Raw genomic sequence first — 55,859 nt, forward strand, 5'->3', positions numbered from 1 at the left:
CAGCATGGCGTCGAAGCGGGCGTCGATGCGGGCATAGAGCTCGTCACGCTCGGGCGCGAGGAACACTGCCCGAAAGCCGCCTTTGGGCAGCAGCGGCGGCTGGCCCTCATGGTGCCAGTCCAGCAGCGAACGCCCGGTCGCCTCGATCACCTCGAGTGCACGCGCAATCCTGGTGCGGTCGCGCAGGTTCAATCGCTCGGCCGCGCGCGGATCGTGGCGCGCCAGTTCCGCATGCAGCGCCTCGACGCCGTTCCGCTCCAGCCGCGCGCGCACGCCCTCGCGCACCTCCGCGGGGATCGGCGGTACCACCGAAAGGCCCGCAGTCAGCGCCTTGAAGTACAGGCCCGTGCCGCCGATGACGATCGGCAAGCGCCCTTCGGCCCGCACCTCGTCGAGCACCTTCGTGGCGTCGCTCACCCAGGCGCCGGCTGAAAAATTCACGGCCGCATCGACATGGCCGTAGAGCCGATGCGGCACCTGTGCCTCTTCGTCGCGCGTGGGACGTGCCGTGATGACGCGGAGGTCACGATAGACCTGCATGGAATCGGCATTAATCACGACCCCTCCTGCACTGAAGGCAAGCTCGAGCGCCAGCGCCGACTTGCCGCTGGCGGTCGGGCCTGCGATAAGCACGGCCTTGCCAATAGGCCTTCTGCCGACTTGCCTCTCGCTCACGAAAACCTCAAATGTCCCTCGTCGCCACGCTGATCTGCAACCCCAATAATCCCGCGCTCGACTCTACCATCGTCGATGGCGCCCGCGCCGTGCTGCCCAGCGCAGCGCCCGCACACTGGCTGTTCGACGGGGTTGCGGTCGACATCCCCTTTGGCGCCGACAGTAACCTCGAAGGCGACCGTCACGCCATCGAAGAGCGGCTCCGCGAGCTGCGCGGCGATCTGCCCATCGACATCGTGGTGCAGCCTGTCGGTGTCAGGCGCAAGAAGCTTTTTCTCGCCGACATGGATTCCACCATGATTGGCCAGGAATGCATCGACGAGCTCGCCGATCTGGTCGGGATGAAGGCTCACGTCGCTGCCATCACCGAACGTGCGATGCGCGGCGAGATCGAGTTCGAGCCAGCACTGCGGGAGCGCGTCGCGCTGCTGAAGGACCTCCCCGCCAGCGTCGTCGACGAGGTGCTCGCCAAGCGCATCACGCTGACCCCGGGCGGCCGCGAGTTGGTCGCGACCATGCGCGCTCACGGCGCCTATACCTGCCTCGTCTCCGGCGGCTTCACGCTGTTCACAAGCGCGGTCGCCGCCAGGATCGGCTTCCAGGAGAACCGCGCCAACGAGCTCGTCGTGCGCGACGGCAAGTTCACCGGTGAGGTGAAGGAGCCGATTTTAGGTCGTGCGGCGAAGCTTGCGACGCTGGTGGATCTGATGGAGTCGTTCGATCTCGACGACATCGACTCGGTCGTCGTCGGCGACGGCGCCAATGATCTTGCGATGATCCAGGCGGCGGGCCTGGGCGTGGCATACCACGCCAAGCCGGCGGTGGCGGCTGCCGCCGCGGCACGGATCGACCATGGCGATCTCACCGCGCTGCTTTATGCGCAAGGATATCGGCGGGAGGAATTTGTGGAGGGATAGCCTCCTCTCCGCTGTCATCACCGCGAAGGCAGGTGATCCAGTATTCGAGAGGCCGCAGTGCTAAAAACCGAGAAGCCGCGGCGTACTGGATGCCCCGCCTTCGCGGGGGCACGACAGTTGAGAGTAGAGCGAACCGCGCTCCTACTGCACGCTCAGTGCCACGAAGCGCAATTCGCCGTCGCCATTGGACACCAGCAGCAGCACGGACTTCTTGCCGTCCTTCTTGAGCTGGTCGATCCGCTTCTGGATGTCCTCGCCGCTCGAGACCGCTTCCTGTGCGACTTCGACGATGACATCTCCCGCGGAGAGCCGCTTCTCGGCGGCATCCGAAGTGGCGTCGACATTGGTGACGACCACACCCTTGACGCTGTCCTTGATCTTGTAGCGCGCGCGCAGATCCTTGTTCAGCACGGCGAGGTCGAGGCCGAGCGCCTTCTGCGTCACCAGCTTCTCCGGCGGCGGCTCGTCGGTCTTTACTGCGGCCTGCACCTTGTCGGGATCCTGCAGGCGGCCGAGCGTAACCTTCCTGGTCTGCTCCTCGCCCTTGCGGATGACGACGACGTCGACTTCCTTGCCGACCGCGGTGTCGGCGACGACGCGGGAGAGATCCTTCGGATCCTTGACGTCCTTGCCGTCGAACTTGACGACGACGTCGCCGGGCTCGATGCCGGCGGGCTTGGCGGGGCCCTTGTCATCGACGCCGGCAACCAATGCACCGCGCGCCGGCTTGATGTTGAGGCTCTCGGCGATCTCGTCAGTGACGCTCTGGATGCGCACGCCCAGCCAGCCGCGGCGTAGTTCGCCGAACTGGCGGAGCTGATCGACCACGCCCGCAACAGTCTTCGACGGCACGGCGAAGCCGATGCCGATCGAGCCCCCGGAGGGCGAGATGATCAGCGTGTTGACGCCGATGACGTCGCCTTCGAGGTTGAACAGCGGACCACCGGAGTTGCCGCGATTGATGGCAGCGTCGGTTTGGATGTAGCTGTCATAGGGTCCCGAGGAGATGTCGCGGTTCTTGGCCGAGACGATGCCCGCCGTCACCGTACCGCCGAGGCTGAAGGGGTTGCCGATAGCGACCACCCAGTCACCCAGACGCAGCTTGTCGGAGTCGCCGAACTTCACCGAGATCAGCGGCTTCGGCGGCTTGAACTTCAGGACAGCGAGGTCGGTCTTCTTGTCGACGCCAACCAGCTCGGCCTTGATCTTGGTGCCGTCGTTGAGAATGACGTTGATCTCGTCGGCATCGGCGATGACGTGGTTGTTGGTGACCACGATGCCGGACGTATCGATGATGAAGCCGGACCCGAGCGAGTTGGTCTTGCGCGGTGGGCTATTGTCGCCGCCCTTGCTGCCGCCGCCGGGACCTTTGCGGTTCTTGAAGAAGTCGTCGAAGAATTCCTCGAACGGCGAGCCGGGCGGCAGTTGCGGCATGGTGTTGCTGCCGCCGCCTTTGGCCTCGACCGTCTGCGAGGTTGAGATGTTGACGACCGCGTCGATCACCTTCTCGGCGACGTCGGCGATGCCCTCCGGTCCGCGTGCCTCAGCCGGCGAGCCGAACACGCTGAAAGCACCGAGCGCGAGCGCGGCCAGCCCAAATCGAGCGTGTCGGCGCAAGCGGGTCGGGACAATGGTGGCAGCGGTCATTGTGGTCTCCAGAGACAAGGATTCGGCGTCAAGACTGCGCTCGAACGGGGGCACGGCGCAAGCACGGAGCTTAACGGGCCTCAAGCTCCGAATAATACGGCGAAAACCCGCCGCTCGCCTTCACTTTGGCGTTGGCGCTGCGGCTAGATCGGACGGCGCATCGCCCAGATCAGGATCAGGCCGGCCACGGCCGAGCCGATCCCGACCGCCCGCAAAATGTTATCGGGCGTGGCGATGGCGCTCTTCATGGCCTTGCGCATCCAGTTCGGACTTGCCGCGAACATCAAGCCTTCCAGCACAAACAGGATGCCCAAGCCGATGAGGAAGTCGGCGAACGCAATGGACCTCATCGGATTGGAACCTCCCGTGGTGCTGTTTTTGTCTGGACGAAGGGCGGCCAAACCTGCCGCCCTTGTCTAACTTACGGTTTCGCCGGCGTCTCGGTCGACGTCTTGCCGGACGGGTTACCAAAATACCGGAAGAAATCCGAGTCCGGCCGTAGCAGGAAACGGGTATCGTTCGGCTTCAACCCACTTTCGTAGGCCGTCATCGACCGGTAGAACGCAAAGAAGTCAGCATCCTTGCCATAGGCTTCGGCAAAGAGACGGTTGCGCTCGGCGTCACCAACGCCGCGCGTCTGCTCGGCCTGGGAGTTCGCGTCGGCAATGATCACCGTCACATCGCGGTCGGCCTTGGAGCGAATTTCCTGCGCCTTCTGGGCGCCCTGCGCTCGGAACTCAGCCGCCTCGCGCTGGCGTTCGGACTTCATCCGGTCGTAGACAGCCTGGCTATTCTGTTCCGGCAGATCGGCACGGCGAATGCGGACGTCGACAACCTCGATGCCGTAACCACCAGCCTCGCGGTCGAGTTGCTCGCGGATGCGCCCCATCAGCTTTTCGCGTTCATCACGCACCACGGTGATGAACGTGACTTCGCCGAGCACGCGGCGCAGCGCCGCGTTCAACAGCGAGGTGAGCTGGAGGTTCGCCGCCTGGATCGAGCCGACGCTCTGATAGAAGCGCAGCGCATCCTTGATGCGGTAGCGCGCGAAGGCATCGACCACGAGCCGCTTCTGGTCGGAGGCAATGACCTCCTGTGAGGGATTCTCGAGGTCGAGGATCCGCTTGTCGATGTTGATCACGGAGTTCCAGGGCGCCTTGAAGTGCAGCCCGGGGTCGGTGACGACGTCCACCGGCTTGCCGAATTGCAGCACGATGGTCTGCTCGGTCTGCTGCACCGTGAACAGCGACATGTAGGCGACGATCGCGACCAGAAGCGCCGCAAGCAGCACGACAATGCCAGTAACCGGAGACCTCATCTTGTGCCTCCGCTCGGCTGCTGGCCCGGCGTCGTGGGCTTCTTGGCCGACAATTCGCTGAGAGGCAAATAGGGCACAACGCCCTGGCCCGACGGACCACCGTCATAAATCAGCTTGTCCGAGCCGCCGAGCACGCGCTCCATCGTCTCAAGATAGATCCGTTCACGGGTCACTTCAGGCGCCTTCTTGTATTCGTCGTACACTTTCAGAAAGCGCGCGCTCTGGCCCTTCGCCTCGGCGACCGCCTGCTCCTTGTAGCCCTCGGCGGCCTGCAGGATCTTGGCCGCGTTGCCGCGCGCTTCCGGCACGACCTTGTTGGCATAGGTCTGCGCTTCGTTTGACAGCTGCTCGAGATTTGCGCGGGCCGCCTGCACATCGCGGAACGCATCGATCACCTGCGCCGGCGGATCAACCTTCTGCATCTGCACCTGGGTGATCTGGATGCCGGCCCCATAACCGTCGAGCGTCTTCTGCATCAAATCCTGCACGGTGGCCTCGGTCTGCGTCCGCGCGCCAGTCAAAATCGGCTGGATGTCGGAACGGCCGATCACCTCGCGCATCGCGCTTTCGGCCACCGCCTTCACGGTGCCCTCGGGGTTCTGGATGTTGAACAGGAAATTGCCGACGCCGTTGGGCTTGATGCGCCACAGCACGGTGAAGTCGACGTCGACGATGTTCTCGTCGCCGGTCAACATCAGGCTCTCTTCAGGCACATCGCGGATCGAGCGGCCGCGCCGGGCCGGATCGTCGATCAGCGTCATGCCGATGGAAATGGTGGAGACGCGCAGCGCCTTCGGCAGCAGCACTGTCTCGATCGGATAGGGCAGATGATAATTCAGGCCCGGATCCACGGTGCGCACATGCTTGCCGAAACGGAGCACGACGCCCTGCTCTTCGGACTGCACCCGGAAGAAGCCCGACAACAGCCAAAGCGCGACGACGATGAGCAGGATCAGGGTGATGCCGATGCCGGAGAAATAGCCGCCCGGCATGATCTGCTGCAGCCGGTCCTGGCCACGCCGCAGAAGGTCTTCCAGATCCGGCGGCCTCGGCCCGACCGGTTGCGGGCCTGTGCCCCATGGTCCTTTCGGACCCGAGCCCCACGGGCCACCGCCCTGATTCTTCCACGGCATTCGACGTTCTCCTCGGCAGACCGGGACTAGAACTAAAGCCGGCCCGCATTGTCCGGTCCGGCTTTATAGGGGACCGAGAGGACCCTTACAACGCAAGCCTGACCGTCTCACGAGCTATGCTCGGGGGCGAAAAAGTCAATGTAAACATTGGCGAATGCGGTTAATGGGGCGGCCGCCGACGATATGTCACATAGGAGTAGTCGGCGCTGTCGTCCGGGCCGGCGGGATGGCGGACGCGCGCCGTCTCCTCCCACGTTGCCTTGTCGATGTCGAAATGCGTGTCGCCGCCGGGCAGCGCATGCACTTCCGTGATCTCGAGGCGGTCAGCACGATCGAGCCATTGCCGGAAGATTTCGGCGCCACCGATCACGGCAATTTCAGCGGCCGAACGCCGCAGGGCATCGCCAAGCGCAACCGCGAACGCGTCCGCCCCCGATGTCGTGACGATGGCGCCGGCGGCGCGATAGGCCGCATCGCGCGTGATCACGATGTTGGTGCGGTTGGGCAGCGGCCGGCGCGGCAAAGACTCGAAGGTCTTGCGGCCCATGATCACGGGCTTGCCGATAGTAAGCGCCTTGAAGCGCGCCATGTCGGATTTCAAACGCCACGGCATCGCATTGCCAGCGCCGATGACGCCGTTCTCCGCGATCGCGACGACGAACACGATCTCCATCAGGACGAGCCCCCTGCAAGTCGCGTCAACGCAGGCCCCGTAACACGACACAGCGTCCAGTCGTCCATCATCGCGGCGCCGAGCGACTTGTAGAACGCAATCGAGGGCGCGTTCCAGTCGAGCACCGCCCATTGCAGGCGCGACCAGCCGTTATCGACGCATTCCCTCGCCAGATAGATCAGCAGCGCCTTGCCGAGACCCTTGCCCCGATGCGACGGCCGCACATACAAATCTTCGAGATAGACGCCATGACGGCCGCTGAAGGTCGAGAAATTCAGGAACCACACTGCAAACCCGACAGCTTCGCCGTTCCATTCGGCGATCGCACAAAACAGCCTGGGATCGTGACCGAACAAGGCGTCCGCAATGTCAGCTTCGGTCGCCTCGACCTCATGCGAGAGCTTCTCGTACGCGGCAAGCTCGCGGACGAAATCCAGAACGAGCCCGGCTTCGTCCGAGCGCGCGCGGCGGATGTTGAGCGACATCGCCTTACAGTGCCCGCATGATCGCGGCGCAAACGCATTTTGCGCTTGTCGCGAGGGAAAACCGCTTCACGCTGTTCCGGATCATGCTCTAGACCGCGACTTCCGCCTTGATATGCGGATGCGGATCGTAACCGACGAGCTCGAAATCCTCGTAGCGGAAGGAGAAGATGTCCTTCACGTCAGGGTTGATCTTCATCGCCGGCAGCGCGCGCGGCGCGCGGGAGAGCTGGAGGCGCGCCTGCTCCAGATGGTTCGAATAGAGATGGGTGTCGCCGAACGAATGCACGAAGTCGCCGGGCTTGAGGCCCGTGACCTGCGCCACCATCATGGTGAGCAGCGCGTAGGAAGCGATGTTGAAGGGCACGCCGAGGAACACGTCGGCCGAACGCTGATAGAGCTGGCACGACAGTTTTCCATTGGCGACGTAGAACTGGAACAGGCAGTGGCACGGCGGCAGCGCCATCTTGTCGACCTCGGCCGGATTCCAGGCCGAGACGATCAGGCGGCGCGAGTCCGGATTGCGCTTGATCATGTCGACGACGTTGGCGATCTGGTCGATGCTGCGCCCATCAGGCGCGGGCCAGGAGCGCCACTGATGCCCGTAGACCGGGCCAAGATCGCCATTGGCGTCAGCCCATTCGTCCCAGATGGTGACGCCGTTGTCGCGGAGATATTTGATGTTGGTGTCGCCCTTCAGGAACCACAACAGCTCATGCACGATCGCCTTCAGCGGCAGCCGCTTGGTCGTCAGCATCGGGAAGCCGGCGGACAAATTGAAGCGCATCTGATGGCCGAACAGCGACAGCGTGCCGGTGCCGGTCCGATCCGTCTTCTCGGCGCCGTCTGAAAGAATCCGCTCAAGCAGGTCCTGATACTGGTGCATGTGCCAAATGAGCCTTTGGGGAGGCGGCGAACATAACGGCGCCCCCTGCGCTGCAACAGCGGCGATTCGCTGCGCCCACAGATTATACCCTGAAAAGGTGACCCTTCCCGCCGCAAACGACAAGGGGCGGAACTCGCGTCCCGCCCCTCTCCTATCAGCTTGATTATTCTGATTAAACTTGCCGGCCGAGCACCGGAGTCCACTTCTCAATTCTCGGATTCGGTGAACACCTCGTCGCGCTTGGCGCGTAGCATGGGTAGCAGCGTGAGCACCAGCAGGAAGGCCGCGATCGCGAGCAGCGCAGCCGAGAGTGGACGCGTCAGGAATACGCTCCAGTCACCACGCGAGATCAGCAGCGCACGGCGAAGGTTTTCTTCCATTAGCGGTCCGAGCACCATGCCGAGCAGCAGCGGCGCCGGCTCGAAATCATGCTTGATCAGCCAATAGCCGACCAGGCCGAACACGCCGGCGAGGATGACATCGACCGGCGCGTTGTTCACCGAGTAGATGCCGATCGCGCAGAAGATCACGATCGAGGGGAACATCAGCCGGTATGGCACGCGCAGGAGGCGCACCCAGATGCCGACCAGCGGCAGGTTGATGATGATCAGCATGAGATTGCCGATCCACATCGAGGCGATCATGCCCCAGACGAGGTCCGGCTGCTTCTGCATCACTTGCGGACCCGGCACGATGCCGTGAATGGTCATCGCCCCCACCATCAGCGCCATCACCGCGTTCGGCGGAATGCCGAGGGTGAGCAGCGGGATGAAGGAGGTCTGCGCAGCCGCGTTGTTGGCGCTTTCCGGCGCCGCCACGCCCTCGATCGCGCCGCGGCCGAACCGCCGCGGATCCTTGGCGAGCTTCTTCTCCAGCGTATAGGCCGCAAACGACGCAATCACCGCACCGCCGCCAGGCAGGATACCGAGGATCGAGCCGAGCGCGGTGCCGCGCAGGATCGCGGGCGCCGAGTCGATCAGGTCCTTCCTGGTCGGCATCAGGCCGGTGATCTTCTGCTGCACGAGATCGCGGTTCATCTCGGCGCCGGCGTCGAGATTGCGGATGATCTCGGCAAAACCGAACACGCCCATTGCAACCGTTGCAAAGCCGAGACCGTCGGCAAGCTCCGGAATGTTGAAGGCCATGCGCGAGGCACCGGTCTCGATATCAGAGCCGACCATCGACAGCAGCAGGCCAAACACGATCATCGCGATCGCCTTCAGCACCGAGCCCTTGGCGAGCACGACCGCGAAGATCAGGCCGAGCACCATCAGCGAGAAATACTCCGCCGGCCCGAACGCCAGCGCGAGCTTCGTGAGCGGCGCCCCAAGCACGGCGATGAGCACGGTCGCAACGCAGCCGGCGAAGAACGAGCCGATCGCGGCAATCGCCAGCGCCGGACCGGCGCGGCCCTGCTTGGCCATGGCGTGACCGTCGATGGCGGTGACGACCGATGTCGCCTCGCCTGGAATGTTGACCAGGATCGAGGTGGTCGAGCCGCCATACTGGGCACCGTAATAAATGCCGGCGAGCATGATCAGCGCGCCGACCGGCGGCAATCCGAAGGTGATCGGCAGCAGCATCGCGACGGTGGCGATGGTGCCGATGCCCGGCAGCACGCCGACCAGCGTGCCGACGAGCGCGCCGATCAGGCACATCAGAAGGTTGATCGGAGAGAAAGCGACGACGAAACCGTGAGCGAGGTTGGCAAAAAGCTCCATGACAGCCTCACTGAACCAGGAAACGCGGGAACATCGGCATCGGCAGGCCGAGCACGTAGGGGAAGAGCAGCGCACAGCCGAGCGTCAAACAGGCGCCGACGATGGCGGCCTCCACCCAGCGTGTTTCATGCGATCCGAGTGCAGCGATCATGAAGCTCACGAATGCCGAGACCACGAGGCCCAGAGGCCGGATCGCCAGGGCGAAGAACAGGATCGCGCACATCACGAACAGCGGCCCTCGCCAGGAATAATGTGCGAGTGCCGGTCCCTCATGCAAAAGGCCGGTCAGGGCGATGGCCGCGGACAAAGCCACCAGCAGTCCGCCGAACATCCGCGGCGCGGTGCCCGCACCGAAGGAGAAGCCGCGCATGCCCTGCAAATCGCTCGAGGCCCACAGCGCGAACAGCGCGAGGGCCATCAGGATGACGCCGCCGATGTAGTCCTGCCCCGACTTGATCGTCATGAACAGCGTGACGATCGCCACTGCAAACAACGGATAGGAATAGATCAGCGCCAACAAAACATCCGATGATGCCTTCTTGGTCTCACCGCCGATTGCGCCGAGCAGCGCAGCCGGCGCGCCGGCGACGAGCGCAGTCGTGTGGCTGATCAGGACCGTGGCCGGACCGCGTCCGGCGCCCCAGCCGAAGATCGTCCCGATCGACCAGATCAATTCGAAAATCTGAGGGGCGAGCGCCAGCAGGCAGAAGCCGAGGGCCACCGAGGTGTTTTTGGTGGCTGTTGCCGAGTGGCCCATTGTGTCGGCCATGCATGTCTCCTCCGCGACCCGTAAGTCACGAGCACTGTTGTTCTATTCGGCTGGAAATCGATCCGCCCCTGATCATTGCCTAGCGATTTTCATCACACAATACCAGCAAAACCCAACAGTCCGCCTGCGAGTAGAAGCCACAACGGATTGACCCGCGTAACGGAAGCGATCACTGCAACCGTCGCGGTCAGAAGCAGCGCAGCAATGGTGCGATCGGTCGACCGTGCGAGGATCAAGGCACTCGCCGCCATCAATCCGATCGACAGCGGAACCAATGCAGCCTGGATCAGGGCAGGCCAGCGCGATTGGTTCGGCCGATTCAGCAGCCGGCTGACATAGTAGGCAAGCAGCGCGGTCGGCAGGCACATCGCGAGCGTCGCGGCCAGCGCGCCTGGAATGCCGGCAACGGCATAGCCGATCAAGGTGACGATCAGCACGTTTGGACCCGGCGAGAGCTGCGCGATCGCATAGGCATCCGCGAACTGCTTGTCGGTCATCCAGTGATGCACATCGACGGCGACGCGGTGCATCTCGGGCACTGCGGCGGCAGCGCCACCGACCGCGAACAAAGACATAAGTCCAAAGGTGGAGATCAGCGCCCAGATCGGGTTCTGGCTGTTCATGCTGCTACCTTCCGTCGCATCACATAGGTGACCGCGATGCTGAGCGGGATTGCAATGAGCAACACCGCCTGCAACGGCCAGCGAAACACGCCAATGGCTGTGAACACGCCAAGCATCAGGATGAGCACGACGACGTCCATCTGCTTGAGCAGCGGCGTCATCATCCTAAAGACCACGGCGATCAGCAGGCCGACCGCGGCGCAGGAGATACCTGCGAGAATGCGGCGCAACACCTCCACATCGCCGAACCGGGCGTAGATGATCGCGAGCACCGTCATGATCAACGTCGGCGGCAGCAAAAGCCCAGTGAAGGCCGCGACACCGCCGGCGATGCCGCGCAGCCGCGATCCGAACACCATCGACAGATTGACGATGTTAGGCCCGGGCAGGAAATGGCAGAGCGCGAAGGTCTCGTTGAACTCATCCGCCGTCATCCAGCGGTGCTGGTCGACTATGGCGTGTCTGGCAAATACCAGGACGCCGCCGAAGCCGGCCAGCGACATCCGGGCGAAGGCCAGGAACAGTGCTGGCAGGCCGGGCGGAGGGGCGTGGATTGCGGGATGATCCGGCTCTTGGGCGGCCGGTGCTGAATCCGTGGACATGTCAGGAGCTTAGAACGCGAGCCGCAGGGCGGCCAAGATCAGGCTGCGGGCGATCTCGGACCTATCCAAAGGGAACCGTGCCCTCACCGCTCGAAACCTCTGTTTTTTGAAACCTTTGCCCCCTATATTGGGGGTGCCGGTTCGCCGGCTATGGAAATAAACGGTCGTCGCAATAAACCATTCGGACCCGGGGGCGGTACCCGGCGCCTCCACCAAAGCCCACCAACGGGCTGACCCGAAAGCGGGCTTTGGCGGGGGCGAAATAGGATCGACGAGGGCGTAAAGGGCGTGCTTTTTCCCGGTATTGTTCCGCCGTTATCGGGCTACTGCAATAGTTGCCAACGACAACTTTGCTCCGGTTGCTCAGGCTGCGTAACGCAGTTTGAAAGACCAACTTAAAGTCCTAACGGGTTAAGCTCCGTTAGGCGGGGTTCGGAGGCACCTGGCAACAGAAGCCTCCACTTACCTCTGATTTCCTTCCCGGCGGGGACTCCTGCCGACCCGTCAGGCGCGGTACTATTGCGGCTTGGCGAGTCGGACCGGCGGGGCCCGTCTCCTGGAATGCAACAGGACCACCATGGCGACCGATCACATCCGATACGACGTGCTGGCGAGCGAGGCTATGCGCGGCGTGGTCAAGAAAGTGCTGACTGACGCTGCGGTCCATGGCCTGCCGGGCGAGCATCATTTCTTCATCACCTTCCTATCGAAGGGCGAGGGCGTGAAGCTATCCAGCCGATTGCTGGCGCAATATCCGGAAGAGATGACGATCATTCTGCAGCACCAATTCTGGGACCTGACTGTGCTTGAGGACCGTTTCGAGGTCGGCCTCTCCTTCGGCGGCATCCCGGAGCGGCTGGTGGTGCCGTTCAGCGCCATCAAGAGCTTCCTCGACCCGTCCGTGAAGTTCGGCCTCCAGTTCGAAACCGCCGATGTCGACGAGGTGGCGGGCGAGAATTTGCCGGCTGCCCCTGCCCCGTCGGCTGTCGCGATGCCCACGCCGGCCGTTGAGCCGACGGAGACCGCGGAAGAGCCGAGCCCGCCGAACCAGGGCGGCGCCGAAGTCGTTCGGCTCGATCGTTTCCGCAAGAAATGATCTGGCTTGGCCGCGAGACCGTCGCGTCCGGCCAAACTCCCTATATAGAAGAGCACATGAATACGCCGTGCGGCACCGCGCGCGGCAGAATGGATGTGCTCATGGCCAAAGCTGCGAAGACCGCCCGCCCCGCGACCCGCACCGAGACCGACAGTTTCGGTCCCATCGAGGTGCCCGCAGATCGTTATTGGGGGGCGCAGACCGAACGCTCGCGGCAGAATTTCCGCATCGGCATCGATCGCATGCCGATCTCGCTGGTCCATGCGCTCGGCATCGTCAAGCTTGCGGCGGCACAGTCCAACCTCGAGCTCGGCCTGCTCGACAAGCGCAGAGCCGGCGCCATCATCCGTGCCGCGCACGAGGTGATCGAGGGCAAGCTCGACGATCATTTCCCGCTGGTGGTGTGGCAGACCGGCTCGGGCACCCAGAGCAACATGAACCTCAACGAGGTCATCGCTAACCGCGCCAACGAGCTCCTCGGTGGCGAACTCGGCGCCAAGAAGCCCGTGCATCCCAACGACCACGTCAACATGAGCCAGTCGTCGAACGACTCCTTTCCGACCGCGATGCACATCGCTGCCGCAAGCCGCATCAATGCCGATCTTGTCCCAGCCCTCGGCGAACTGCACCGCGCGCTCCGCAAGAAGGAGAAGGAGTTCGCCAAGATCGTGAAGATCGGCCGCACGCACACCCAGGACGCGACACCGCTGACGCTTGGCCAGGAATTTTCCGGCTATGCCGCGCAGGTCGAAAGCGGCATCGCGCGACTGAAGGTCGCAGTGAAGGATCTCTATCCGCTGGCGCAGGGCGGCACGGCTGTCGGCACCGGCCTCAACTCCAAGCCGCGCTTTGCAAGGCTATTTGCAAAGCACGTTGCCGGGATCACGAAGCTTCCCTTCACGAGCGCCGCCAACAAATTCGAGGCACTCGCGTCCAACGACGCCTATGTGCTGGCGCACGGCGCCATCAATTCCGTCGCCACAGGCCTGTTCAAGATCGCCAACGACATCCGCCTGCTCGGATCGGGCCCGCGCTCGGGGCTGGGCGAACTGATCCTGCCGGAGAACGAGCCGGGCTCATCGATCATGCCGGGCAAGGTCAATCCGACGCAATGCGAGGCGATGACCATGGTGTGCTGCCAGGTGTTCGGCAATCATACAGCGATCACGGTCGCCGGCAGCCAGGGTCATTTCGAGCTCAACGTCTACAAGCCCGTGCTCGCCTACAACATGCTGCACTCGATCCGCCTGATGGCGGACGCGGCGCGCTCCTTCACCGAGCATTGCGTCAGCGGCATTCGCGCCGACGAAAAGCACATCAAGGAGCTGATGGAGCGTTCGCTGATGCTGGTGACTGCGCTCGCGCCGAAGATCGGCTACGACAACGCCGCCAAGGTGGCCAAGACCGCGCATGCCAACGGCACCACGCTGAAGGAGGAGGCGCTGCGGCTCGGCTTCGTCTCGGCCGACGAATTCGACCGCCTGGTGCAGCCGGAGAAGATGACGCGGCCCGGGTGAATTCCGAATTCCGATAGTCATCCGTAGTGATACGGAGCCCTGAAGCTCATAATTATGAGGTTTAGGGCGCAGGATTTGATTACCGTCAATGTTCCTGCGGAGGTGCGTGCTACGCAATGCCTTCGTGCCCGTGACGGGGCGAAATTCATCGTTTGATGGCCCTCGAGGCCAATTGACGAGGACAAGCGAATGACCACGATCAAGCCTTGTGGGGCGCGAGGCCGCGCCCTGTTTCTGAATGTAACATCCTGCCGGCAGAGGATCAGGTGATGGAGACGCGGCATGGGGAACGTCATCAACCTGAATCGTTTCAGGAAGCGCGCCGAGCGGGAAGCCTCGGCGAAGCAGGCGGACGCCAACCGAACGAAGTTCGGCCGCACGAAGGCCGATCGATCGGCGGAGGAGAAGCAGGCGGACCAGGCGAAGGCGCATCTGGACCAGCACCGGATCGATCGCGAGGAGCAGCCATGAAGTCGCCCGTCGTGAAGCGTTCGATCGTGGTCGCCGGCCACAAGACCAGCGTCAGCCTGGAAGAGGCGTTCTGGAACGGCATGAAGGAGATCTCGGGCCTGCGCAACATGACGCTGTCCGAGCTCGTCGGCGAGATCGACGGCGCCCGCCAGCAGGGCAATTTGTCCTCGGCGATCCGCCTGTTCGTGCTCGACTACTTCAAGAGCCGCGCCCTGGCCGCCATGCAGCCGGACAAGGTTCCGGCGCAATAGCGCCGGCGCCTGGGCACGGCTTCGTGATCTGCACTTTAAAATCCCTCTAAGGTGCAGTTTCCATGGGCGCGCGCGCTTGACCTACATGCCTTGCGTTGAAAATACAGGGCATGACCGACACTCATGATATGCGCCGCGAGATGCCGCTGGGCCTGGCCCAGCGCGGCTACACCGGCGTCATCCAGCACCTCGCCGCCAAGGAGGCGGGCTCGGCTCTCTCGGATATCGAGCTCGAGAGCCGGCTGATCGAGCTCGGCTTCGTCGAGGGCGCCCGGGTCGAGGTCCTGCACGAGGGGCTGGTCGGGCGCGACCCGATCGCCGTGCGTGTCGACAACATCACCATCGCGGTGCGCCGCCGTGAGGCCATGGCCATCATCGTCGCTTAAGCGCGCGACCGGATATCTGTTTCCATGGAATTACCCCTTCTGCATCTCGCCCTGGTGGGCACGCCAAACAGCGGCAAGACCTCGCTGTTCAATGCGCTGACCGGCAGTCGGCAGAAGGTCGCGAACTATCCGGGTGTCACCGTCGAGCGCAAGGAAGGTTTTTTCGTCACGCCGCTCGGGCGCCAGGTCTCGATCGTCGACCTGCCCGGCACCTATTCGTTGCGCGGCCGCAGCCCCGACGAGGAGATCACCCGCGACTTCGTGCTCGGCAAGGCCTCCGGCGAGATCGTACCTGACCTCGTGCTGTGCGTTGCGGACTCCACCAATCTGCGTCTCACCATCCGCCTGCTGCTCGAGCTGAAGCGCACCGGCCGGCCGCTGGTGCTGGTGCTCAACATGTTCGACATCGCGAACCGCCGCGGCATCTCGGTCGATGTCGACAGGCTCGCCAAGGAGCTCGGCGTGCCCGTGGTCACCTCGATCGCGGTGCGCAAGGGCGGCACGGCCGACCTCTTGAAGCTGACCGACGAGATCTCCGCAAAACTCGCCGCCGAGCCGCAGCCAAACAACTGGCGCGCACTCAGCGTCTCCGAGCTGCGCGCGACCCAGCGCGAGGCCGACCGCATTATCTCGGACTGCGTCAGCCTGCCTGCCAGGCCCGACACCTTGACCGCGCGGATCGATGCGATCGTGCTGCATCCGGTCGGCGGCCTGATCGTGCTGGCGCTGATCCTGTTCGTGATGTTCCAGGCGGTGTTCGCCTGGGCGCAGCCGCTGATGGAGCTGCTGCAATCCGGCTTCGATGCGCTCGGCGAGTTCGTGCACGCCACCCTGCCCGCGGGCCTGTTGCAGAGCTTCCTTCAGAACGGCGTGATCTCGGGCGTCGGCAGCGTCATCGTGTTCCTGCCGCAGATCATCATCATCTTCCTGTTCATCCTGCTGCTGGAAGATTTCGGCTACATGGCGCGCGCCGCGTTCCTGATGGACCGCATCATGGGCGGCGCCGGCCTGCATGGCCGCGCCTTCATTCCGCTGCTGTCGAGCTTTGCCTGCGCCATTCCCGGCATCATGGCGACGCGCGTCATCGACAACAAGCGCGACCGGCTGACCACGATCCTGATCGCGCCGCTGATGACCTGCTCGGCGCGCATCCCCGTCTACACGCTGATCATCTCGGCGTTCATTCCGGCAAGGGACGTCTTGGGCTTCATCAATTTGCAGGGCCTCGTGATGTTCGGCCTCTATGCCGCCGGAATCACCAGCGCGCTGGCCGTCTCGTTCCTCATCAAATTCTTCATGCTGCGCGACTATGCGCCTGCCCCCTTCATGCTGGAGCTGCCGGACTACAAGGTGCCACGGCTGAAATCGATCGCCATCGGCATCTTCACCCGCGCAAAGATGTTCCTGCAGCGCGCCGGCACCACGATATTCTCGATGATGGTGCTGATCTGGTTCCTGGCCTCGTTCCCGCAGCCGCCGGCAGGCTCGACGGAGCCCGCGATCGACTTCAGCCTCGCTGCCATCATCGGCAAGGCGATCGAGCCGCTGCTCGCGCCTGTGGGCTTCAACTGGCAGATCGCGGTCGCGCTGATCCCGGGCATGGCGGCGCGCGAGGTCGCGGTCGCAGCGCTCGGCACGGTCTATGCGATCGAGGGCGGCAAGGAAGCGGCGGAGCAGATCGGCCAGGTGCTGGCGACGAAATGGTCGCTCGCCACCGCGCTGTCGATGCTCGCCTGGTACATCTTCGCCCCGCAATGCGCCTCGACCCTCGCCGTCATCAGGCGCGAGACCGGAAGCTGGGGCTGGATGGCGGCGACCTTCACTTACATGTTGGTGCTGGCCTATGCGGCGAGCCTGTTGACCTACAACGTCGCGGTTGCGCTGGGCGCCGGCTAGCGCCCGGCAAAACCAAAACGCGAAAACAACCCCATGCACAGTAGACGGGGGGGTCCCTCGCGCGATGCCCGGCCGGCCCCGCTGCGCTCCAACCGGCTACGCGCTTCGGAAAATCCGTTGACGCGTCGGGCAAAACACTGGCACAATGGCACCATCGAAGGATTACGACGGGCTTGGGGGACAGACGCTCCCGATCGGTTCACTGATGCGAGCTGTCTGAATCCAGTGCCGTCCGAACCGCCGAGGCAAGCTCGGCGGGCCGGAACGGCTTGCGCAGAAACGGCGCGTTCCCCATTGCAGCTTCCAGCGCTGCGGAATCGGCGTAGCCGCTCACGAACAAGACCGGGAGCGAGGGTTGCACGGCTCGCGCCGCCTTGACGACCTCGGCGCCGTTGGTGCCGGGCATTGAGAAATCGATGATCATCAATTGCGGGTTCACGGTTTTCTGCATCGCGAGCGCCGCATTGCCGTGGTCGGCCTCGTGCACGACGTATCCGATTTCGGCCAGAAAGCTGGTCATCAGGCCGCGGACGTCATGATCATCGTCCACGACCAGAATGCGCTCGGCACGTCCGCTTTCGGCGGCAGCCTGCGCTTCGGCGGCCGTCTCGGTGCCGGCGATTGACCGGCGTAGCGACAGTTGCACCAAGGTGCCTTTGCCGACCTCGCTCTTGATGTCGACGTCTCCGCCCATCTGCCGCACCAGGCCATAGACCTGCGAGAGGCCAAGACCCGTCCCCTTGCCGGGAGGCTTGGTGGTGAAGAACGGATCGAAGGCGCGGGCTATGACATCGGGCGGCATGCCTTTCCCGGTGTCCGCCACTGACAGCATGACCCGGCGATTGTCCGGATCGTCGCAGGCGGTCGTGATCGTCAATGTTCCGCCATCTGGCATCGCGTCTCGGGCATTAATCGCCAGATTGAGCAGGCTGACCTCGAGCTGGTTGTAATCGGCGACCACGAAAGGCGCACGCGCATCAAGCTCGGTCTTGATCGAAATGCTGGCGCCGAGCGAGGTGTTGAGTAGCTCGGATGCGTTCATGATCAGGCGATTGAGGTCGACGGATTCGGTCGCAAGCTTCTGCGTCCGTGAAAACGCCAGCAATTGCGCCGTGAGCTTCGAACCGCGCTCGGCCGCCTTGAAGGCGTTCTCCGCAAGCCGCGTAATGCGCGGCTCGGTCGCGCGAGCACGGATCAGGTCGAGATTGCCGACCACCGCGGTCAGGAGATTGTTGAAATCGTGTGCGAGACCGCCGGTCAACTGTCCGACGGCTTCCATCTTCTGGGCCTGCAACAACTCGGATTCTGCCTTGCGGCGCTGCACGATTTCCCGATGTAATTGCGCGTTGGCCTTTTCAAGCTCTTCGGTGCGCTCTCGAACCTGTTTGTCCAGCGTGGCGTTCAGCGTTCGCAAGGCATCCTCGGAGCGGCGCACGCGCAGCAGCGCATTGATCGCAGCGGCAAGCTCGACCGGTTCGGCAGGCTGCACGAGGTAGGAATCGGCGCCCGCGTTCAGTCCGCTCACTCGATCCTCTGTCGCAGTGAAGGTCGCCGATGTCTGCAACACCATCACCTGGGGCCATTTCTGCTTGATGAAGGCGCAGACCTCGAAGCCGCTGATGTCGGGCAATTGAACGTCAAGCAGCACGACAGGCGGCTTGTGCTGCTCGATCAGGCGGAGCGCTTCCGCGCCGGTCTGGGCCTCGATCACGGCAAATCCGGCAGCGTTCAGGTCGCGTGTCTTCACATAGCGCTGAGATTCGAGATCGTCGACGTTCAGCACGACGACCTTTTCGCTGGCGCTCATGTGGCCCCCTGAACCGCGTCACGCAGGAAGGAGGACACGCTCTCCCGGGAGATCGCATTCTTGGAGATCAGGCGCACATGTTCGGGGAGACGCGATCGGAGCGATCCATCGATCGTCATCGAGGTCGAGATGACGACAGGGATGTCGTTGGTGCGGTCGTCCGCGGCGAGCTGTTGGAGCACGGTGAAGCCGTCGATCGCGGGCATTTGCAGGTCGAGCACGATGACATCGGGCTTTCTTTCCCGCGCGAGCCGCAGTCCTTCCTCGCCGCCGTCGGCCTCCATGAACTCGTAACGCGTCTCGTTGCCGACGATCTGCCGCATGACGTAACGGAACGTCTCGTCGTCGTCGATCAGCAGCACACTCCTGCTGCCGTCGCCGGCAGGAATCGGCATCTCGCGGTCCGGATCGCCGAGCGAGGCCGGAATCTTCAGCGAGAACACCGAACCCTGCCCCGGTTCGCTCTCGACCGTGAGGTCGCCGCCCAGCAGGCGCGCCAGAGATCGCGACAACGGAAGGCCAAGCCCCGTGCCCTTCACCTTTCTTTGCAGCTTCGTGTCGACCTGCGAGAACTCCTCGAAGATGCGTTCATGGTGCTCCGACGCAATCCCGATGCCGGTGTCGCGAACGGAGAACACCACGCTGGCGCCGTTGTCACTGGTGCGCGAGGTCACCCGCACCTCGCCTTCTTCGGTAAATTTCAGCGCGTTCGAGATCAAATTACGCAGGATCTGCGCGACCTTTGCCTCGTCGGTGTAGAGCGGCGGCAGGTCTTTCGGCGATTCGAACAGAAGTTCGACCGCCGTGCTGGTCAACAGCGGCTTCAGCGCTCCGCGCAAGGCGCCGAACAGGCTGGTGACCGCGAACCGCACGGGCTTGATCTCCGCCTTGCCGGCCTCGACCTTGGCCAGGTCCAGCATGTCGTTGACAAGTTCGAGCAGGCTTTCGGCGGATCGCCTGATGTAGCCGACCTGTCGCTCCTGCTCCGGCGTCAAATCGCCGTCGATGCGGTCAAGCAGCAGGCGCGACAGCGCCAGCACGGAATTCAATGGCGTCCTGAACTCGTGGCTCATGTTCGAGAGGAAGCGCGTCTTGAGCTCGCTCGCCTGGCGCAACTGCTCGGCGCGCCCGTCGAGCTCGGCATAGAGCGCCACCACGCCGCGATTGGTGTCGCCGAGCTCCTGGTTGAGCTGCTGGCTTTCCTCTTCGCGGCGCCGCAGCTCCTCCAGATTCTGCATCAGCTCGCGGTTCTGCTCCCGCAGCGCCGCAAGCGGATCTGACGACGTCTCCTTCTTCAGGCTGGACACGATGTCGGTGAGCTTGGCGCGCGGCCATGGCGCGACGCGGAGCGGCAGCTTCTGCCCAACTTCGACAGTTGTCCCTTTGCCGGGCACGGAATCGATGCTGAACGTGTCCATCAGACGGCGCGCGCCGATCAGGCCGAGCCCCATCCCGCTCGGCGAACGATATTGCCCGTCGAGGATGAGCTGGAGATTGTCGATGCCCGGTCCGCTGTCGCAGATGCGAACGACGAAGCGTTGAGGGATCGTCGCCGCATCGAGCACGAATTCGGCGCGGCCGCCGCCGGCATAGCCATAGGCATTGCGTGCGAGCTCGGAGACCGCAGTCGCGATCCGGGTCTGGTCCTGTCTTTCGAACCCCAAGAGATCGGCGACGCGATGGGCACGCTGCCGAACTGTGACGACATCGCTCTCGTTCTCGATCGGGACTGTGACGATGGGCCAGTGTTTCGAGGTTGCTGCCATAACCTTCACCATTTGGCCACGAGCACGGTCGCGTCGTCGCGATGGCGACTGAAATCGCGATAGAGGATCGCGGCGATCAGCGAGGGATGAAGCGCGGCCAGATTGGGGTAACGGTCGACCGTCCAGCTTGAGGCCAGACCGTCCGAATGCAGAATGATCAGGCCTTGCGTGAACGGGTAATCGAAGGCGCGGATTTTTCGCGTGTTGAAACCCGCCGTCCCCGCCATCGACACCATCCGTTTGGTCTCGCCCGCGGCGATGATGACGCCAGCGACATTGCCGATCCCGGCAAAGTTGACGTTCCCGGTTGCGGGGTCGAAGCGGGCGATGGACACGGCCGCGCCGCGTGTCGCGCGCAGGCCGCCATGGACGTAGTCAAGCAGGTTGGCGACGGTATGACCATTATAGCGATGGAAAATTCGCACCGCCTCGACGGCAGCTTCGGCCGCCTCCGGCCCGTGCCCGAGGCCGTCTGCCACGAAGAGCGTGCGGACATCTCCCGTGTTGGAGAGGCTCCAGGCATCGCCGCAGACATCTTCGCCCGCCTTGGCAATCGAGACGGCGCCCCAGGTTGGGACAGTCGGCGGCTTGAGGGAAGGCGCAGCGCCATGCGCAACACGCGCCAACACGGCAGTCCCTACCCCCGGCCACGAGCCGATATCGACGAAGTGCGATTGCCGTACCACGGCGCCCAGGCCGCGCCCGGCGGTGCCTGCGCTGGAGTAGCCGTCTTCGAGGCATGCGGCGACGTTGCTCATGCCGGCACCCTTGTCTAGGGCAAGAACTTCAATGCCCTGGCTTTCATTGTCCTCATAGGCTCCGACGAGAATTTCCCCGCCCGAGCCGTGCTTGACGAGGTTGGTTGAAAGTTCGGTCGCGATCAGGGCGAGCTTGCCCTTATCAGTCTCGTTGAAGCCGACGCGTTGGGCGAGATCAGTTGCTGCCCGCCTTGCCTCCGCGACGCCGCTTGGATCGTTGACGCCGACGGATTTCATCATCACTTCCAACGTGCGATTGTGACTTTAGTGCCTAAGCCCGGCTCCGAGACGATCGAAAATTCGTTGCAAAGTCGCTTGGCGCCCCCTAAGCCGAGGCCCATGCCCTTGCCGGAGGTGAAACCGTCCTTGAGGGCCTGCTCGATGTCGGCAATGCCGGGGCCTTTGTCCTCGAAGGTCAACCGGACGCCGCGGCGGCCGCCTTGCTCCACGATCTCCGCGGTCACGTCGCCACCCCCGCCATAGTCGAGCGTATTGCGCGCAAGCTCACTGGCCGCCGTGACGACCTTGGTCTGGTCGACCAGACCGAGGCCGACCTCGAGCGCGAACGTCCGGGTCAGCTGCCGCACCCGAACCACGTCGTCCGAGATCCTGATCCCGAGACGTTCAGTCTTCGTCGTCGGCATCGTCAGCCTCCGAACCGGCGAGGCGATCATGGATCATGGCCATGCCGCGCTCGACGTTCAGCGCGGTTTTCACTCCGGTCAGCGACAGGCCAAGCTCGACCAGCGTGATCGCGACGGCCGGCCGCATGCCGACGACGACCGTGTCAGCGTCGAGAATACGCGAGACCGCTGCGATGTTGTCGAGCATCCGGCCGATGAAACTGTCGACGACCTCGAGCGCCGAAATGTCGATCAAGACGCCGCGCGCATTGTTCGAGACGATTCTGCTGGTCAGATCTTCTTCCAACGCGGTCGCCAGTCGGTCGTGCATGTCGACCTGGATGGTGACAAGCAGCGCATTGCCGAACTTGAGGATGGGAATGCGATCCATCGTCAGGCGCCCTGCCTGCCGCTCTTCTCCGGAAGCGCGAAGCCCTCGATCCTCCTGGCCTTGACAACGGCTCGCCCGGTTTGCCGCAATGCAACTGCGAAGGCGTCAGCCAGAGACGCTTTCGAGATCACGTTCAGCTCGACGCCGAGATGCACCATGGTCTGGGCGATCTGCGGCCTGATGCCGCTGATCAGGCAATCGGCGCCCATCAGGCGCGCCGCCGCGACGGTCTTCAGGAGATGCTGGGCCGTGAGCGTGTCGACCGTCGGCACGCCGGTAATATCGATGATGGCGATCTCGGCCTCGGAGTCCACGATCGTCTGCAGAAGGTTTTCCATCACCACTTGGGTGCGCTGGCTGTCGAGCGTGCCGATCAGCGGCAGGGCCAGAATGCCCTCCCACAGCTTGACGACGGGAGTCGACAGCTCGGCGATCTCACGCTGCTGGCGGACAATGATCTCTTCGCGACTCTTCTGGAAGATTTCCAGCGTGAACAGACCGAGCTCGTCGAGCAGAACGGTCAACGACCACACCGTCGACGCGATCTGCTCCCCGGACAAGGTCTTGTCGCGGTTCAGCGCATTGAACAGCGGCTGCTTGAGCGAAAAGACGAATGTGGCCGTCTCGCTCGGAGAAAAGCCCTGCAATGCGCGGCTTCGCGACAGTTCGGTCAGCATGGCTTTCGCGGGCTCGTAAGGCGCCGCTGACGTGTCTGTTCCGGATTGCGTCAGCGCGTCGCGCAGCAGATGGAGGAAGTTTCTGGACTGGGACTGCAGTTCGCCTTCCGAAATGCGTCCGGTGTGCAGCGTGCCGGCGTTCTTTTGCAATTCGACCCATTCGGGGAGAATGTTTTGCTCGTTTCGGGTTACGAGCGATGCGACGTCACTGCCCACTTGCCCAGCCATTCCTGTTCTCCTTGATCACGCACAACCGCAGCCACTCGTTGAGCGTAGGCGGCACTTCGGTGGCAAATGCCCGCCTGCGTACTGCTGAATTTGTCGGTAAGTCGTTGCCCCCGGCAACACGATCGCCCAGCGTGACGCGCTGAGACCCCCAATATGCCGGGGCCCAACGCAGCAGGGAACAACTGGTTCCATCAGCGGTGGAACGATAGTTGTGGGAAGCCCCCGACTGTGTACGATTTCGAACACTGCGATCCGGAGGGGTGCCCCACAGAGGAACTTGTTCCTCGATCCGGGATTGAGGTTCCGGCCTTTTCGCCAAGGAGTGTCGTCATGGAGCGCCGTCGGAGCAAACAGGTCGCGAACCTGGAGACACGCCTGGCCACCGAGGCCAAGCGGCTTCGCGAGGAAGCCAAGGCGCTCGAGCCCGGAGCGATCCGTGACGAAATGCTCCGGAAAGCCCGCCAGTGCGAGACCGGCTCGCACATGAGCGACTGGCTGAGATCGCCCGGATTGCGAGCGCCGGAATAACGCCGCGTTCGTCCCATCTTGGCTGCGACACGCCGATGACAAGGCCTAGTGACGGCGATCGTTTTCCGCCCGGTTCGCAGCGGAGAGCTTGTCCCGGACGTATCCCGTCAGGTCGCCAACTTCGTTCGCCATGTCCCGTTCGGAAATACCCTGGCCCCGGGCTCCCTCAATGAGGCGACTGACCAGGTCGTTCACGCTCTGGGAGGCACCGGGGGTACCGTACTGCTCTGCCGCGTGAACGCTGGTCTCGATCCAGAAATCGATGTACTCGCGGACTTTGCTCGTCATCATCCCTTACCTGCTGCGCGGACCAATAGACTGCGGGGCACTTTGCCGCAATCGGCATTCTGGAGACGCCAGCGATATCGACCACTGACGCAGGGCGACGAACACGGCCATCTGCCCCCATGGATCAAATCATGGATCATTTCAGCACCGCGAGATTGACGGCCCAGCGCCTGCGCGAGGACCACCTCGCCGACCTCGTCGCACTCCATCTCGATCCGGACGTTTCCCGCTATCTCGGTGGCGTGCGTTCCGCCGAGGTCACGAAGACCTATCTCGCGACCAATATGGCGCATTGGGACCAGCACGGCTTTGGGCTCTGGGTGCTGCGTACGAAAGACGGCGCATTCGCCGGGCGGGCCGGCATCAGGCATATCCTCGTGGACGGCGTGGACGAGGTCGAGATTGCCTACACGTTCAAACGCGACCTCTGGGGCCAGGGGCTCGCCAGCGAGATTGCGACCGCGCTGACCGAGATCGGGCTATCACAGCTAAAGCTGCCGTCCCTCATTGGTCTCGTCGCTGTTGAGCACTGCGCCTCGCGGCGCGTGCTGGAGAAGGCGAACTATGCGCTAGAGAAACACACCTCGCATCACGGCGAAGACGTCGTGATCTATCGCATCAGGCGATGATGCATGACATGCCGGCAGCTCACAGCCTCATCAGCGCCGCAACCAGCCGTTCGGGATGAAACGGCTTTTCCAGCAGCACGCTGTCGGGCACGCCCTGCGACGTCCACAATGCAGCACCGGCGCTGCCCGTGATGTACACGACCGGAAGGGCCGGATCCTTTTCCCGCATCCTCCGGGCGAGATCCCAGCCATTGAGCTTGCCGCCCAGATTGACATCGGTCACCAGCGCCCTGTGACGCTTGCCGCGCGCGACGAACACCGTCATCGCCTCTTCACCGGACGAAAGGATGTCGGAGGCAAAGCCGGCATCCGCCAGAACGCTCTCGAGCACGCCCTGAAGCGGATATTCATCCTCCACAATCAGGATCGAAGGCGGTTCCGACATGCTTGCCTTTGGCTCGACACGAATGTTCCAGACCGTGCGGAGTTCACCACGTGTTTTTGGCTTTCTCACGATGAACCGCATGAAACCTGAACAGCGGTTCAAGAAAGTTTCTTGTCAGTTCCTGCAACAGGTGACGGCGGCATCCGTTGACGAACCGACGAGGCAGAAGGAGGAGGAACAGATGAGGAAGCTGACTTACGCCCTTGCGGCAGTTGCGACACTTGCAATCGGTGCCCCCACCATCGCCAACGCGGCTGGCTTCGGCGTCTATGTCGGCGGCGACCGCGATGATTACGGCCCGCGTGCACGCATCTACGAGCATGACCGCGGCTGGCATCATGGCTGGTACCACCACGACCGCAACTACGACCGCGGCGTCGTGATCCGCCGTCATCACTGGGACGACGATTAGGTCGTGCCAGCATCGTGAAACAAGAAGGCCTCGCTTCGGCGAGGCCTTTTTGCTTGGACGGGGCTCGCAGCTCGTCGAACCTCTACCCCGCCTAAGGACGATCCGGCCACGCCGCCATCGCCGCCCTCGCCGCACCTTTGAGCTCGTCGGTCGTCGCGCCGTCCTTGGCCTGGATGGCCATTCCTTCATAGACGCTGAGATAGAACCGGCTCAGAGCATCGGCGTCCGTTGCGGCAGGCAGTTCACCGCCGGTCATCGCAGCCTCTATCCGCGCACGCAGATTGCCGAGCATCTCCAGGCGAATCTTCCTGATCGCGCGGGCAATCGGCGCTGGCCACTCATCGCTGACGGCGCCCAGCACGGCCATGCAGCCCGCCGGCGCGGAGCGCGATTTCGGCAGGATCGCGGCCGCCGCGAACAGGAAGTTCTCGATGCCTTCACGCGCGGGGGCGCCTTCCGCGAGCCTGCCCCAGACCGGCGGCGCCTGGGTCTCGACGTAATGTTCGATCGCCGCGAGGTAGAGCGCCTCCTTGCTCTCGAACGCGGCATAGAGGCTCGGCGAGCGCACGCCCATGGCCTCGCACAGATCGTTCATCGAGGTTGCCCCATAGCCCTTGCGCCAGAACAGCAGCATGGCCGCCTCCAGCGCCGCCTCGCGATCAAATTCCCGTGGCCGTCCCGCCATGACGTCTCTTTCTGTAATGATCAACACATAATTGACTTGACCGGGCTGATCAAGATCCCAGATATTCTGTGTCGATCGTTACAGAATAGGAGAACACGATGACGCTAACGGGAAAACGGGCCTTGGTGACGGGCGCAAGCAGGGGTATCGGCGCGGCCATCGCGAAGGCGCTTGCCGCCGAAGGAGCGGACGTCGCCATCACTTACGAAAAATCCGCCGACAGCGCCGCTGGGGTCGTCGATGCGATCAAGGCGAGCGGGCGGAAGGCCGTAGCGATCCAGGCCGACAGCGCCGATGTCGCCGCCGTCCAGGCTTCCGTCGACAAGACCGTCGCCGCCTTGGGTGGGCTCGATATCCTCGTCAACAATGCCGGCATTTTGCGCCTGGGCGGCCTCAACGACATGTCGCTCGCCGACATCGACGCGCTCTTGAACGTCAACGTCCGTTCGCCGATCGTGGCAAGCAAGGCCGCGCTGCGCCATCTCGGCAAGGGCGGGCGCATCATCACCATCGGCAGCTATTTTGCGGATCGCGTGCCGGCGCCGGTGCTCGGTCTATACTCGGCCTCGAAGTCGGCGCTATCAGCGTTCACGAAGGGACTGGCGCGCGAGCTCGGTCCCAAGGACATCACGGTCAATCTGGTGCAGCCGGGCTCGATCGACACCGACATGAACCCGGCCCACGGCCCGACCGCGGAAACGCTGAAGCAGTTCATGGCGGTCGGCCGCTACGGCGCGCCTGACGACATCGCCAATGCGGTCGCGTTCCTGGCGAGCGCGAAGGCAAAATACATCACCGGCTCGACGCTCACCGTCGATGGTGGCGCCAACGCCTAAGCGACAAGGACATGACGGCCGGGCCAGCGATTCGGCCCGGCCGAATTTTTTATGCGCGCGAGGGCCGCGAAAAAACCACTGGGATTTGAATGGCTTTCCGGCAATCGACTGTCTATGGTCTGACCATGTCGCGCATCTCATGTCTGTTTATTGCTGCCATCCTGTCGCTGCTGCCGGCCGTTGCGCCGACCGAGGCCGTCGCAAAGAAGCCCAAGCAAAGCTGGCATGGCTATGGCTTCCTGCCGGGCTATCGCCAGCCGCTCAGCAACAGCCAGCCGATCTTCATGCAGAAGAACGGCTTTCGTCGTTATGCGCGCGAAAACCAGCGCCCCTGGTACATCGATCCGGTGCCGGCCTATTACCGCTACTTCGACGGCGAATGGCATTATTTCGGCCGGCCCGGCTTTGGCGGCTCTCGCTACAATGGCGGCAGCTTCGGACCGTGCTGGACGCGGACGCCGATCGGCGCGATCTGGAATTGCGGCTAAGCAGGCTCTCGTCGAGCGCCCGCAAGCAAGACTGAGCTTTGCTTGCTTACCTGAAATATCCGACCACGAGATCGGTGTCCGCACTGGCGGCGACCGTGCCGTTCAGCTCGGCGTCGATCACGCGGCGGCAGGCTTCGATCGCGGCGTGGTCGCCGAGGTCGTTGGCGGCTTCCAGCACGAGCCATGCGGCGTCGACTGTGGCCTTCTCCGGAGCCGCCCCGCCCGTCTCGGCGGAAAGCGGCTTGGCGAGGCTCTTGTTCTTGCGAACTGCGGTGCCGAATTGAGGCAACATTGCAAATACTCCCTCGATATCCCGCTCAGTGAACCTGGAGCTCAGGCTGACGACCCGTGGCGGGATCGGCGCCGGCGCTGTTCTTGCGCGACTGGTAGAATTTCAGAATGCTGCGCGAGGTCTCGATCTTCAGCCGGCTGAAATCGCGCTCGTTGTCGTGAAGCTCGCGCGCCGTGATCAGATGATCCTTGGCGCCGAGGAACAACAGCGACATCGTCGTGTCCCAGGAGAAGTCGAGCGCCTTGCACAGCACAAGGATCATCTCGCGGTTACGATCCATCAGCGCGCGCTCGATCACGTCGACCGGGAGCGAGGACAACAATGACAGGCCGATCTGGACCTCGTCGAAGCGATGCTGGCGCGCATAGTTCGAGATCGAGACCTGGTTGAGGTTGCCCTGCCGGTACTGCGTCGTCACCACGCGTTTGGCGACGAAGTAGCTGCGCGAGGACGGGCCGAACTTTGACTGCAGATCGCCGGTGACCTCGGTCACCGAGCTCTGGATCTGCGACATCATCTCCGGGCGCTCGGTCCCGAGCCGGCGGCGGACGTCCTCCGATGCCTTGGAGATGAGCTGCTGGAAGATGTGGCGCGGCACGTCCTTGCGCAGGCCAAGTTGTTCAGCAAGAATCGAATCGCCCTCGGCGCGGCGGACCATGTGCAGCAGGCCCGAGCCGGAGAAGCGCGCACCCTCGTTCCTGGCGACCGAGGTGACAACCTCCTGGTTACCACGCTTGACGAGAACGTCGGTCACGGCCTCGCCGATCGCCTCGCGCTGGGAGATCGCGAGCAGATGCGCCTGGCCCTTGGTCATGGCGCTTTCGACCAGCACCTTCTCGCCGATCCGGTTGGAGTCGCGCAGCACGGGGCCGGCGACTGCGATCTCGTCGTCGAGCGCGAGCTTCTCGATGACGTTGAGCGGCGCGTGATCGCAGCCTGCCATCAATTCGGAGAGCTGCGTTCGCGCGGCGACCTCGATTTCGTCCGCAAGCCGGCCGATGACCTCGCCGAACATGCTGATCTCGTCGTCGACGTAGCGACCTGTGATCAGAAGATCAGTCGCATGCCACAACGCCTTTGCCCGGCTCTCGTCTGTGCCGCGCGCGATTGCGTCGTCCAGATCCTGTAGAAGCGTCTTCGCCCCATCCATGTCGATAACCCCAATTCTTGGTCCAGTTCCTGGCGAGCCATCCTGCCGATGCGGGCAGGACGCCGGATTCCTCTGGGAGCCACACTAGGGAACAAACGCGAGAATCCAGTAAAACCGTCACATCAGTTTTGCAGACAAAAATTCGTTCAAATGCGAGCGAATGTGGTTACCGGGGCGTAAGGCTGCTCACCTCCCCCGTAGGGAGAGGTGAGGACCGAGAGAGAGCCCCAGCGGATTGCTGCTCCACGTTACGGATTCTGTGGCGTCAGGATCAGCGGCGGCTTCGGCCGGGGCTTTGCGGGCGGCGGGCCCGGGGCGGGCCGCACGTCGATCGGCGGCGGCAAGGGGGCGACCTGCTGGCTCGCCAACGGCGGGCTTGGCGCGGCGGGCGCGGCAAGCGGAGGCTTCGGCGTCGGTGCGACCTTGGGCTCGACCTTCGCCTTCGGCGGCGCGCGGCGCGGATCGCGGCCGGGCATCGGCACGTCGGTCAGCGACGGCTCGGGTACGGGCTCGGGCGAGACCAGCGTCGGCAGCGCGGCGGTCGCCGGCGGCGGCTCACCGCGCTCGATGGCGTCGAGCCGGCGCGTCTCGCGGTCGATCGTGCGCACCGCAAGCCACGACGACAGCGGCGTGAGATCGACGGTGCGGCTGAGCTTGTCGGGGGGACCTGCCGCAAACAGCTGGATCTCCGGCGGCGCGCCTGAGAGGCCGGTCATGATCGGCGTCAGGCTGGCGCGGATATCGGCCTGGTCGGCGGGGATGTCGTAACCGCCGGAGACAATGGCATGGGCGTTCTTCGCTTCCAGCGGCGTTGCGCCGACGCGCAGGCGACCGTCGCGGATCGTGAACGGGATCTGCGCCGAGGCGACCGCGATAGGGGCCGCAGACAATGCGGGCTCGACCAGCTGACGCAGCCTGGCGTCGTCGGAGACCTGGCCGCCGTCGCTGGCGCGGATGGCAATCTCGAAGGCGCGCGGATTGAGGCCGCTGATCTCGGCCGCATCGAGCGTCACCGTGCCGTTGCCGGCGAGCGCGCCTGTCAGCGCCGAGACGCTGCGGCCCTGGCTCGTCAGCGTCATCTGGGCCGAGGCGCGGCCCTTGGGCAGCGCAAGATCGCGGTAACGCAGCGAGGCCGCATCGACATTGGTGAGATCGAGATGCGCGTTCAGCGCCAGACCGTTGGGGCCGTTGCGCGCGTCGAGGCTTGCGGTCATCTCGCCGCCGCCAAGGCCGCCCTTGAGCGTATCGAAGGCGAGCGACTGACCGTCGCTCCTGAGCGTGCCGCTGAACGGACGGATCTCGATTCCACCGGGCAGGTTGCCGCGCAACGCCTGGAATGCGATGCGGCCGCGCCAGCCGCTGACAAGGCCCGCACTCAACGGCTCGCCGCTGCCGCGCCCGGCAGCGCCCACGGCAAGCGCGAGCGCCGGCATCAGGTCGAGCGTATCGAGCCCGACTTCGCCGTCGACGCTTTTCTCCTGGTCGAACGTCACGGCGAGATGGCCGCGCAGGCGCGAACCGGATGCGGTGCCGTCGAGATCGTCGAAGGTCAGGCGATTGCCTGACAGCGTGAGGCGGGAGGACAGGCTTACGGTCTGAGCCGATTTGTCGGCCGGAGCGGTCCCAAACAGCGGCGCCAGATTGGCGTTGCGTACACGCAGATTCACGTTTGCTTTCGGTTCTGCCGCCGACAAGTCGACGCTGCCTTGCGCATCCGCGTCCAGGCCGCCGCCACCGAGCTTTGCGTTCAGCTGCATCGGCTTGCGCCAGGCGCCGCTGAGCCTGCCCTCGATCTGCGAGGCGCCCTCGCCTGCGGCGACCATGCGATCGAGGCCGAGCAGCGCCGTCAGGGCGGTCGCCTGCGGCGTCGAGACTTTCGTCTCCAGCGTGAAGTCGCTACTGCGCAATTTGTCGATGTCGATGCCGTTGACATCAGCGACCTGGGGCTGCGCGGCGAACGTCGCGGTGGCCTTGAGCTGCGGTGCATCGAGGTCGAGCGCGACGCGCGCATCGCTGCGGTCGGCATGTTCGGCGTTCTTGTCGAGGCTGAGATTGAGCGTCAGGCGCGTCGCGCCCGGCAAGGCCGGGATGGCATCGAAGCGCGCGCGGACCGCAGGCGCGATCGGCTCCAGCAGCGCCGTGAGATCGCGCAGCGAATTGGCCGAGGATTTCAGTGCGAGCTTGCCGGTGGCCCTGGTGCGGTCAAAACTGCCCGATGCCTCCGTGGTCACGCCGCTGGCCTGGCCGAACCGCAATTGCTCAAGCGACAGCGCCGTCGGGCCGTAGCCCAGCCTGGCCGCGAACGGCCGCAACTCCTGCCCCGACGAGATCGCGCGGCCGATCTCGAGCGAGAGTTTCGCCTCCTCCGGCCATTCGCCTTGCGGACCTGCGAGCGCGCGGACAAAGCTCGCGGCGGCATCGAGATCGAGACGATCCGCCTTCAGCTCCGCATCGATCCGCGAGCCCTTGTTGGCGCCCGTTTGCACGAAGGCGATCCGTCCCTCGACGGTGCCACCTTCGATATCGGCCTTCAGCCCGTCGATGGCCAGATGGTTGGCGGCGATCGTCAAATTGCCGTTGAGGCGGAGCGGCCGCGTGCTGCGCCTGATAATTTCGCTGCGGCCCTGGAGCCAGGCCATGAGCGTATCGGGATCGGAGGATTCGACGCCGAGGCGGCCGCTAAAACTGTCGGCGCCGGGCGCGGCGCCGTTGAGCGAAACCTGCGTCATGCCAGGTGCGCGCAGGTCGAGCCGCTGAAAGGTCCAGGACCGGCCATCGGTCTGAAGCTCGGTCGTGATGTTCTGGAGCGGACGGCCGCCCAGCATGATCTGGTCGGAGTTGAACTCGATCTGCGCCGGGATCGGCGCCTGCGGGATCGCGGCAAGGCCGGCGCGCAGGGCCGGAAGGATGCGCAGCGGCTCGGCATCGGCGCGACCGGCGAGCTTGTCGGCATCGACCTGCCGCGCCGACAGCACCGCACGCAACAGCGGCGAGGCGCCGAACCTGAGGTCGCCGACGCCGCCGACCTTCAGCGGGCTGTCTTCGGGGCCGAAGCTCGCGTCGATCTGGTCGAACTTGGCACCGGCCGGATCGGCCTTGACTTTTGCGGCGAGCTTCCAGGGCGTCGGCCCCGCCTCGCCTGCCTTCTTCGGTGGCGGCACGGCCAGCGTCAGCGCGCCATCGAATTTCGGCAGGCGGTTGTCGAAGGCAAGCACGCCTTCGAGATCGGCCAGAATGGCGCGCTCGCCGGGATCGATATTGAGGTGCACGCGGGTGGCGCTGCCGTCGGGGCTGGGACCGGAGGAGACGCGGAACCGATAGCGCACGCCATTGGCGTTGAAATTGCCGTCGCCCCGCACCGAGCCTGCGAGCGAGCGGACGTCGCCGGAGAAGACGATGTCGTTGAGCTCGAGCGTCGAGCGGCTGGCGGCATCGTGGAGGGCGATGCGGCCGGTGAGGTTGAGCCGCTCGATGGCGAGTGAGGCGAGATTGAAGGTGCCGGTCGCGGTGGAGGGCAGATCGACCTTGCCCTTGGCGTCGAGGCCGAGGTCCACCGCCATGCCACCGACCGAGAGCTCGGTGGCGCGCCATTCGCCGCGCATCAGCGAGCTCAGACTGAACTCGACGTCGAGCTTGTCGGCGCGCAGGCGTCCGAGATCGTTGTTGCCGCCGAAGGTGACCGAACGCAGCCGCAATTTCGGCGCCGGCAACAGCCGCGCATCGAGCTCGCCGGCCACGCGCACCGGGACGCCGATGATTCGGGTCGCCTCTGCCTCGAACTGGGGCCGGAACTGGTTCCAGTCGACGAAATATGGCCCGATCAGCGCGGCCAGCAGCGCTACGATGAAGGCAATCGCCAATCCGAGCAGCGTCGTCTGCACGGGTCTCCCCTCGGCCAAGCCGGCACCCGGGTCAAACCCAAGCTGACAAACCAAGCTTCAGGCGCGCCGGAACAGCCCCTTATATAGGGGGAAGTGTGGCGAAGTCACAGCGACTGTTGCGCGCGGCGGTTAATGCCCCAAGCCTTACTAACAGGCCTCACCAGCTCGCCGGAAGCTGCTTCAGGCCCCGCAGCACGAAGGTCGGACGCCATTCCGGGTTCTCGACGTCGTCGATGCGCAAATCCGGCAGGCGCCGCAGCAGCGTGGCGATGGCGATCTCGGCCTCGATGCGCGCCAATTGGGCCCCCAGGCAGAAATGGATGCCGCCGCCGAACGACAGCGGCCGGACGTTCGGCCTGGTGATATCGAGCCTCTCGGGGTGATCAGGGTAAACCGCCGGGTCGTGATTGGCCGAGCCGAGCAGGCAGAGCACGGTCTCGCCCTTGGGGATTTTCTTGCCGCCGAGATCGTCGATCTCCTCCAGCGCGACGCGGCCGGTCATCTGCACCGAGGAATCGTAACGCAGGAATTCCTCGATCGCGTTGGTGATCAGGTCCGGCCGCGCCTTCAGGAGCGCGAGCTGGTCCGGATTGCGATGCAGCGCGAGCAGGCCGTTGCCGATCAGATTGACCGTCGTCTCGTGGCCGGCACCGAACAGCAGGATGATGTTCGCCGTCAGCTCCTCATTGGTGAGCTTGTTGCCGTCCTCCTCGGCCTGCACCAGCTGGGTGATGAGATCGTCCCCGGGAGTCTTGCGGCGCAGCTCGAACAGCTGCTGGAAATACATCTGCGCCATCGTGGTGGCGGCGTTACCCTTCGCGATCTCCTCCGATGTCATCGGCACCGGGTCGAGCAGCCGCCCGCCGTCGCGCGAGCTCTTGTAGAAGACCTCGCGATGATCCTCAGGGATGCCGAGCATCTCGCAGATGATGGTGACAGGCAGGCGGAAGGCGAAATCCTCGATCAGGTCCATATGACCGCGGTCGATCACGGCATTGATGGTCTGGTCGACGATCTCCTGGATACGCGGCCGCATGTCCTCGACGCGGCGGGCGGTGAAGGCCTTCACGACGAGGCCGCGCAGGCGGGTGTGATCGGGCGGATCGGCCTGCAGCATCCAGTGCGCCATGCTGCGGAACACCGGCTCCTTCATGATGTCGGGGCCATAGCGGCGCGTCGTGCGCTCCACGAAATCCTTGCCGAAACGCTTGTCACGCATCACCAGGCTGACATCGGCATGGCGGCTGGCCACGAACTGGCCGAACGGCGTGACGTGGATCGGGTCGATCGTGCGCAGCCGGTCGTAATGCGGATAGGGATTGCGAATGAAGTCCGGCGCCAGCGGATTGAACAGGGGATCGCTGGCGACGCTCTGCACTTGCTCGTTCATGGTGACCTCACATCGGTTGCCGCATGACACGATACGCCGGTTGCAGCCCCGGAGCCGGCGTAACCATCCCTGATGAATTATCAACTCGATACATTGTTGTATCGAGTTGCATTCTGCCCTAAACTGCTGCGATGTCAAGGCTGAGGACCAGGCCGACCAGGGACGACACGCGCGAGGCGCTGTTCGAGGCGGCCGCACGCGTGTTCGAGCAGGACGGCATCGGCGGCGCCAGCATAGAGGCGATCGCGGCCGAGGCAGGCTTCACCCGCGGCGCGTTCTATTCGAACTTCAACAGCAAGGACGAGCTCATCTTCGCCATGCTCGAGGACCATGTCGAGCAATCGATCCGGCGCAACATGGAGATCCTGGCGCAACACAAAAACCTCGACGACTTCATCGCGGCGCTGAAGACGATGGACCGCGCCCGGCAGGACCCCCTCGCCCGCTCGCCGCTGCTGCATATCGAGATGATCCTGTTCGTCGCGCGCGCCGAGAAGCGTCGCCCGGAACTTGCAAAACGCCTGCGCGCGCGGCGCAAGCTGATCGCCGATATCGTCGAGGCGACCTTGAAGGACAGCGCCAAAGGCGAGACGTTGAACCCGCCCTGGATGGCCTCGGTCGTGCTGGCGCTGGAAGATGGCTTTCGCCTGCACCGGCTGATCGATCCCGAGACCACGCCGGCCGACAGCTTTCTGCGCGCGATAAGCGATTTGCGACGCAGGACGGGATTGGCGTCGGACTAGGGCGCGCCAGCGACGCGCGATATCGTGTGTTCTCGCAAACGAGGATGCGTCTTCGAAAGAGCCGCGCTCTGCCGCGCGGGATAGTTTTTCGAACGCATTCGTAGCGGCGGGCGCTGCCGGCGGTCGCGCGTCACACCGGCACCGAAAGGAACTTCCAATGGCCTTCCTGTCAAAGACGACCATCGCAACGGCTGCGTTCGCGATCATCTCTAGCCAGGCGTTCTCGGAAGCGTGCTGGGATTTCAAATCCGACACGGCCTACATGTATCGCGGGCCGGGGCAAATGAGCGTCCGGGAATTCGGAGGCGACCGTCGCAGCGCGATCATGAAGTACGCGGCGAAAGTACCGAAGAACACCGTCTTCTTCATGAAGGACGGCGAGCTCTATTCTGCGGCGGGGATGTCGGAGAATTCGCTGAACGAGCTTCATATGGAATGACGGACGCAGCAAGGCGGCCACGACATCGGGAATCGGGTGGGCCGGCGGCGCCGACATCGTCATAGCTTCTCATGGTGGGCACCAAAGCGCACAACAGGAGAAGTGACCGTGTCGATTGAAGACGACAACAAGGCCATCGTTGGCCAGTGGTTCACGAATTTCTGGGGCAAGACCTGCGACCTCGGAATTGTCGATGAACTCGCCGCACCAGACATGCTGCTGCAATATTCCCTGCACGAGCCGCGGCGTGGCCGCGACGACATCAAGGCGTTCATGACGGACTTTCGGAAAGCGTTCCCCGATCTCAATTTCTGGGGCGCTGCCGATCTCATCGCCGAAGGCGACTATGTCGTCGGCCGATGGGAAGGCGGAGGCACGCATACCGGGCCGGCGTTCGGCGACTTCCTGGCAGGATCGCTGCCGGCCAACACCGGCCGCACAATGAGGTTCACCGGCACGACCGTGTTGAAACTCAAGGACGGAAAGATCCTCGAGGAAATCGGTCTTGACGACGGGGTTACGGCCTTGCAGCAGCTCGGCCTCATCCGCGCCGCTTGAAGCGCAAATTGCCCTGTGCCGGGCGCAGAGACCTCAACGAACACACCGGCGACCTCGAGGTCGCCGGTGTCATATTGGAACGCGCGCTACGCCGACCGCTTCACCGCAACCACATCCGCAGGCTTGACATCCAGCCGGCCCAGCATCGCCCGTGCCTGCTCGGCACAGTGCTCGATCAGCCAGCGCTCGAAGGCAACAGGCGCGAGCGCAGGGGCGTAGAAGAAGCCTTGCACGACGTCGCAGCCGAGCTCGGCCAGCATCTTGCGCTGGCCTTCGGTCTCGACGCCTTCGGCGACGACGGTCATGCCGAGGCCTTGGCCGACGCGCACCACGGCGGTGGCGATCGCCAGTGCGCCCGCGTCACGCTCGATGTCGCGCATGAAACTGCGATCGATCTTGATCTCGCGGATCGGCAGATGGGCGAGCCGGCTGAGGCTCGAATAGCCGGTGCCGAAATCATCCACGGACAGGCCGATGCCGAGCGCGCGAATCGCGTGCATCGTCTCCAGCGCGGCGGCGCCGTCCTGCATGAAGGTCCCTTCGGTGATCTCCAGCATCAACGCATCCGGCGGCAGATCGTATTCGGCGAGGACGTCCTCGAGCCGTGCGGCCAGCGCGACGTGGCGGAAATTGATCGGCGACAAATTCACCGAGACGCTGGGAATGTTGAGCCCGGCGCGACGCCAGGCCGCCATCTGCCGGCAGGCCTCGCGCACCGACCACAGGCCGATCTGCTCGATCAGGCCGCATTCTTCGGCGAGCGGGATGAATTTGGCCGGCGAGACATCGCCGAGCACGGCGTCGTGCCAGCGCGCCAGCGCTTCGACACCGTGGATGGCGCCGTCGCAGCTGCGAATCTGCGGCTGGTAGCTGAGGCTGAGCGCGCCCTCGGCAATGGCGCGGCGGAGCGCTGCGATCATCGCCAGCCGCTGTTCGGTCAGGCCGTTCATTTCGGCGTTGAACATGCGATGAGTCGAACGGCCCGCCTGCTTGGCCATATACATGGCGGCATCGGCCTGCTGCATCAGCGTGTCGATATCGGTGGCGTGGTCGGGATAGAGGCTGATGCCGATGCTGGCCGACATCGGCATCAGCTTCGATCCGAGCCGCAACGGCGCGGTCAGCGCTTCCGTGATGCGAGCAGCGATCTGCTCGGCACCCTCGGCATTGCGATGCGGCAGCAGGATGACGAACTCGTCGCCGCCGAGCCGGCCCAGCATGTCTTCAGGCCCGATCTGCTCGCGCAGGCGCTGCGCGAGCTGGATCAGAAGCTCGTCGCCGGCGGCATGGCCGAGCGTGTCGTTGACGTCCTTGAAGTGATCGACGTCGAGGAAGGCCAGCGCGACATGGCTGCCGGTCGGACAGGCGTTGATCGCGGTCGTGATCAGGTGTCGCAATTGCGCGCGGTTGGGCAGGCCGGTGAGAATATCGTGATAGGCAAGCCGCGCGATCTCGGCGCGCGCTTCCTTGCGTTCGATGGCGAAGGCGCCGAGGTCGACGCAGGCATCGACAATGCGCCGGTGCCAATTGCTCGGCGCGCGAGGCTCGCGATAGTAGAATGCGAAGGTGGCAATAACCCGGCCGTCCTTGGCCTTGACCGGGGTCGACCAGCACGCACGCAAGCCGGTCGCCAGCGGCATGGTCTTGTAAGGTTGCCAGCGCGGATCGGTGTCGAGATCTTCAGCCAACACCGGTTCGCCATAGAAGGCGGCGGTGCCGCAGGAGCCGACATTGGGGCCGATCGCGATGCCGTCCAGCGCGCGGGAATAGTCCGCGGGCAAGCTCGGACCGCCGAGCGGATGAATCAGGCCTGCGGCATCGACATGCAGCAGCGAGCAGACGACGTCGGGCGCGATCTCCTCGACGCGGCGGCAGAGCCGGTCGGCAATCTCGGTGATCGGCACCTCGTCGGCGAGCGCGCTCATGATGAGCTGCTGCAGCGAGCGCAACTGCCGGCTCTCGGTGATGTCTTCGACCAGTGCGAAGATGTGCTTGGCGCGGCCTTTGTTGTCGCGGAAGGCGTCGATCCGGGCGGAAATCCAGATCTCCTCGCCATCCTTGTTATAGACCAGTGTCTCGACCTCGCCGCGCCGGCCGCCGTCGAGGAGCCGCTTGACGAGCTTGGCAATGGCTGTGCGGTTGGTGTGGCATCCGGCGATCAGCTCACCTGCGCGGCGGCCCTCGGCCTCCTCGCTGGTGTAGCCGAACAGCGTCGTGAAAGAGGAATTGACGTAGAGGATGTTCTGCTCGACGTCGGTGACGATCACCGCGCGATTGGTCTGGTCCGAGACTGCGTTGAGCAGCCCGATCCTGACGCGACGCTCGGCGTCGGCGGTGACGTCGCGCGCGAACACGATGTAATGGGTGGCGCCGTTTATGGTCGTTGAGGACAACGCGATCGTGGCCTTGATCCGGCTGCCGTCGCGCCGCACCAGGCTGATCTCGTCGCGAAAGTCCACGACCGGATCGGCGTGAAGACATTTGAGGATGAGAATGGCGGCATCGCCGCCGAGCACCTCGGCACGAGCGAGCTTCCAGATCCGCTCAGCGCCGGCGTTGAAATAGGTGATGCGATGCGCATCGTCGACGATGACGATGCCGTCGTCGGCGCATTCGAGCACGGCGCGCAGCACGTCGGGCATTTCGGTCACGGAGCAGTCGGAGGCAGACATCGTTGAACCCGGCAGCATCAGCAAGATACGGCAATCGGCTCCAGGTTAACGCGTCGATGGTGTCCAAGACCTTTTTGCAACCGACCCGCGTTCGGCCAAGCCGCGACATGCTTAACAGTCCGCGAAAGATGCAGAGGTAATCCAGTGCGAGTGGAACCTATTCCGCGCCAGTTCCCGCCCGGAGCGAGTGAAGCCGGCCGGCCACGGCCCGCACCTTGCCCGGCGAGGCCCGCCAGACCGACAGCGCCGACAGGAGGCTTACGAGGATGGCGATGGCAAAGGCGAGCGTATAATTCCCAGTGCGGTCGTAGAGCAGGCCTGTCACCCATGGCCCGGCCGCCCCGCCCGCCAATGCCGCGAGCATGATCATGCCGAAGATGCTGCCCTGTTGGCGGCCCTGAAAAATCTCGAACACCACTGCGCCCATGATCGAGGTGAGCCCGTAGCCGAGCGCGCCTTGCGTGAACACCATCAGCCAGACCAGCCAGACCGAGGGCTGGTATTTCAGCGCGATCAGCGCCGCGAAGCAGATCGCAAACCCGGCGCAACTGATGGCCCAGACCCATTCCCGTCCGATCCGGTCGGAGGTGTGGCCGAGGAAGATCTGGCCGGGGATACCAAGCAGGCTGACGGCACCGAGCGCCCAGACCGCAACGCTCGGGCTGAAGCCGATGTCGAGCAAGAATTTGGTCTGGTGCACCTGCACCGCGTACCAGATGTACAGGCCGCAGAAATAACCGAGCGCGATCCACCAGAAGCGCGCGGTCGCAACCGCCCGCTTCAGCGTCCAGTCGGTGGCGGCCCAGTCGGGATCGACGATGTTGGAGACCGGCTTTGCGGCGCCTGTGACCGGCGCGGCGTCGCCGTCGGGTTGCAGGCCGATGTCTTCGGGGCGCTTGTGCAGCAGCAGATTGATCGGCGCCAGCACGACCAGGATCATCAGGCCCATCGCGGTGCAAGCGGTGCGCCAACCGGTCTGCTCGATCAAATGCTGCACCCACGGCAGCAGCGTGATCGAGCCGATGCCGACGCCGGCGAACGCAATGCCGATGGCAAAGCCGCGCTTGCGGATGAACCAGTTCGGCAGGAACAGCGACTGGCCGGAATAACCGAGACACACGGAACCGGCTCCGACCATGACGCCGATCGTCAGATAGAGATGCCAGGGCTGGCTGGTCAGCGGTGCGAGCAGCAGCCCGCCGCCCATCAGCAGCACCCCGAGCTCCATCACCGCGCGCGGGCCGGCGCGGTCCATCAGCCGTCCGATCAGCGGGCTGGCCACGGCAGAGGCAACGAAACCGAAGGAGAACGCGCCCGCAGTCACGCCGCGCTCCCAGCCGAACTCGGCAATGATCGGCGGAAAAAACAGCGAGAAGGAGGTGCGCGCGTTGACGCCGATCGCCATGGTGACGAATGTCACAGCAACCACGACCCAGCCGTAGAAGAACGGAAGCCGCATTTTTCTTTGTTTCACCCCTAGACGATCCTTCGGACCATCTGGGGACGGCGGGGTCAAGCGATTTTCGCGAATGCCGGATGCGTGGCGCGCTCAGGCCGCGTCGCGCCGCGAGCCTTCGGAGGACCCATCAAGCTCAATCTGGTCGATCGGCAGCGGACGCCCGAACAGATAGCCTTGCGCGAAGTTGACTCCGAGCACCTTCAGACGCTCGAACTCCTCTGGGGTCTCGACGCCTTCGGCGGTGACCGACATGTCGAGCCCGCGCGCCAGTGTCACGATCGAGGAGATGATCGCGGAACTGCGCGGCTGGTACGTGAGATTGCGGATGAACGATTTGTCGATCTTGATCTTGTCGAACGGAAATGCGGTGAGATAGCTCAGCGAGGAATAGCCGGTGCCGAAATCGTCGAGCGCGAGCTCGACGCCGATGCTCTTCAGCCGCTCCATAAAGGCGTGGTTCTCGGCGCCGCGCTCCAGCAGAACGGATTCGGTGATCTCGATCTCGAGGCGCTCCGGTGACAGGCCGGAATCCCGCAGTGCCATGGTGATGACGTCGAACAGATCCGCTTCCTTGAACTGGATCGGCGACAGGTTCACCGCGACCATCAGGTCGGACGGCCAGCCGGCCGCATCCGCGCAAGCGCGACGCAGCACGAATTCGCCGAGCGGCACGATCAGCCCGGTCTCCTCCGCGAGCGCTATGAACTGATCGGGCGGGATCAGCCCGCGGGTCGGATGCCGCCAGCGCACCAGTGCCTCGAAGCCCCGTCGCGCGCCGGTGCTGGCATCCATGAACGGCTGATAGTGCACCTCGAGCTGGCAGAGCGCGATGGCGTCGCGCAGGTCCCCCTCCAGCGTGTTGCGCGCCTCGAGCTCGGCCGACATCGCCTCGTCATAGATGGTGAAGCAGTTGCGGCCGGCCGATTTCGAGCGATAGAGCGCAAGGTCGGCCTTCTTCAGCAGTTGCTCCTGGTCGCTGCCGTGATCCGGCGCGACGGCAATGCCGATGCTGGTGCCGATCTCGACGCGATGTCCGGGCAGCAGGAATGGCTCGGCGACCAGCTTGGCGATCCGCGCCGCGAGTTCGGTCGAAGCGGCGCGCTGATCCTCGCAGCCCTCCTGGATGATGGCGAATTCGTCGCCGCCGAGCCGCGCCAGCACGTCGGTGGCGCGCACCGCAGATTTCAGCCGTTGCGCCACCAGGCGCAGCAGCGCATCACCAGCACCATGACCGAGGGAATCGTTGACGTTCTTGAAGCGGTCGAGATCGAGCATCAGGATCGAGAAGGACCAGCCGCCGTGCTCCAGCTGGCCGTTGAGCTCGTCGAGCCGGGTCAGGAAGAAGGCGCGGTTCGGCAATCCAGTCAGCACGTCGGTCTGCGCCAGCTCCAGCACGCGCCGGTTGGCCAGCGACAGTCGCCGCGAATTGCGGCTGGCGAGCATCAGATAGGTCGACAGCGACAACGTCAGCAGCATGCCGACCATCAGCACGGCGCCGGCGCGGTCATAGCTCGTCTCCAGCGGGCCGCCGGCCGTCGGAATTGCCCGTACTTGCCAATCGGCGTCGCCGATCTTGAGGCCGCCCGACCAGTGCCGGCCGCGCGCGACATCGCGCATCGACTGCGGTGCGTCCGCTGCGGAAGCGTAGTCGGGCAGCATGCCCTCCAGGCTGATGATCCGGGCGCTGTAGGGTTGATAGACGTTGATGCTGACCGCCGGGCTCGCGCCGGTCCTGACACGGATGGCCTGCATCAGCAGGGGCAGGTCGAAGATGCCGACAACGAAGCCCGAGATATTGCGGCGGCGGTCGGCGACGGCGTCGCGCGAGGTCCCCTTGGCGTAGACGGGCACGATCACGAGTACGTTCGGCAATTGGCCGGCGCCGTTCCGGGCATAGAGCTCGGTGCGGATCGCGGCAATGTTGTCATTGTCCCGGGCGCGCTCGAGCGCGACCTTGCGGTCAGGCACGCTCATATAGTCCATGCCGTAGACACGCGATGTCTTGGCCTGCGTCGAGTAGAAGATCGGAAAGTATTCCTCGGCCTGCGGCGCAGTGGCGAAGTCGCCACCTTGGAGCGCCTTGATGTGATAGCCGGATACGCCGTCGGCAATCGCGGCCGCCTCGTATTCGGCGCGCTCCTTGCGGGTGATCCGCGGCAGCCAGCCGATCCGCAGCAGGCCGGGATAACGTTCGAACAGCTTGCCGCTGAACGTCTCGAACTCGCTGCGGGTGACGCCCTCGTTGGAGGATTCGAACAGGGTGCGCAGCGCCACGAGCCGGCTGATATATTCGTTCATGCCGTTCTGCATGACGATGGCCTGCGTCTCGGCCGCGTTCTCGAACTCGATCTTATTGACGCGGTCTTCCCAGCGCGCCACCGCAGCGGCGCCCGCAAGCGAGAACAGCAGGCCAACGGCAGCCGCGACCAGCGCAGGGCGATGAAGGCCGAGCAGCGCCGCAACGCGCCACCGTCCAGTCATACGCTTTCGATCCTGATCGTTCTGATCGCGATCGCTCATCTTGATTCCGAAACGTCCCCTCGGCGCGCCAGCAGTACCTTGGGTTGAGCCGCCGTGGGGACTATCGGACAAGGAATGGGGTTAAAAACTGCACAATGTCGGAACCGACCCGCCGCGCATTGCGCGGTGTAGTTAACGATTGATCCGCGCATTCCCGCGATCTGACGGCCAATTACCGATTTTACCCGGAATCCTACGGATCATCTTCTCGAGGCCGGTTAGCGCCCTGTTCAGCCTGCGCGCCTATTGTAGCCACGACTTTTCCAGCATCCGGCGAACTCTCTCATGAAACGACCGCGCGCAGCGCTAGGCATCGCGCTTGCCGCCGCGCTGCTGGCGGCGGCAATGCCAACGGCAAGAGCCGACGAGGTCGGCGTCAGCGAGGACGCGATCCTGTTCGGCCAGGCGGCGGTGCTCGAAGGTCACTCCTCCCAACTTGGTCAACGCATGCGGCACGGCATCGTCGCGGCGTTCACTGAAGTCAATGCCAATGGCGGCATTCACGGCCGCAAGCTCCAGCTCATCAGCCGCGACGACGGCTACGACCCTGATCGTTCGGTGGTCCAGACGCTGCGGCTGATCGAGGACGACAAGGTGTTCGCGCTGATCGGCGCGGTGGGTACACCGACTGCGATGGCGACGATCCCGATCACGAGCGCCCGCGAAGTGCCGTTCATCGGACCACTCAGCGGGGCCGCACTGCTGCGCGACGTGGAACTGACGAATGTCGTGAACATCCGCGCCAGTTACGGCGCGGAGACGGAGACCATCATCGGGCATCTCACCGAGGATCGCCACTTCACCCGGATCGGCATCTTCTACCAGGACGATTCCTTCGGCCGTGACGGGCTCAGGGGTGTGAAGAACGCGCTCGCCAAACGCGGCCTCGAGCTCGCCGCCGAAGGCACTTTCGAACGCAACACCCGCGCGGTCGGCGCGGCCTGGCGCACGATCAAACGCGCCGAGCCCGAGGCGATCGTCATGGTCGGGACCTACGGCCCCAGTGCAGAGTTCATCAAGCTCGCACACCGCAGCGGCGTCTATCCGACATTCGTCAACATCTCCTTCGTCGGCGCCACCGCGCTCGCCAAGGAGCTCGGCCCGGACGGGGAAGGCGTCGTCGTCGCGCAGGTCGTGCCGTTCCCCTGGGATCGTTCGATCAAGCTCGTGGCTGACTACCAGGCGGCGCAGACCGCGTTTGATCCCACGCTGGCACCGGACTTCGTGGCACTCGAAGGTTATCTCTCCGGCCGCCTCGTGGCGGCTGCGCTGGAAAAAGTCGGACCGAATCCGACCCGCGCCGGCCTGTTACGCACGATCAGCGATATCGGTCGCTTCGACATCAGCGGCAGCATTGTCACCGTTGGCGCGCGCGCGATCGAGACGCCGCCAAAGGTGTTTCTCACCGTGATTCAGAAGGACGGGACGTTCAAGCCGGTGGACCGGCTGTAGGTCAGTTCACGACCGCCGCGTCCAGCGTTCGGCGTTGACCGCGCCTTGCGGCGCTTCGCCCTTGATGATGGCATCGACCTGCCGCACCGTCTCCAGCGACTGGTATTCGATCGCCTGCGGCGTCAGGCCGCCGACATGCGGCGTGGCAATGACACCAGGGAACTTCGCCAGCTCCGGTGTCGGCATCTGGTCGGGCGCACGGCCGACATCCATCGCAGCGCCGGCGATGCGGTTCTCCAGCAGCGCCTTGGCGAGCGCCGCCTCGTCGACCAGATTGCCGCGCGAGAGATTGATGAAGACGGCATGCATCTGCATGCGCGCCAACGCTGCCTCTCCGATCAGCTTCTCGGTCTGCTCGTTGGCGATGGCGAGGCACACGACGTAGTCCGAGGCCGCGAGCAGCTCGTCGAGCGCGACATGCCGGATCGCGCTGTCGCTGACATCAGCGAAGGGATCGGCCACCAGCACCTGCATGTGCAGCACCTTCGCGATCTCGGCAAGATAGCGCCCGATGCTGCCATAACCGATGATGCCAATCGTGCTGCCGGCAAGCTGCCGGCCCATCCGCGCCTCCGGCTTGCGGCCTGCGTGGTAGTCGGCCGTCGCTCGCGACACGCCGCGCGACAAATCGACCATGAAGCCGACCGCGAGCTCGGCGACCGCCTGCACGAAGCCGGGACCGGCGCGCGTCACCAGCACGCCAGCTTGCGAGGCCGCCTCGACATCGACGTTCCTGATATCGACCGCACAGCGCACGAAGGCTCGCAGGCGCGGCAATTGCCCAAAAATCTCGCCGCGGCCCTCGGTCATGCGATCGGCGACGATGATGTCGGCGTCCCTGGCCGCATTGACGAGGTTCGCCGAGTCGAGCGCCTGGTCACCTTCGTGCAGGATCACCTCGGCGATGGCGCGCAAGCCGTTCAGGCTGCGATCACCATAGTAATTGCGGCGCATCTCCGGCGTGTGGGCCAGCAGGACTTTCACGGGTAGCACTCCTTCAATAGCCAAACGCGCGCGGCAAGGCGGTGCTCAGCCACGGCACGAAGGCGATGACCAGCAGGCACAGGAACAACAGGCCGAGATAGCCGAGGATCGGCTTCACCGTCTGCTCGATCGGCACATTGCCGATCAGGCAGGCGCCGTAGAGCCCGAGCCCCAGCGGCGGCGCGAACAGGCCGACGCCCATCGCAATCACGAGCACGACGCCGAAATGCAGGGGATCGATGCCGAGCTGCACTGCCACCGGCAACAGCAGCGGCCCGAAAATGATCAGCGCGGCCGCCCCTTCCAGCACCGAGCCCATCACGATCAGCACGGCGATGGCGAGCAGGATGAACAGCCACGTCCCGCTCGTCTTGGACAGGCCCAGCATGAAGTCGCCGACCGCATGCGGCACCTGCTGCAAGGTCAGCGTGAACGCCAGCGATTGCGCCGCGGCGACGATGAACAGCACCAGGCCCGCACGCGTTGCAGCCTGCACGAAACTCTGCGCCGCCGATCTGAGGCTGAGCTCGCGGAACACCACGCTGCCGACGACAAGCGCATAGGCGACGGCGAATGCGGAGATTTCCGTGGCCGTCGCAAAGCCGCTCTTGAAGCCGAAGAAGATCATGAAGATCAGGCCGAACGATGCGATCGCGCCGCTCCAGAGGCCCGAGACCGCAACCCGCGGTTCGACCTCCTCGGCGTCATCAGGCGTCTTGCCTGACATGATGGAGAAGGCGATCAGCACCGCCGCCATCAGCGCCGCGGGCAGCAGGCCTGCCATGAACAGACCGCCGATCGAAAGGTTTGCGACGAAGCCCAGAATGATCAGATTGATGCAGGGCGGAATGGTCTCCGCCATCACCGCGGACGCCGCGAGCAGCGCCACCGCGCTGCCCGGATTCTGCTTCGAGCGGCGCGCTGCCGGGATCAGCACCGAGCCGACGGCGGCAACATCAGCCATCTTCGAACCTGAGATGCCCGAGAACAGCACCATCGAGGCGACCATCACGACATTCAGGCCGCCGCGCATGCGGCCGACCGCGCGCTGCAGCAGCTCGATCAGGCGTACCGACATGCCGTTGGCTTCCATGAGGTAGCCGACGAGGATGAAGAACGGAATTGCCAGCAGCACGAAATTGTCGATGCCGCGCGCCATCTGCTGGGCGAAGATGACGCCGGGCAGCGCGCCCTCGACCCAGATGAAGATCAGCGCGGCCAGCGCCAGCGCAAAGCCGATCGGCAGGCCGCCGAACAGCGTCGCGAAGAAGCCGATCAGCATCAAGGTGCCCGCCGACGGCACCGAGGACGGCGACAGAGCGTCCCATGCGAGATAGAGGCCGGTGACGACGGCGACTGCGACGAGGCCCCTGGCAATCTCCGGCAGCGATCGCGCGCAGAGATGATCGATCGCGAACACCGTCATGAACAGCGCGCCGATGCCCATCGGGTAGAATGTCAATTCCAGCGGCAGGCCCGAGCCGGTTGTCTGTCCTGATGTCAGCGAGCCCAGCTTGATCGCGTTATAGGCGACATAACCGGAGATCAGCACGACGAGCAGGCTGCTTGCCGCATCGACCAGCGTGCGCAGCCGCATCGGCAGCAGATCACGGAAGAAGGACACGCCGACATTCTCGCCGCGCGCCAGCGCACTCGCCGCGCCGAAGAAGGCCGATCCGACCATCAATCCGCGCGCGACGTCATCGGACCATTCGACCGGAGCATTGAAAAAGAAGCGCAGCAGCACCGATCCGCAGACGACCGCGAGATCGGCGGCCAAAAGGATGGCCGCGATCGCGTCGCTGCAACGAAGCAGCAACCCGATGCCCCCGCGGCGGCCGCTCGGGAGCGATACGGCTTCTGCCATCGCCATCTCAGGCTTGCGTCGAACGAATGATGTCGATCACGGCCTTTGACTCCGGCCGCGCCTTGATGAAGTTATCGATCTGCGGCGCCACGCGCTTCTTGAAGGCCTCGCGATCGCATTCGGCTACCGTCACGCCCTTCTCGGTCAAGGCCGTCAGCGCCTCTTTCTCGACCGCAAGCCCGTGGGCCCGCGTGTCGACCGCGGCCTTCTTGGCGGCGTCGAGGAAACCCTCGCGCAGCTTCGGATCCATGCGGTTGAACGTCATGTCGCTGAAATAGACCGCCAGCGGCGAGAAATTATGCTGCGTCAGCGCATAGGACTTTGCCGTCTCATAGAACTTGCTGGCAAGGATGGTCGGCGGATCATGCTCGAGACCGTCGAGCACGCCGGCCTGCAACGCCGTGTAGATTTCGCCGAACGCCAGCGGCGTCGCGGCAGCACCCATGAGGCGCAGGCATTCGGTGATGACGGGATTGGGCAGGGTGCGGATCTTGAGGCCGGCAAGATCCTCAGGCGTCTTCACCGGCTTCTTCGCGAGCACGCTGCGCGAGCCGAAATTATAGGCCCAGGCGATGATGCGGATGTTGCTGCCCTTGAGCAGCGCGTCCTCGATCGGCTTGGCCGCACCCGCGTCGAACGCCTTGGTCTGCTGCGGGAAGCTCGCGAACAGAAAGCCGAGATCGTAGGTGCCGACCAGCGGGACCAGATTGGCCGAGATCGACGAGCCCGAGATCATGAGGTCGATGACGCCGAGCTTCACCGAGTTGATGACGTCGATCTCCTGACCGAGCTGGTTGTCGGGGAAGAAGGCGACCTCGACCTGCTCGCCAAGCCCGTTGGCCTTAATCTGCTTCACGAGATTGTCGTAGTAGACGCGGCCGTTGGCGAATTTGGGATCGTTCGGCAGCGAGGAGGAGCATTTCAGCTTCAGCGTCGCAGCTTCGGCGCGGCCGATGATGGCGGGAGAGAGCACGAGGCCGGCGGTCAGCGCCGTCGACGACTTGATGAACGTGCGACGGCTGACGGGCACGAGGGTCATGATGTCTCTCCCCAATATGTTTTTATTTGCTGGCCACGGTCGTTGCCACGGCCTGTTGCACGCAGAGTATGGCCAAAGCGACGAGGCAGGCAAGGCTTGCCGTCAAGCGCGATGCGCGTGCGAGCGGCAGGCACGCCAGCACGAATTGCTGGGAAATGCCTATATTTGCGGTTGTTTTCGATCATGCCGCATCGCGGCCGAACGGCTTCCATGCAAGATTGACGCAGATCGATCCAATTCAGGTATGGATCAATGCCGAACGCAGATTGATGGGCACGCAGCAAAAAGCTGCGGGACCGGAATCCCGCAGCTCTGCCTTTTTCAGCGATCGACGAGATCAGCGCGACGGCGCGACGCTCAGCTGTCCGTTCGCCGCCTCGACATCGCGCGAGGGCCGCAGCGCGAAGGCGCCATCGCCGAGCAGCGCCTGCGCGACCAGCGCGATCACCCAGAACGCCGGATATTCCCAGCCGCCCTTCGGATTGGTGAAAAAGAAACCGGCCGCACCGTGCACGGTGAAGATCGCGCCGAGCAGAACGGGAATGCCGACCAGCGCCGCATAGCGGGTCCAGACGCCGAGGATCAGAGCAATGCCGCTGAGAACCTCCACGGTCATGACGACGTAGGCGAGCTCGGGCGGGAAGCCGAGGCTGCCGAAGAACTTTGCGGTGCCGGCGGGGGTGAAAACGAACAGTTTCAGGCCGGCATGGGCCAGGAACAGCGCGCCCAAGGTCACGCGCAGCACCAGCGCGGCGTAGGGAGCGGTACGGGAATCGATCATAGCGGTCTCCATTGTTGCGCCACGTATGATCTATTCTCAGGGGAATGATAATCTGCTATTTTGGAAATATACCTCATACTACCAGAGTGAAATAGATGCTCGACCGCCTGACCAGCCTGGAAGTCTTCGCCAAGGTGGCGGCGAACGGCAGCCTGTCAGGCGCGGCCCGGGCGATGGGCCTGTCGCAGACCATGGTGACCAAGCACGTCGCCTCGCTGGAGGCCCGGCTCGGCGTCAAGCTGTTCCACCGCACCACGCGGCGGCTGTCGATCACAGAGGCCGGCCGGCTCTATCTGGAATCTTCCGAGCGAATTCTCGCCGACATGGAGACGGCCGACGCCGCGGTCGCGCGCGAGCGCGTCGAGCCGCGCGGCTCGCTGCGGGTCAACGTGCCCGTCGTGTTCGGCACACGCCAGATCGCACCGCTGATTGCCGAATTCTCGGAGCGTCACCCCGAGGTCACGATCGAGCTCGGCCTCAACGATCGCCTGGTCGATCTCGCCGAGGAAGGCTGGGACCTCGCGATCCGGATCGGCAAACTGCGCGACTCCAGCATGGTGGCGCGCAAGCTGGCGCCGAACCGCCTGGTGGTCTGCGCCGCCCCGTCCTATCTCGCCAAGCACGGCACGCCGCGCAGTGTGGCCGATCTCGCCGCGCATAATTGTCTCGGCTATACCCTGTCGCAGCAGGCAAGCGCCGCGGAATGGCTGTTCGGCGCGGATGGCGAGATCCGCGTCCAGGTTTCCGGCAATCTGCGCGCCAACAATGGCGATGCGCTGCGCGCGGCGACGCTGGCCGGCCTTGGCCTCGCGCGGCAGCCGACCTTCATCGTCGCTGACGATTTGCGCGCCGGCACGCTGGTCGCGCTGCCGCTCGACCAGCCGGAGATGCAGTCATCTGCCGTGCACGCGGTCTACCTGCCCGATCGTCGCCCGCCGGCAAAAGTGCGCGCCTTCATCGATTTTCTCGCTGCGCGCTTTGCACCTGATCCACCATGGGATCGCGGGTTGTTCTGACAGTGCACGGCATGACGCGACGGCTGCGGCAGAGCCCCTGCCCCACTTTTCCGGATCATGCTCGAGCGTGAGCTAGCGCACAGACAGAGCAATGGCGGACGACTAGAAAAGGTGACATCCTCGCGCCCATTGCCAATGGAGGTGACATCATGCGCCGTCCAGTCCTTTGCAATTTGATTCTTGCCTCCGGTCTCCTTGCGCTCACCCAGTTGATGACGCCGACGGAAGCTGCGGCCGAAGCCCGGCTTGCGCTGGTGATCGGCCAGTCAGCCTATCGCACGGTGCCGGAGCTGCCCAACGCCGCCAATGATGCCAAAGGCATGGCCGAGCTGCTCGGCAATGCCGGCTTCACCGTCACGACAGCACCGAACCTCGCGCAGAACGAGATGCGCCAGGCGATCTCGGACTTTGCCGGCAAGGTCAGCGCCAGCGGCGCCGACACCGTCGCGCTGGTGTTCTATGCCGGTCACGGCCTGCAGATCGACGGCGAGAACTATCTCGTTCCCGTCGATCTCGATCCCAAGCGCGAGGCGGACATCCCGCTCCAGGGCGTGCGGCTGAACGACATGCTCAACACCCTCGGCGCGCTGCCGACGCGGGCGCGCATCTTCATGCTGGATGCGTGCCGCAACAACCCGTTCCCGGCGCTCTCAGGCGCCGGCCACGGGCTCGCCATCGTCGACACCAAGGCCGGCGCGCCCGGCTCGTTCATCTCCTACTCGACCTCGCCCGGCGCCGAAGCCGAGGACGGCTCCGGTGCCGACAGTCCCTACACCACGGCAGCCCTGGCCGTCGCAAAGCAGCCGAACGTTCCGATCGAGGAAGTGTTCAAGCGCATCCGCATCGCCGTGGCGCAGTCGACCGACGGGCGTCAGATCCCCTGGGAAAGCTCGTCGCTGACGACCGACTTCAAGTTCTTCGGCGAGAGCAGCGGCCAGCCTGCAGCACCGGGCGCAAACGCGATGGCGCTCGCCAGCACCCCGCGCAGCGTCGCTGACTGGCGCAAGGATTTGCAGGGCAAGGATGCCAAGGTCGCCTATGATCTCGTGATCGCCGACGACACGGTGGAAGCCTATCAGGCCTATGTCGAACTGTACGCGCAGGATCTCCGCACGCCGCGCTTGCGCACAGTCATGGAGCGGCGGCGCCAGATGCTGGCATGGGACCGCGCGGTGGCGATCAACACCCGTGCGTCCTACGAGGCTTATCTGGCGAACTGGGACAACAGCGACCTCGCCGCGACCGCGCGCCGGCTCTTGCTGCGCGTGCAGAACCGCAATTATGTCTTACCGGTTGCCGCGGCTGCGGTCCCGGTCGCCGTCGCCATGGCGCCGACCTGCCCGTGCTCGGCCCCGACGCCGCCGGCATCGACGCCGGTCAACCCGACGATCGCCCCCATCATCAAGAAGCGCGTGGACGACACGCCGCCGCCGTCGAAGCGCAAGGTGGTCGACACGCCGCCGAAGCGCCGGCCGCCGCCTGACGAAGTCGTGGTCGAGCGTGCACCGCCCCAACAAGGCCCGCCGCCGGCCGCCATCATGCAAGGCATCGGCATCGGTGTCGGGATTGGCATGGGAATGGGCGGCGGAGGCCGTGGCGGAGAGATGGGACACGGCGATTACGGCCGCGGGAACAGATACTGAGATTATTGATCGTGAAGCGGAGGGCCACCTTGCCCTCCGTCATTGCGAGCGCAGCGAAGCAATCCAGGGTCTTTCCGCGGAGGGATTCTGGATTGCTTCGCTGCGCTCGCAATGACGATGGAGAGGCCGCTACCTGTCTCCCTTCCGGAAATGCTGTAGTCTGATCGGCCGATACGCACATTCCGGGGATTCGACATCGATGCCGCAAGACGCTCACGCCAAAGACTCATGGCCGCTGTTTCGATCGCTCGCGCCCTATGCCCTGCCCGGCGATCTCATGGCGGGACTGACGCTCGCGGCCATCGCCATCCCCGAGCAGATGGCGACCGCCCGGCTCGGCGGTTTTGCGCCGCAGATCGGCTTCTTCGCCTTCATGGCGGGATCGCTCGGTTTTGCGCTGCTCGGCGGCAATCGCTTCCTGTCCTGCGGCGCCGATTCCACGATCACGCCGATCTTCGCCGGCGGACTTGCTGCGCTAGCTACTACCGGCTCACCTGAATATCAGGGGCTCGCGATCGCGCTGGCCCTGATGGTCGGCGCCATGATGCTGGCTGGCGGCGCATTCCGGCTCGGCGGCATTGCGAACCTCCTGTCGATGCCGGTCATGGTCGGCTTCCTCGCCGGCATCTCCGTCCACATCATCGTGTCGCAATTGCCTGGAGTGCTGGGACTGGAATCGCCAGGTGGCCCGACGCTCGACCGCATCGGCGTGCTCGCGAGCGAGATCGGGCGCACCAATCCCATCACGTTCTGCATCGGCTTCGGCGTGCTGGCCGTGGTCTTCATTTCCGAGAACATCAGCGCAAAAATTCCCGGCGCGCTGATCGGCCTCGTCGGCGCAACGCTGGCCACCATCGCGCTAGGTCTCGAGAGCAAGGGCGTCAACGCGGTCGGCACTGTACCGGGCACGCTGCCACGACCGACCTTCCCTGATCTTGCGCCGGAGCTCTGGGTGCGGCTGGTGCCGCTCGCTTTTGTGATCACCGTTGTGGTGATGGTGCAGACTGCCGCGACGACGCGGTCCTTCCCGTCCGATCCCGACAAGCCCGCCGATGTTGATCGCGACTTCCTTGGCGCCGGCGCCGGCAGCGTGCTGTCAGGCCTGTTCGGCGCGTTTCCGGTCAATGCGAGCCCGCCGCGCACCGGCATCGTCGCCGAGACCGGCGGACAGTCGCAGCTCGCAGGCCTTGCCGCGGCGGCGATCGTGCTGGCGCTGCTCGCATTCGGTACCGGATTGCTGCGCCACGTTCCGGACGCCGCGCTTGGCGGCATCTTGCTGTTCGTGGCGCTACGGATCATCCGTGTGCAACAGATCGTGACGATCTATCGCCAGTCGTTCAGCGAGTTCCTGCTGATCGTCGCCACCGCGGCGCTGATCATCGTGCTGCCGATCCAGCAGGGCGCCTTCCTCGGCATCGTGCTGTCGTTGCTGCACGGCATCTGGAGTACGACGCGCGCGCGACTCGTCGAGTTCGAGCGCGTGCCGGGCACCACGATCTGGTGGCCCGCGCATCCGCACATCACCGGCGAGCGCGTGGCAGGCGTTGCCGTGATCGGGCTGCAGGCACCGCTGTCCTTTCTTAACGCGCCGGGTTTTCGCAGCGACGTGAGCAAGGTTCTGGGCACGGCGGCACCGCAATTGCTGGTGCTGGAGGCGAGCGGCATGGTCGAGATCGACTTCACCGCCGCGCAGATCCTGCTCGATGTCTTCAAGGTGTGCAACGCGCAAGGGGTCACGGTCGCACTGGCGCGGCTGGAATCAGTGCGGGCGCAGGACGCCTTCGAGCGCTTCCGCCTGTTCGAAGTCCTGCCGAAGGAGCACGTCTTCCACAGCGTGGACGAGGCCGTGCACAAGCTCGCGAAATAGCTGCCGTTACTGAACCAGCGCCGGATGATCGCGCTGCGCCACCTCGCGGATCCAACTGGTGTGGATCGCGCGGAACAGGATCTGCGCGGTCTTGAGGTCGTTCGCCGTCATGCAGAGATTGACGATGCGATGCACCGCATCGTCGCGCATCAGGCCGTCGGAAATCTTCATGGCGATCTCCATCGCGACCTTCGCCGCGCGCTCATAACGAGCACTCTCGCCCTTGTCGTTTCGCGCAGTGGCGATGGCGCTCTGGGCCGCAGCGTCACAGATGGCACGGATACGCGCGGCGGCCTCGATGTCGCCGAGCGGCGATTCGATCGCTTCGTCCCAGATGTCTGCCCGCTGCTGCCTCGCAAACCACTTCATCGCCCCACCATCCGCGGTCTTCCAGACGTCGATCTGCCGCACTCCAGGCTCACTGAGCATAGAGAGACCAATCGAGATCGGCGAGACGATTTTTACGTCACGAACTTTCGCAGGGCGCGCATTCAGGATGTTCGACGCGGTCCGATGGCCTCAAACTGCGCCTTCTGCTCGTCATTGAGCGTGCCGTAGAAATCCTCCAGCGCCGCGCGAACCGACTTGACGCCGTCGAGCATGACATCGAGCCGCTTGCGGACGGCGGCCATCCGCGCCGGCGGCGTCATCACCTCGTCAGGCTGGCAGGCCGCCTTCAGCGATGTGCTGGCCCTGGCGCTGGTGTCCTGAAGCACTTGCAGCGCTGCGCGCTGGGTGTCGTTGGGATGGAGCCTCGCCTCGATCTCGGCGCCGGGCCAATCGAGCGCGGCAGGCGCACCGCAATTCTGGATCAGCGATGCACCGGCGTTGCCGGAATTGGTCGCGCGCCGCTGGTCTTCAGCGAGCGCATTGAAGCGCGCCTTCTGTTCGTCGGCGAGTGACCCGTAGAACTTATCGAGGGCCGGTTGAACGAGATCGACGGCCTTCTCCATCGCCTCGATGCGCTGCTGCATCGCCGCCAGCCGGCCGGGCGCCGTCGCCGCGACCTGCGTCGGGCATGACGCGCGGATCAATCCGGCCGCATCTATCGAGGCATTGCCGAGCTCGTCGAGGCTTGCGCCTTGTGCTTCAGTCGGCTGCACCGCGGCGGCAATCTGGTCGATCGGCAGACCGACGATCTCGCGGCGGTCGCTGCCGCAAAGCTGATCCAGCGCGACGCCTCGCGATTGCCGGCGTCCCTGTGGTCGTGACGGCAGATAGGCTGACAAAGCGTCGTAGCCATAGGGCGCGAACAGGCCGGCATAGATGTCCTGAAAGCCGTAGCCCCAGAAGCCGAGCCCGTCGCCCCAGATCGTGTAGTCGTAGAGGTCGTTGTACGCGAACGGCCAGAACAGCGGTCCGACCCAGCCGTAACCGCCCCCTGCATGTTGCCACCATCCGCTGCTCGCACCATGCCGGCCGGCGAGGGCGGCCGCAGCTGCGATCTGGGCGCGCGCCGCAGGATTGCTGATCAGACGACCGTTGCGGAAGGCGCTTGAATGCAAATTGAGCGCGTTGTGGAAATTCGCCGGGCGAACGGCCGCATTGCGGATCTGACCGAAGTTCGGTCCGCCATGTCGAGCGCCTGCCGCAAAGCGAGGCCCGCCATGATGCCCGCCGCCATGCGCGTGCCCACCCCCATGTCCACCACCGTGTCCGCCACCATGATGACCACCATGGCCACCGCCATGCCCGCCACCGTGACCACCGCCACCATGGCCGCCACCGTGTCCGCCTTTACCGAGAGCCGTGCCCGCCAACGCGCAGGCTAGCGCCATCACGGCGATCCCAATGACCGGTCGCAACATCGCATCCTCCCGCCATTGAGGCATCGGAAATGGACGGGAGATGGAACCGGCATATCAACGGAAAGTTCCGCGACGCAGCCGGCTACGCCTCCGCCACGATCTTGCCGGGGTTGAAGATGTTTTGCGGATCGAGTGCCTTTTTCAGCGCACGCATCGCATCGAGCGCTTCAGGGCCGAGCTCGGCCTTGAGATATTTCTGCTTGCCCTGGCCGATGCCGTGCTCGCCGGTGCAGGTGCCGTCCATCGTCTGCGCGCGTTCGACGAGGCGGTGCATGAACTCCTCGCCGCGGGCCATCTCGGCGGCATCGTTGGTGTCGCACACCAGCGAGCAGTGGAAATTGCCGTCGCCGACATGGCCGACGATCGGCGACAATAAATTAAGGCGCTTGAGATCTTCCTCGGTCTCGCTGACGCAATCGGCAAGGCGCGAGATCGGCACGCAGACGTCGGTTGCGACCACGCCGATGCTGTCGCCGGGCCGCAGTGCCTTGACGGACCAATAGGCATCGTGCCGTGCCTGCCACAGTTTTGTGCGATCCTCCGGCTTAGTGGTCCAGGAGAAATCGCCGCCGCCACAGTCTTTCGCGATCTCGCCGAATGCCTTGGACTGTTCGGCGACCTCGATCTCGCTGCCGTGGAATTCCATCAGCAGCAGCGGCGTCTCCGGCAGCGTCAGCTTCGAATAGGCATTGCAGGCCTTCACCTGCGCGGCATTGAGCAGCTCGATGCGCGCG

The 55,859-nt window shown here is 64.4% G+C and carries 55 protein-coding genes and 1 other RNA gene (2 of these 56 running past the window's edge); 20 read left to right on the forward strand and 36 right to left on the reverse strand.

Translation table 11 applies throughout. The annotated features are described in order from the left end of the window. A protein-coding gene (gene miaA, locus XI06_RS29860; protein WP_271607101.1) for a tRNA (adenosine(37)-N6)-dimethylallyltransferase MiaA crosses the window boundary here: on the reverse strand, positions 1–675 show its 5' portion. It extends 282 nt beyond the left edge of the window; 675 of the gene's 957 nt are visible here — the first part of the coding sequence; the start codon lies at positions 673–675; its stop codon lies off the left edge, out of view. 11 nt (positions 676–686) lie between these two features. On the opposite strand from miaA, the gene serB reads away from it, so the two are divergent. Further along, complete coding sequence (serB, locus tag XI06_RS29865; protein ID WP_237866108.1) at positions 687–1,592, forward strand: phosphoserine phosphatase SerB; 906 nt, start codon at positions 687–689, stop codon at positions 1,590–1,592. A 141-nt stretch (positions 1,593–1,733) separates the two neighbouring features. Here the strand turns inward: serB and XI06_RS29870 are convergent, their stop codons facing one another. The 11 genes from XI06_RS29870 to XI06_RS29920 form a co-directional block, all read right to left on the reverse strand. Next, positions 1,734–3,239 (reverse strand): Do family serine endopeptidase, encoded by a 1,506-nt coding sequence (locus tag XI06_RS29870; RefSeq protein ID WP_237866109.1) that lies wholly within the window; start codon positions 3,237–3,239, stop codon positions 1,734–1,736. 143 nt (positions 3,240–3,382) lie between these two features. After that, on the reverse strand, positions 3,383–3,589 hold the full coding sequence (locus tag XI06_RS29875; RefSeq protein WP_128950366.1) for a DUF2065 domain-containing protein: 207 nt from the start codon (positions 3,587–3,589) through the stop codon (positions 3,383–3,385). Positions 3,590–3,660: 71 nt separating this feature from the next. Further along, positions 3,661–4,557: a protease modulator HflC gene (hflC, locus tag XI06_RS29880; protein WP_237866110.1), complete on the reverse strand. Its 897-nt coding sequence runs from the start codon at positions 4,555–4,557 to the stop codon at positions 3,661–3,663. Next, entirely contained in the window at positions 4,554–5,690 is a 1,137-nt protein-coding gene (gene hflK / locus XI06_RS29885) for an FtsH protease activity modulator HflK (protein ID WP_237866111.1), read from the reverse strand. Before hflK ends, hflC begins: the two co-directional genes overlap by 4 nt. Before the next feature lie 160 nt (positions 5,691–5,850). Further along, positions 5,851–6,363 (reverse strand): dihydrofolate reductase, encoded by a 513-nt coding sequence (locus tag XI06_RS29890; protein ID WP_237866112.1) that lies wholly within the window; start codon positions 6,361–6,363, stop codon positions 5,851–5,853. Further along, positions 6,363–6,848, reverse strand: a complete 486-nt coding sequence (locus XI06_RS29895; protein ID WP_237866113.1) for a GNAT family N-acetyltransferase — start codon at positions 6,846–6,848, stop codon at positions 6,363–6,365. The genes XI06_RS29890 and XI06_RS29895 overlap by 1 nt, the downstream gene beginning before the upstream one ends. Positions 6,849–6,936: 88 nt before the next feature. Then, a complete protein-coding gene (locus XI06_RS29900; RefSeq protein ID WP_237866114.1) occupies positions 6,937–7,731 on the reverse strand; it encodes a thymidylate synthase in 795 nt (264 codons plus the stop codon). Between the two features lie 206 nt (positions 7,732–7,937). Further along, a complete protein-coding gene (locus XI06_RS29905; protein ID WP_237866115.1) occupies positions 7,938–9,452 on the reverse strand; it encodes a tripartite tricarboxylate transporter permease in 1,515 nt (504 codons plus the stop codon). Between the two features lie 7 nt (positions 9,453–9,459). Further along, positions 9,460–10,221 (reverse strand): tripartite tricarboxylate transporter TctB family protein, encoded by a 762-nt coding sequence (locus XI06_RS29910; RefSeq protein WP_237866116.1) that lies wholly within the window; start codon positions 10,219–10,221, stop codon positions 9,460–9,462. A 92-nt stretch (positions 10,222–10,313) separates the two neighbouring features. Beyond that, positions 10,314–10,844, reverse strand: a complete 531-nt coding sequence (locus tag XI06_RS29915; protein WP_237866117.1) for a chromate transporter — start codon at positions 10,842–10,844, stop codon at positions 10,314–10,316. Further along, positions 10,841–11,446, reverse strand: coding sequence for a chromate transporter (locus XI06_RS29920; RefSeq protein ID WP_237890612.1), 606 nt, complete (start codon positions 11,444–11,446; stop codon positions 10,841–10,843). Before XI06_RS29920 ends, XI06_RS29915 begins: the two co-directional genes overlap by 4 nt. A 96-nt stretch (positions 11,447–11,542) precedes the next feature. Here XI06_RS29920 and ssrA point away from each other — a divergent pair. From ssrA to feoB, 7 genes are all read left to right on the forward strand, one after another. Further along, positions 11,543–11,909: a transfer-messenger RNA gene (gene ssrA / locus XI06_RS29925) on the forward strand. Between the two features lie 114 nt (positions 11,910–12,023). Beyond that, positions 12,024–12,542, forward strand: coding sequence for an SspB family protein (locus XI06_RS29930; protein ID WP_237890605.1), 519 nt, complete (start codon positions 12,024–12,026; stop codon positions 12,540–12,542). Between the two features lie 89 nt (positions 12,543–12,631). Beyond that, a complete protein-coding gene (gene fumC, locus XI06_RS29935; protein WP_237866186.1) occupies positions 12,632–14,059 on the forward strand; it encodes a class II fumarate hydratase in 1,428 nt (475 codons plus the stop codon). A 282-nt stretch (positions 14,060–14,341) separates the two neighbouring features. Further along, on the forward strand, positions 14,342–14,530 hold the full coding sequence (locus tag XI06_RS29940) for a DUF4169 family protein (RefSeq protein WP_237866120.1): 189 nt from the start codon (positions 14,342–14,344) through the stop codon (positions 14,528–14,530). Next, positions 14,527–14,781 (forward strand): ribbon-helix-helix domain-containing protein, encoded by a 255-nt coding sequence (locus XI06_RS29945; RefSeq protein WP_194466717.1) that lies wholly within the window; start codon positions 14,527–14,529, stop codon positions 14,779–14,781. The genes XI06_RS29940 and XI06_RS29945 overlap by 4 nt, the downstream gene beginning before the upstream one ends. Before the next feature lie 110 nt (positions 14,782–14,891). Beyond that, positions 14,892–15,167 (forward strand): FeoA family protein, encoded by a 276-nt coding sequence (locus XI06_RS29950; RefSeq protein WP_237866121.1) that lies wholly within the window; start codon positions 14,892–14,894, stop codon positions 15,165–15,167. Positions 15,168–15,191: 24 nt separating this feature from the next. Next, the gene (gene feoB, locus XI06_RS29955; RefSeq protein WP_237866122.1) at positions 15,192–17,063 is read left to right on the forward strand and encodes a ferrous iron transporter B; all 1,872 of its coding nucleotides are present in this window, start codon (positions 15,192–15,194) and stop codon (positions 17,061–17,063) included. A gap of 199 nt (positions 17,064–17,262) precedes the next feature. On the opposite strand, the gene XI06_RS29960 is transcribed toward feoB, so the two are convergent. From XI06_RS29960 to XI06_RS29985, 6 genes are read right to left on the reverse strand one after another with little or no spacing between them, the layout of a single operon-like run. Beyond that, positions 17,263–18,870 (reverse strand): response regulator, encoded by a 1,608-nt coding sequence (locus XI06_RS29960; protein ID WP_237890598.1) that lies wholly within the window; start codon positions 18,868–18,870, stop codon positions 17,263–17,265. Next, positions 18,867–20,636: an ATP-binding protein gene (locus XI06_RS29965; RefSeq protein WP_237890594.1), complete on the reverse strand. Its 1,770-nt coding sequence runs from the start codon at positions 20,634–20,636 to the stop codon at positions 18,867–18,869. Before XI06_RS29965 ends, XI06_RS29960 begins: the two co-directional genes overlap by 4 nt. Positions 20,637–20,641: 5 nt before the next feature. Next, complete coding sequence (locus XI06_RS29970; RefSeq protein ID WP_271607102.1) at positions 20,642–21,634, reverse strand: ATP-binding SpoIIE family protein phosphatase; 993 nt, start codon at positions 21,632–21,634, stop codon at positions 20,642–20,644. Further along, complete coding sequence (locus XI06_RS29975; protein ID WP_237866126.1) at positions 21,634–22,038, reverse strand: anti-sigma regulatory factor; 405 nt, start codon at positions 22,036–22,038, stop codon at positions 21,634–21,636. Before XI06_RS29975 ends, XI06_RS29970 begins: the two co-directional genes overlap by 1 nt. Continuing rightward, complete coding sequence (locus tag XI06_RS29980; RefSeq protein WP_148775837.1) at positions 22,019–22,408, reverse strand: STAS domain-containing protein; 390 nt, start codon at positions 22,406–22,408, stop codon at positions 22,019–22,021. Before XI06_RS29980 ends, XI06_RS29975 begins: the two co-directional genes overlap by 20 nt. A 2-nt stretch (positions 22,409–22,410) precedes the next feature. Beyond that, positions 22,411–23,313: an STAS domain-containing protein gene (locus XI06_RS29985; RefSeq protein ID WP_237866127.1), complete on the reverse strand. Its 903-nt coding sequence runs from the start codon at positions 23,311–23,313 to the stop codon at positions 22,411–22,413. A 330-nt stretch (positions 23,314–23,643) separates the two neighbouring features. Between XI06_RS29985 and XI06_RS29990 the strand changes: the two genes are divergently transcribed. Then, positions 23,644–23,841, forward strand: a complete 198-nt coding sequence (locus XI06_RS29990) for a hypothetical protein (RefSeq protein ID WP_237866128.1) — start codon at positions 23,644–23,646, stop codon at positions 23,839–23,841. A 45-nt stretch (positions 23,842–23,886) separates the two neighbouring features. On the opposite strand, the gene XI06_RS29995 is transcribed toward XI06_RS29990, so the two are convergent. Next, positions 23,887–24,132 (reverse strand): hypothetical protein, encoded by a 246-nt coding sequence (locus XI06_RS29995; protein ID WP_237866129.1) that lies wholly within the window; start codon positions 24,130–24,132, stop codon positions 23,887–23,889. A 128-nt stretch (positions 24,133–24,260) separates the two neighbouring features. On the opposite strand from XI06_RS29995, the gene XI06_RS30000 reads away from it, so the two are divergent. Continuing rightward, on the forward strand, positions 24,261–24,758 hold the full coding sequence (locus XI06_RS30000; RefSeq protein ID WP_237866130.1) for a GNAT family N-acetyltransferase: 498 nt from the start codon (positions 24,261–24,263) through the stop codon (positions 24,756–24,758). A gap of 19 nt (positions 24,759–24,777) precedes the next feature. On the opposite strand, the gene XI06_RS30005 is transcribed toward XI06_RS30000, so the two are convergent. Then, positions 24,778–25,224: a response regulator gene (locus XI06_RS30005; protein WP_333909375.1), complete on the reverse strand. Its 447-nt coding sequence runs from the start codon at positions 25,222–25,224 to the stop codon at positions 24,778–24,780. A gap of 100 nt (positions 25,225–25,324) precedes the next feature. Between XI06_RS30005 and XI06_RS30010 the strand changes: the two genes are divergently transcribed. Further along, entirely contained in the window at positions 25,325–25,555 is a 231-nt protein-coding gene (locus XI06_RS30010; RefSeq protein WP_237871289.1) for a hypothetical protein, read from the forward strand. A 91-nt stretch (positions 25,556–25,646) separates the two neighbouring features. Here XI06_RS30010 and XI06_RS30015 read toward each other — a convergent pair whose 3' ends face one another. Then, entirely contained in the window at positions 25,647–26,240 is a 594-nt protein-coding gene (locus XI06_RS30015) for a TetR/AcrR family transcriptional regulator (protein ID WP_237890589.1), read from the reverse strand. A 98-nt stretch (positions 26,241–26,338) separates the two neighbouring features. Here XI06_RS30015 and XI06_RS30020 point away from each other — a divergent pair, with 98 nt between their 5' ends. Together XI06_RS30020 and XI06_RS30025 are read left to right on the forward strand one after the other, a co-directional pair. Beyond that, positions 26,339–27,076, forward strand: a complete 738-nt coding sequence (locus XI06_RS30020; RefSeq protein ID WP_237890588.1) for a 3-oxoacyl-ACP reductase family protein — start codon at positions 26,339–26,341, stop codon at positions 27,074–27,076. Positions 27,077–27,165: 89 nt separating this feature from the next. Beyond that, positions 27,166–27,564, forward strand: a complete 399-nt coding sequence (locus XI06_RS30025) for a hypothetical protein (RefSeq protein ID WP_237871295.1) — start codon at positions 27,166–27,168, stop codon at positions 27,562–27,564. A 46-nt stretch (positions 27,565–27,610) separates the two neighbouring features. Here the strand turns inward: XI06_RS30025 and XI06_RS30030 are convergent, their stop codons facing one another. The 4 genes from XI06_RS30030 to XI06_RS30045 all read right to left on the reverse strand — a co-directional run bounded on the left by XI06_RS30030 (position 27,611) and on the right by XI06_RS30045 (position 34,277). Next, complete coding sequence (locus tag XI06_RS30030; protein WP_237890585.1) at positions 27,611–27,856, reverse strand: hypothetical protein; 246 nt, start codon at positions 27,854–27,856, stop codon at positions 27,611–27,613. A 25-nt stretch (positions 27,857–27,881) separates the two neighbouring features. Then, entirely contained in the window at positions 27,882–29,006 is a 1,125-nt protein-coding gene (locus tag XI06_RS30035; protein WP_237866136.1) for a DUF2336 domain-containing protein, read from the reverse strand. Between the two features lie 248 nt (positions 29,007–29,254). After that, positions 29,255–32,887, reverse strand: coding sequence for an AsmA family protein (locus XI06_RS30040; protein ID WP_271607103.1), 3,633 nt, complete (start codon positions 32,885–32,887; stop codon positions 29,255–29,257). 157 nt (positions 32,888–33,044) lie between these two features. Next, positions 33,045–34,277: a cytochrome P450 gene (locus XI06_RS30045; RefSeq protein WP_271607104.1), complete on the reverse strand. Its 1,233-nt coding sequence runs from the start codon at positions 34,275–34,277 to the stop codon at positions 33,045–33,047. Positions 34,278–34,408: 131 nt separating this feature from the next. Here XI06_RS30045 and XI06_RS30050 point away from each other — a divergent pair, with 131 nt between their 5' ends. The 3 genes from XI06_RS30050 to XI06_RS30060 all read left to right on the forward strand — a co-directional run bounded on the left by XI06_RS30050 (position 34,409) and on the right by XI06_RS30060 (position 36,017). Then, positions 34,409–35,020, forward strand: a complete 612-nt coding sequence (locus tag XI06_RS30050) for a TetR/AcrR family transcriptional regulator (RefSeq protein ID WP_237866139.1) — start codon at positions 34,409–34,411, stop codon at positions 35,018–35,020. A 157-nt stretch (positions 35,021–35,177) separates the two neighbouring features. Then, entirely contained in the window at positions 35,178–35,459 is a 282-nt protein-coding gene (locus XI06_RS30055) for a hypothetical protein (protein WP_237866140.1), read from the forward strand. Between the two features lie 108 nt (positions 35,460–35,567). Next, on the forward strand, positions 35,568–36,017 hold the full coding sequence (locus XI06_RS30060; RefSeq protein WP_237890577.1) for an ester cyclase: 450 nt from the start codon (positions 35,568–35,570) through the stop codon (positions 36,015–36,017). 86 nt (positions 36,018–36,103) lie between these two features. Here XI06_RS30060 and XI06_RS30065 read toward each other — a convergent pair whose 3' ends face one another. From XI06_RS30065 to XI06_RS30075, 3 genes are all read right to left on the reverse strand, one after another. Continuing rightward, on the reverse strand, positions 36,104–38,689 hold the full coding sequence (locus XI06_RS30065; protein WP_237890575.1) for an EAL domain-containing protein: 2,586 nt from the start codon (positions 38,687–38,689) through the stop codon (positions 36,104–36,106). A 157-nt stretch (positions 38,690–38,846) separates the two neighbouring features. Then, positions 38,847–40,148: an MFS transporter gene (locus XI06_RS30070; protein WP_237890728.1), complete on the reverse strand. Its 1,302-nt coding sequence runs from the start codon at positions 40,146–40,148 to the stop codon at positions 38,847–38,849. Positions 40,149–40,238: 90 nt separating this feature from the next. Beyond that, positions 40,239–42,668 (reverse strand): bifunctional diguanylate cyclase/phosphodiesterase, encoded by a 2,430-nt coding sequence (locus tag XI06_RS30075; protein ID WP_271607105.1) that lies wholly within the window; start codon positions 42,666–42,668, stop codon positions 40,239–40,241. Between the two features lie 285 nt (positions 42,669–42,953). Between XI06_RS30075 and XI06_RS30080 the strand changes: the two genes are divergently transcribed. Further along, entirely contained in the window at positions 42,954–44,120 is a 1,167-nt protein-coding gene (locus tag XI06_RS30080) for an ABC transporter substrate-binding protein (RefSeq protein WP_271607106.1), read from the forward strand. Between the two features lie 6 nt (positions 44,121–44,126). On the opposite strand, the gene XI06_RS30085 is transcribed toward XI06_RS30080, so the two are convergent. From XI06_RS30085 to XI06_RS30100, 4 genes are all read right to left on the reverse strand, one after another. Further along, on the reverse strand, positions 44,127–45,104 hold the full coding sequence (locus XI06_RS30085) for an NAD(P)-dependent oxidoreductase (RefSeq protein ID WP_271607107.1): 978 nt from the start codon (positions 45,102–45,104) through the stop codon (positions 44,127–44,129). Positions 45,105–45,117: 13 nt separating this feature from the next. Further along, positions 45,118–46,971 (reverse strand): TRAP transporter large permease, encoded by a 1,854-nt coding sequence (locus tag XI06_RS30090; protein WP_271607108.1) that lies wholly within the window; start codon positions 46,969–46,971, stop codon positions 45,118–45,120. A gap of 7 nt (positions 46,972–46,978) precedes the next feature. Then, positions 46,979–48,010 carry a TRAP transporter substrate-binding protein gene (locus tag XI06_RS30095; protein WP_237866147.1) on the reverse strand — a complete coding sequence of 344 codons (1,032 nt, stop codon included), beginning with the start codon at positions 48,008–48,010 and terminating at the stop codon, positions 46,979–46,981. Between the two features lie 337 nt (positions 48,011–48,347). Beyond that, positions 48,348–48,791 (reverse strand): DoxX family protein, encoded by a 444-nt coding sequence (locus tag XI06_RS30100; RefSeq protein WP_237866148.1) that lies wholly within the window; start codon positions 48,789–48,791, stop codon positions 48,348–48,350. A gap of 95 nt (positions 48,792–48,886) precedes the next feature. On the opposite strand from XI06_RS30100, the gene XI06_RS30105 reads away from it, so the two are divergent. The 3 genes from XI06_RS30105 (at position 48,887) to XI06_RS30115 (ending at position 53,317) form a co-directional block, all read left to right on the forward strand. Beyond that, positions 48,887–49,807: a LysR family transcriptional regulator gene (locus tag XI06_RS30105; RefSeq protein WP_271607109.1), complete on the forward strand. Its 921-nt coding sequence runs from the start codon at positions 48,887–48,889 to the stop codon at positions 49,805–49,807. A gap of 149 nt (positions 49,808–49,956) precedes the next feature. Then, positions 49,957–51,450, forward strand: coding sequence for a caspase family protein (locus tag XI06_RS30110; RefSeq protein WP_271607110.1), 1,494 nt, complete (start codon positions 49,957–49,959; stop codon positions 51,448–51,450). Between the two features lie 199 nt (positions 51,451–51,649). Then, positions 51,650–53,317, forward strand: coding sequence for a SulP family inorganic anion transporter (locus tag XI06_RS30115; protein WP_237866151.1), 1,668 nt, complete (start codon positions 51,650–51,652; stop codon positions 53,315–53,317). Positions 53,318–53,323: 6 nt separating this feature from the next. On the opposite strand, the gene XI06_RS30120 is transcribed toward XI06_RS30115, so the two are convergent. The 4 genes from XI06_RS30120 to XI06_RS30135 all read right to left on the reverse strand — a co-directional run. Then, positions 53,324–53,686: a hypothetical protein gene (locus XI06_RS30120; RefSeq protein ID WP_237866189.1), complete on the reverse strand. Its 363-nt coding sequence runs from the start codon at positions 53,684–53,686 to the stop codon at positions 53,324–53,326. A 122-nt stretch (positions 53,687–53,808) separates the two neighbouring features. Further along, on the reverse strand, positions 53,809–54,822 hold the full coding sequence (locus XI06_RS30125; RefSeq protein WP_271607111.1) for a Spy/CpxP family protein refolding chaperone: 1,014 nt from the start codon (positions 54,820–54,822) through the stop codon (positions 53,809–53,811). Then, on the reverse strand, positions 54,789–55,034 hold the full coding sequence (locus XI06_RS30130; RefSeq protein ID WP_271607112.1) for a hypothetical protein: 246 nt from the start codon (positions 55,032–55,034) through the stop codon (positions 54,789–54,791). Before XI06_RS30130 ends, XI06_RS30125 begins: the two co-directional genes overlap by 34 nt. A 173-nt stretch (positions 55,035–55,207) precedes the next feature. Beyond that, positions 55,208–55,859, reverse strand: the end of a protein-coding gene (locus XI06_RS30135; protein ID WP_271607113.1) for an FAD-binding oxidoreductase. The gene runs 773 nt beyond the window's last position; the window shows 652 of its 1,425 coding nt (coding positions 774–1,425); the start codon falls outside the window, past its right edge; its stop codon occupies positions 55,208–55,210.

The organism is Bradyrhizobium sp. CCBAU 11434, from assembly GCF_028128895.1.
GTDB classification, from domain to species: domain Bacteria; phylum Pseudomonadota; class Alphaproteobacteria; order Rhizobiales; family Xanthobacteraceae; genus Bradyrhizobium; species Bradyrhizobium zhengyangense.

What these genes read in the sequence shown, in the direction of transcription:
- serB (WP_237866108.1), top strand. Translation starts at nt 687, where the DNA reads ATGTCCCTCGTCGCCACGCTGATCTGCAACCCCAATAATCCCGCGCTC.
- XI06_RS29870 (WP_237866109.1), bottom strand. Translation starts at nt 3,239, where the DNA reads ATGACCGCTGCCACCATTGTCCCGACCCGCTTGCGCCGACACGCTCGA.
- XI06_RS29875 (WP_128950366.1), bottom strand. Translation starts at nt 3,589, where the DNA reads ATGAGGTCCATTGCGTTCGCCGACTTCCTCATCGGCTTGGGCATCCTG.
- hflC (WP_237866110.1), bottom strand. Translation starts at nt 4,557, where the DNA reads ATGAGGTCTCCGGTTACTGGCATTGTCGTGCTGCTTGCGGCGCTTCTG.
- hflK (WP_237866111.1), bottom strand. Translation starts at nt 5,690, where the DNA reads ATGCCGTGGAAGAATCAGGGCGGTGGCCCGTGGGGCTCGGGTCCGAAA.
- XI06_RS29890 (WP_237866112.1), bottom strand. Translation starts at nt 6,363, where the DNA reads ATGGAGATCGTGTTCGTCGTCGCGATCGCGGAGAACGGCGTCATCGGC.
- XI06_RS29895 (WP_237866113.1), bottom strand. Translation starts at nt 6,848, where the DNA reads ATGTCGCTCAACATCCGCCGCGCGCGCTCGGACGAAGCCGGGCTCGTT.
- XI06_RS29900 (WP_237866114.1), bottom strand. Translation starts at nt 7,731, where the DNA reads ATGCACCAGTATCAGGACCTGCTTGAGCGGATTCTTTCAGACGGCGCC.
- XI06_RS29905 (WP_237866115.1), bottom strand. Translation starts at nt 9,452, where the DNA reads ATGGAGCTTTTTGCCAACCTCGCTCACGGTTTCGTCGTCGCTTTCTCT.
- XI06_RS29910 (WP_237866116.1), bottom strand. Translation starts at nt 10,221, where the DNA reads ATGGCCGACACAATGGGCCACTCGGCAACAGCCACCAAAAACACCTCG.
- XI06_RS29915 (WP_237866117.1), bottom strand. Translation starts at nt 10,844, where the DNA reads ATGAACAGCCAGAACCCGATCTGGGCGCTGATCTCCACCTTTGGACTT.
- XI06_RS29920 (WP_237890612.1), bottom strand. Translation starts at nt 11,446, where the DNA reads ATGTCCACGGATTCAGCACCGGCCGCCCAAGAGCCGGATCATCCCGCA.
- XI06_RS29930 (WP_237890605.1), top strand. Translation starts at nt 12,024, where the DNA reads ATGGCGACCGATCACATCCGATACGACGTGCTGGCGAGCGAGGCTATG.
- fumC (WP_237866186.1), top strand. Translation starts at nt 12,632, where the DNA reads ATGGATGTGCTCATGGCCAAAGCTGCGAAGACCGCCCGCCCCGCGACC.
- XI06_RS29940 (WP_237866120.1), top strand. Translation starts at nt 14,342, where the DNA reads ATGGGGAACGTCATCAACCTGAATCGTTTCAGGAAGCGCGCCGAGCGG.
- XI06_RS29945 (WP_194466717.1), top strand. Translation starts at nt 14,527, where the DNA reads ATGAAGTCGCCCGTCGTGAAGCGTTCGATCGTGGTCGCCGGCCACAAG.
- XI06_RS29950 (WP_237866121.1), top strand. Translation starts at nt 14,892, where the DNA reads ATGACCGACACTCATGATATGCGCCGCGAGATGCCGCTGGGCCTGGCC.
- feoB (WP_237866122.1), top strand. Translation starts at nt 15,192, where the DNA reads ATGGAATTACCCCTTCTGCATCTCGCCCTGGTGGGCACGCCAAACAGC.
- XI06_RS29960 (WP_237890598.1), bottom strand. Translation starts at nt 18,870, where the DNA reads ATGAGCGCCAGCGAAAAGGTCGTCGTGCTGAACGTCGACGATCTCGAA.
- XI06_RS29965 (WP_237890594.1), bottom strand. Translation starts at nt 20,636, where the DNA reads ATGGCAGCAACCTCGAAACACTGGCCCATCGTCACAGTCCCGATCGAG.
- XI06_RS29970 (WP_271607102.1), bottom strand. Translation starts at nt 21,634, where the DNA reads ATGATGAAATCCGTCGGCGTCAACGATCCAAGCGGCGTCGCGGAGGCA.
- XI06_RS29975 (WP_237866126.1), bottom strand. Translation starts at nt 22,038, where the DNA reads ATGCCGACGACGAAGACTGAACGTCTCGGGATCAGGATCTCGGACGAC.
- XI06_RS29980 (WP_148775837.1), bottom strand. Translation starts at nt 22,408, where the DNA reads ATGGATCGCATTCCCATCCTCAAGTTCGGCAATGCGCTGCTTGTCACC.
- XI06_RS29985 (WP_237866127.1), bottom strand. Translation starts at nt 23,313, where the DNA reads ATGGCTGGGCAAGTGGGCAGTGACGTCGCATCGCTCGTAACCCGAAAC.
- XI06_RS29990 (WP_237866128.1), top strand. Translation starts at nt 23,644, where the DNA reads ATGGAGCGCCGTCGGAGCAAACAGGTCGCGAACCTGGAGACACGCCTG.
- XI06_RS29995 (WP_237866129.1), bottom strand. Translation starts at nt 24,132, where the DNA reads ATGATGACGAGCAAAGTCCGCGAGTACATCGATTTCTGGATCGAGACC.
- XI06_RS30000 (WP_237866130.1), top strand. Translation starts at nt 24,261, where the DNA reads ATGGATCATTTCAGCACCGCGAGATTGACGGCCCAGCGCCTGCGCGAG.
- XI06_RS30005 (WP_333909375.1), bottom strand. Translation starts at nt 25,224, where the DNA reads ATGCGGTTCATCGTGAGAAAGCCAAAAACACGTGGTGAACTCCGCACG.
- XI06_RS30010 (WP_237871289.1), top strand. Translation starts at nt 25,325, where the DNA reads ATGAGGAAGCTGACTTACGCCCTTGCGGCAGTTGCGACACTTGCAATC.
- XI06_RS30015 (WP_237890589.1), bottom strand. Translation starts at nt 26,240, where the DNA reads ATGGCGGGACGGCCACGGGAATTTGATCGCGAGGCGGCGCTGGAGGCG.
- XI06_RS30020 (WP_237890588.1), top strand. Translation starts at nt 26,339, where the DNA reads ATGACGCTAACGGGAAAACGGGCCTTGGTGACGGGCGCAAGCAGGGGT.
- XI06_RS30025 (WP_237871295.1), top strand. Translation starts at nt 27,166, where the DNA reads ATGGCTTTCCGGCAATCGACTGTCTATGGTCTGACCATGTCGCGCATC.
- XI06_RS30030 (WP_237890585.1), bottom strand. Translation starts at nt 27,856, where the DNA reads ATGTTGCCTCAATTCGGCACCGCAGTTCGCAAGAACAAGAGCCTCGCC.
- XI06_RS30035 (WP_237866136.1), bottom strand. Translation starts at nt 29,006, where the DNA reads ATGGATGGGGCGAAGACGCTTCTACAGGATCTGGACGACGCAATCGCG.
- XI06_RS30045 (WP_271607104.1), bottom strand. Translation starts at nt 34,277, where the DNA reads ATGAACGAGCAAGTGCAGAGCGTCGCCAGCGATCCCCTGTTCAATCCG.
- XI06_RS30050 (WP_237866139.1), top strand. Translation starts at nt 34,409, where the DNA reads ATGTCAAGGCTGAGGACCAGGCCGACCAGGGACGACACGCGCGAGGCG.
- XI06_RS30055 (WP_237866140.1), top strand. Translation starts at nt 35,178, where the DNA reads ATGGCCTTCCTGTCAAAGACGACCATCGCAACGGCTGCGTTCGCGATC.
- XI06_RS30065 (WP_237890575.1), bottom strand. Translation starts at nt 38,689, where the DNA reads ATGTCTGCCTCCGACTGCTCCGTGACCGAAATGCCCGACGTGCTGCGC.
- XI06_RS30070 (WP_237890728.1), bottom strand. Translation starts at nt 40,148, where the DNA reads ATGCGGCTTCCGTTCTTCTACGGCTGGGTCGTGGTTGCTGTGACATTC.
- XI06_RS30075 (WP_271607105.1), bottom strand. Translation starts at nt 42,668, where the DNA reads ATGAGCGATCGCGATCAGAACGATCAGGATCGAAAGCGTATGACTGGA.
- XI06_RS30080 (WP_271607106.1), top strand. Translation starts at nt 42,954, where the DNA reads ATGAAACGACCGCGCGCAGCGCTAGGCATCGCGCTTGCCGCCGCGCTG.
- XI06_RS30090 (WP_271607108.1), bottom strand. Translation starts at nt 46,971, where the DNA reads ATGGCAGAAGCCGTATCGCTCCCGAGCGGCCGCCGCGGGGGCATCGGG.
- XI06_RS30095 (WP_237866147.1), bottom strand. Translation starts at nt 48,010, where the DNA reads ATGACCCTCGTGCCCGTCAGCCGTCGCACGTTCATCAAGTCGTCGACG.
- XI06_RS30100 (WP_237866148.1), bottom strand. Translation starts at nt 48,791, where the DNA reads ATGATCGATTCCCGTACCGCTCCCTACGCCGCGCTGGTGCTGCGCGTG.
- XI06_RS30105 (WP_271607109.1), top strand. Translation starts at nt 48,887, where the DNA reads ATGCTCGACCGCCTGACCAGCCTGGAAGTCTTCGCCAAGGTGGCGGCG.
- XI06_RS30110 (WP_271607110.1), top strand. Translation starts at nt 49,957, where the DNA reads ATGCGCCGTCCAGTCCTTTGCAATTTGATTCTTGCCTCCGGTCTCCTT.
- XI06_RS30115 (WP_237866151.1), top strand. Translation starts at nt 51,650, where the DNA reads ATGCCGCAAGACGCTCACGCCAAAGACTCATGGCCGCTGTTTCGATCG.
- XI06_RS30120 (WP_237866189.1), bottom strand. Translation starts at nt 53,686, where the DNA reads ATGAAGTGGTTTGCGAGGCAGCAGCGGGCAGACATCTGGGACGAAGCG.
- XI06_RS30130 (WP_271607112.1), bottom strand. Translation starts at nt 55,034, where the DNA reads ATGGTGGCGGTGGTCACGGTGGCGGGCATGGCGGTGGCCATGGTGGTC.